The 57671-nt window shown below is 52.1% G+C and carries 48 protein-coding genes, 1 tRNA gene and 2 pseudogenes (2 of these 51 cut by a window edge); 33 read left to right on the forward strand and 18 right to left on the reverse strand.

The features are described from left to right. The 8 genes and pseudogenes from OGY35_RS00260 to OGY35_RS00295 form a co-directional block, all read left to right on the forward strand. Window positions 1-27 carry the 3' portion of a YagK/YfjJ domain-containing protein gene (locus tag OGY35_RS00260; RefSeq protein WP_219976647.1) on the forward strand. It extends 546 nt beyond the left edge of the window, so 27 of the gene's 573 nt are visible here — the last part of the coding sequence; its start codon lies off the left edge, out of view; its stop codon occupies window positions 25-27. A 134-nt stretch (window positions 28-161) separates the two neighbouring features. After that, window positions 162-296 (forward strand): annotated as a pseudogene (locus OGY35_RS24490) (DUF7828 domain-containing protein); the annotation flags it as partial. A gap of 143 nt (window positions 297-439) precedes the next feature. Continuing rightward, the gene (locus OGY35_RS00270) at window positions 440-3289 is read left to right on the forward strand and encodes an SNF2-related protein (RefSeq protein WP_235348098.1); all 2850 of its coding nucleotides are present in this window, start codon (window positions 440-442) and stop codon (window positions 3287-3289) included. 25 nt (window positions 3290-3314) lie between these two features. After that, window positions 3315-4295, forward strand: a complete 981-nt coding sequence (locus tag OGY35_RS00275; protein ID WP_048887777.1) for an AAA family ATPase — start codon at window positions 3315-3317, stop codon at window positions 4293-4295. 9 nt (window positions 4296-4304) lie between these two features. Further along, the gene (locus OGY35_RS00280) at window positions 4305-6692 is read left to right on the forward strand and encodes a S8 family peptidase (protein WP_286631130.1); all 2388 of its coding nucleotides are present in this window, start codon (window positions 4305-4307) and stop codon (window positions 6690-6692) included. Between the two features lie 9 nt (window positions 6693-6701). Beyond that, window positions 6702-8405, forward strand: a complete 1704-nt coding sequence (locus OGY35_RS00285) for a site-specific DNA-methyltransferase (protein ID WP_286631131.1) — start codon at window positions 6702-6704, stop codon at window positions 8403-8405. A 2-nt stretch (window positions 8406-8407) separates the two neighbouring features. Beyond that, window positions 8408-11278, forward strand: a complete 2871-nt coding sequence (locus OGY35_RS00290; RefSeq protein WP_286631132.1) for a DEAD/DEAH box helicase family protein — start codon at window positions 8408-8410, stop codon at window positions 11276-11278. Window positions 11279-11363: 85 nt separating this feature from the next. After that, complete coding sequence (locus OGY35_RS00295; RefSeq protein WP_286631133.1) at window positions 11364-11870, forward strand: hypothetical protein; 507 nt, start codon at window positions 11364-11366, stop codon at window positions 11868-11870. Between the two features lie 180 nt (window positions 11871-12050). On the opposite strand, the gene OGY35_RS00300 is transcribed toward OGY35_RS00295, so the two are convergent. Both OGY35_RS00300 and OGY35_RS00305 read right to left on the reverse strand, forming a co-directional pair. Continuing rightward, window positions 12051-13313, reverse strand: coding sequence for a tyrosine-type recombinase/integrase (locus tag OGY35_RS00300; protein WP_286631134.1), 1263 nt, complete (start codon window positions 13311-13313; stop codon window positions 12051-12053). A 198-nt stretch (window positions 13314-13511) separates the two neighbouring features. Then, a tRNA-Leu gene (locus OGY35_RS00305) sits at window positions 13512-13596 on the reverse strand. Window positions 13597-13795: 199 nt separating this feature from the next. Here OGY35_RS00305 and ahr point away from each other — a divergent pair. After that, window positions 13796-14815, forward strand: coding sequence for an NADPH-dependent aldehyde reductase Ahr (ahr, locus tag OGY35_RS00310; protein ID WP_152401836.1), 1020 nt, complete (start codon window positions 13796-13798; stop codon window positions 14813-14815). Between the two features lie 24 nt (window positions 14816-14839). Here ahr and idnK read toward each other — a convergent pair whose 3' ends face one another. Next, on the reverse strand, window positions 14840-15382 hold the full coding sequence (gene idnK / locus OGY35_RS00315) for a gluconokinase (protein ID WP_152401834.1): 543 nt from the start codon (window positions 15380-15382) through the stop codon (window positions 14840-14842). Window positions 15383-15599: 217 nt separating this feature from the next. Between idnK and idnD the strand changes: the two genes are divergently transcribed. The 5 genes from idnD to OGY35_RS00340 all read left to right on the forward strand — a co-directional run bounded on the left by idnD (window position 15600) and on the right by OGY35_RS00340 (window position 21442). After that, a complete protein-coding gene (idnD, locus tag OGY35_RS00320) occupies window positions 15600-16643 on the forward strand; it encodes an L-idonate 5-dehydrogenase (protein ID WP_286631135.1) in 1044 nt (347 codons plus the stop codon). 11 nt (window positions 16644-16654) lie between these two features. Beyond that, window positions 16655-17419 carry a gluconate 5-dehydrogenase gene (idnO, locus tag OGY35_RS00325; protein WP_152401830.1) on the forward strand — a complete coding sequence of 255 codons (765 nt, stop codon included), beginning with the start codon at window positions 16655-16657 and terminating at the stop codon, window positions 17417-17419. 63 nt (window positions 17420-17482) lie between these two features. Further along, complete coding sequence (gene idnT, locus OGY35_RS00330; RefSeq protein WP_152401828.1) at window positions 17483-18802, forward strand: gnt-II system L-idonate transporter; 1320 nt, start codon at window positions 17483-17485, stop codon at window positions 18800-18802. A 60-nt stretch (window positions 18803-18862) separates the two neighbouring features. Continuing rightward, complete coding sequence (gene idnR, locus OGY35_RS00335) at window positions 18863-19861, forward strand: DNA-binding transcriptional regulator IdnR (RefSeq protein WP_042321747.1); 999 nt, start codon at window positions 18863-18865, stop codon at window positions 19859-19861. A gap of 78 nt (window positions 19862-19939) precedes the next feature. Then, on the forward strand, window positions 19940-21442 hold the full coding sequence (locus tag OGY35_RS00340) for a helicase HerA-like C-terminal domain-containing protein (RefSeq protein WP_286631136.1): 1503 nt from the start codon (window positions 19940-19942) through the stop codon (window positions 21440-21442). Between the two features lie 138 nt (window positions 21443-21580). Here OGY35_RS00340 and lptG read toward each other — a convergent pair whose 3' ends face one another. The 3 genes from lptG to ytgA all read right to left on the reverse strand — a co-directional run bounded on the left by lptG (window position 21581) and on the right by ytgA (window position 23876). After that, the gene (lptG, locus tag OGY35_RS00345; protein ID WP_152401824.1) at window positions 21581-22663 is read right to left on the reverse strand and encodes an LPS export ABC transporter permease LptG; all 1083 of its coding nucleotides are present in this window, start codon (window positions 22661-22663) and stop codon (window positions 21581-21583) included. Continuing rightward, window positions 22663-23763, reverse strand: coding sequence for an LPS export ABC transporter permease LptF (gene lptF / locus OGY35_RS00350; RefSeq protein WP_286631137.1), 1101 nt, complete (start codon window positions 23761-23763; stop codon window positions 22663-22665). The genes lptG and lptF overlap by 1 nt, the downstream gene beginning before the upstream one ends. Window positions 23764-23825: 62 nt before the next feature. Beyond that, window positions 23826-23876, reverse strand: coding sequence for a protein YtgA (gene ytgA, locus OGY35_RS00355; RefSeq protein WP_211180521.1), 51 nt, complete (start codon window positions 23874-23876; stop codon window positions 23826-23828). Window positions 23877-24029: 153 nt separating this feature from the next. On the opposite strand from ytgA, the gene pepA reads away from it, so the two are divergent. From pepA to OGY35_RS00370, 3 genes are all read left to right on the forward strand, one after another. Further along, window positions 24030-25541 carry a leucyl aminopeptidase gene (pepA, locus tag OGY35_RS00360; protein ID WP_094465749.1) on the forward strand — a complete coding sequence of 504 codons (1512 nt, stop codon included), beginning with the start codon at window positions 24030-24032 and terminating at the stop codon, window positions 25539-25541. A gap of 163 nt (window positions 25542-25704) precedes the next feature. Then, entirely contained in the window at window positions 25705-26148 is a 444-nt protein-coding gene (holC, locus tag OGY35_RS00365) for a DNA polymerase III subunit chi (protein ID WP_046495682.1), read from the forward strand. Next, a complete protein-coding gene (locus tag OGY35_RS00370; protein ID WP_286631138.1) occupies window positions 26148-29003 on the forward strand; it encodes a valine--tRNA ligase in 2856 nt (951 codons plus the stop codon). The genes holC and OGY35_RS00370 overlap by 1 nt, the downstream gene beginning before the upstream one ends. A 72-nt stretch (window positions 29004-29075) precedes the next feature. On the opposite strand, the gene OGY35_RS00375 is transcribed toward OGY35_RS00370, so the two are convergent. Further along, a complete protein-coding gene (locus OGY35_RS00375) occupies window positions 29076-30266 on the reverse strand; it encodes a YjgN family protein (RefSeq protein ID WP_152401815.1) in 1191 nt (396 codons plus the stop codon). Window positions 30267-30445: 179 nt separating this feature from the next. On the opposite strand from OGY35_RS00375, the gene OGY35_RS00380 reads away from it, so the two are divergent. After that, entirely contained in the window at window positions 30446-30949 is a 504-nt protein-coding gene (locus OGY35_RS00380) for a GNAT family N-acetyltransferase (protein WP_178828442.1), read from the forward strand. A gap of 6 nt (window positions 30950-30955) precedes the next feature. Here OGY35_RS00380 and OGY35_RS00385 read toward each other — a convergent pair whose 3' ends face one another. From OGY35_RS00385 to rraB, 3 genes are all read right to left on the reverse strand, one after another. Next, complete coding sequence (locus OGY35_RS00385; protein WP_286631139.1) at window positions 30956-31786, reverse strand: topoisomerase II; 831 nt, start codon at window positions 31784-31786, stop codon at window positions 30956-30958. Window positions 31787-31867: 81 nt separating this feature from the next. After that, window positions 31868-32632 (reverse strand): tRNA isopentenyl-2-thiomethyl-A-37 hydroxylase MiaE, encoded by a 765-nt coding sequence (gene miaE / locus OGY35_RS00390; protein WP_286631140.1) that lies wholly within the window; start codon window positions 32630-32632, stop codon window positions 31868-31870. A gap of 60 nt (window positions 32633-32692) precedes the next feature. Then, on the reverse strand, window positions 32693-33118 hold the full coding sequence (gene rraB, locus OGY35_RS00395; protein WP_042321721.1) for a ribonuclease E inhibitor RraB: 426 nt from the start codon (window positions 33116-33118) through the stop codon (window positions 32693-32695). A gap of 98 nt (window positions 33119-33216) precedes the next feature. Between rraB and argL the strand changes: the two genes are divergently transcribed. Then, entirely contained in the window at window positions 33217-33312 is a 96-nt protein-coding gene (argL, locus tag OGY35_RS24495; RefSeq protein ID WP_371305914.1) for a putative translational regulatory protein ArgL, read from the forward strand. After that, window positions 33282-34286 carry an ornithine carbamoyltransferase gene (gene argF / locus OGY35_RS00400; protein ID WP_178827081.1) on the forward strand — a complete coding sequence of 335 codons (1005 nt, stop codon included), beginning with the start codon at window positions 33282-33284 and terminating at the stop codon, window positions 34284-34286. The genes argL and argF (OGY35_RS00400) overlap by 31 nt, the downstream gene beginning before the upstream one ends. 94 nt (window positions 34287-34380) lie before the next feature. Here the strand turns inward: argF (OGY35_RS00400) and OGY35_RS00405 are convergent, their stop codons facing one another. The 3 genes from OGY35_RS00405 to OGY35_RS00415 form a co-directional block, all read right to left on the reverse strand. After that, on the reverse strand, window positions 34381-36828 hold the full coding sequence (locus OGY35_RS00405) for a molybdopterin guanine dinucleotide-containing S/N-oxide reductase (RefSeq protein ID WP_286631141.1): 2448 nt from the start codon (window positions 36826-36828) through the stop codon (window positions 34381-34383). Window positions 36829-36855: 27 nt separating this feature from the next. After that, on the reverse strand, window positions 36856-37956 hold the full coding sequence (locus OGY35_RS00410; protein ID WP_286631142.1) for a NapC/NirT family cytochrome c: 1101 nt from the start codon (window positions 37954-37956) through the stop codon (window positions 36856-36858). A 476-nt stretch (window positions 37957-38432) separates the two neighbouring features. After that, a complete protein-coding gene (locus OGY35_RS00415) occupies window positions 38433-38885 on the reverse strand; it encodes a YhcH/YjgK/YiaL family protein (protein WP_152401801.1) in 453 nt (150 codons plus the stop codon). A gap of 678 nt (window positions 38886-39563) precedes the next feature. Between OGY35_RS00415 and arcA the strand changes: the two genes are divergently transcribed. The 10 genes and pseudogenes from arcA (at window position 39564) to ridA (ending at window position 48384) form a co-directional block, all read left to right on the forward strand. Then, complete coding sequence (arcA, locus tag OGY35_RS00420) at window positions 39564-40784, forward strand: arginine deiminase (protein ID WP_152401799.1); 1221 nt, start codon at window positions 39564-39566, stop codon at window positions 40782-40784. 10 nt (window positions 40785-40794) lie between these two features. Next, complete coding sequence (gene arcC, locus OGY35_RS00425; protein WP_286631144.1) at window positions 40795-41727, forward strand: carbamate kinase; 933 nt, start codon at window positions 40795-40797, stop codon at window positions 41725-41727. Between the two features lie 110 nt (window positions 41728-41837). After that, window positions 41838-42842: an ornithine carbamoyltransferase gene (gene argF / locus OGY35_RS00430; RefSeq protein ID WP_152401795.1), complete on the forward strand. Its 1005-nt coding sequence runs from the start codon at window positions 41838-41840 to the stop codon at window positions 42840-42842. A 111-nt stretch (window positions 42843-42953) separates the two neighbouring features. Next, entirely contained in the window at window positions 42954-44033 is a 1080-nt protein-coding gene (locus tag OGY35_RS00435; protein ID WP_152401793.1) for an alanine/ornithine racemase family PLP-dependent enzyme, read from the forward strand. A gap of 33 nt (window positions 44034-44066) precedes the next feature. Then, the gene (gene arcD / locus OGY35_RS00440; RefSeq protein ID WP_178825859.1) at window positions 44067-45542 is read left to right on the forward strand and encodes an arginine-ornithine antiporter; all 1476 of its coding nucleotides are present in this window, start codon (window positions 44067-44069) and stop codon (window positions 45540-45542) included. Between the two features lie 251 nt (window positions 45543-45793). After that, window positions 45794-46273 (forward strand): arginine repressor, encoded by a 480-nt coding sequence (locus tag OGY35_RS00445; protein WP_042322699.1) that lies wholly within the window; start codon window positions 45794-45796, stop codon window positions 46271-46273. 98 nt (window positions 46274-46371) lie between these two features. Further along, a pseudogene (gene pyrL, locus OGY35_RS00450) lies at window positions 46372-46507 on the forward strand (pyr operon leader peptide). Between the two features lie 2 nt (window positions 46508-46509). Beyond that, window positions 46510-47445 (forward strand): aspartate carbamoyltransferase, encoded by a 936-nt coding sequence (gene pyrB / locus OGY35_RS00455; RefSeq protein WP_152401789.1) that lies wholly within the window; start codon window positions 46510-46512, stop codon window positions 47443-47445. Window positions 47446-47459: 14 nt separating this feature from the next. Further along, window positions 47460-47921, forward strand: coding sequence for an aspartate carbamoyltransferase regulatory subunit (gene pyrI, locus OGY35_RS00460; RefSeq protein WP_046495617.1), 462 nt, complete (start codon window positions 47460-47462; stop codon window positions 47919-47921). Between the two features lie 76 nt (window positions 47922-47997). Next, window positions 47998-48384, forward strand: coding sequence for a 2-iminobutanoate/2-iminopropanoate deaminase (gene ridA / locus OGY35_RS00465; protein ID WP_152401787.1), 387 nt, complete (start codon window positions 47998-48000; stop codon window positions 48382-48384). Between the two features lie 52 nt (window positions 48385-48436). Here the strand turns inward: ridA and OGY35_RS00470 are convergent, their stop codons facing one another. The 5 genes from OGY35_RS00470 to mgtL form a co-directional block, all read right to left on the reverse strand. Beyond that, window positions 48437-49723, reverse strand: coding sequence for a TRAP transporter large permease (locus OGY35_RS00470; protein WP_042321679.1), 1287 nt, complete (start codon window positions 49721-49723; stop codon window positions 48437-48439). Between the two features lie 30 nt (window positions 49724-49753). Then, window positions 49754-50263, reverse strand: coding sequence for a TRAP transporter small permease (locus tag OGY35_RS00475; RefSeq protein WP_152401784.1), 510 nt, complete (start codon window positions 50261-50263; stop codon window positions 49754-49756). Between the two features lie 60 nt (window positions 50264-50323). Then, entirely contained in the window at window positions 50324-51301 is a 978-nt protein-coding gene (locus OGY35_RS00480; protein ID WP_178827052.1) for a TRAP transporter substrate-binding protein, read from the reverse strand. Window positions 51302-51659: 358 nt separating this feature from the next. Continuing rightward, a complete protein-coding gene (gene mgtA / locus OGY35_RS00485) occupies window positions 51660-54368 on the reverse strand; it encodes a magnesium-translocating P-type ATPase (protein WP_286631146.1) in 2709 nt (902 codons plus the stop codon). A 146-nt stretch (window positions 54369-54514) separates the two neighbouring features. Beyond that, the gene (gene mgtL, locus OGY35_RS24415; protein WP_125369841.1) at window positions 54515-54568 is read right to left on the reverse strand and encodes a mgtA regulatory leader peptide MgtL; all 54 of its coding nucleotides are present in this window, start codon (window positions 54566-54568) and stop codon (window positions 54515-54517) included. Between the two features lie 272 nt (window positions 54569-54840). Here mgtL and treR point away from each other — a divergent pair, with 272 nt between their 5' ends. From treR to treC, 3 genes are all read left to right on the forward strand, one after another. Then, complete coding sequence (treR, locus tag OGY35_RS00490) at window positions 54841-55788, forward strand: trehalose operon repressor TreR (RefSeq protein ID WP_178827054.1); 948 nt, start codon at window positions 54841-54843, stop codon at window positions 55786-55788. 146 nt (window positions 55789-55934) lie between these two features. Beyond that, complete coding sequence (gene treB, locus OGY35_RS00495; RefSeq protein WP_286631191.1) at window positions 55935-57353, forward strand: PTS trehalose transporter subunit IIBC; 1419 nt, start codon at window positions 55935-55937, stop codon at window positions 57351-57353. Between the two features lie 47 nt (window positions 57354-57400). After that, window positions 57401-57671, forward strand: the beginning of a protein-coding gene (gene treC / locus OGY35_RS00500; protein WP_286631147.1) for an alpha,alpha-phosphotrehalase. Its footprint extends 1385 nt past the window's final position; the window shows 271 of its 1656 coding nt (coding positions 1-271); the start codon lies at window positions 57401-57403; its stop codon lies beyond the right edge, outside the window.

Below are 57671 nucleotides of genomic sequence, written 5' to 3' on the forward strand. Positions count from 1 at the left end.
GGACGACCACGCAAGACTGACTTCTGAGTCAGTCTGTTTTTTACGTCAGCAATTCATAGTGTGACAACCACTCCGTAGTTCCACTTTCAATCCCCTTAATCCATTCAATCGCATGGCGTCTGTTTGCCCTTCAAGGACGGCTTACGCCTGCCTGCAGGAACATGACTATGTTTGCTAAATCCTTTATTGCTCTCGACGGTAACGGTCACCTGACCGGGGCTCGTACTGCGCAGATAGCGCCTTACGATCGCTATACCTGCCATCTGTGCAACAGCACAATGCAATACAGAAGTCAGTGTCTGGAACTGCACACAATGTTGATGTGGTCTAATTCTGCACGCAGGCTCACAGCAGGAACAACGCAATAGCTAGAACTCTTGTACTCGTGAAAGTAAAATAAGATATCTATCTTATCCCGTCCTATCTGAATGGTATAAAAATGTATTCAAATCATCAGCGTCTCTATCTGGCACAGTGGTTAACGTTAAGCGGCAAAGCCGAGGACTCACTTACACAGACCATCGCCAGCGCGCGGGTTGATATGAACCCCCATCAGGTAGAAGCAGCGATGTTTGCACTAGCGTCTCCTTTATCTAGTGGCGTTATCCTAGCCGATGAGGTCGGGCTGGGGAAAACCATTGAGGCCAGCCTGATTTTGGCGCAAAAGTGGGCAGAACGACGCCGGAAATTATTGCTTATTGCTCCAGCCACGCTGCGTAAGCAGTGGAGTCAGGAACTTGAAGAGAAATTTTCATTACCTTCGCGGATTATCGAAGCAAAAAGCTTCAATCAAATGATCAAAGAGGGATGTGGCAATCCATTTGACATTGAAAACGCAACTGGGGAGGCTGCGATATGTATTTGTTCATACGAATTCGCTTCCCGTAAAGAACATGAATTGGCCCGTATCCCATGGGATCTGGTCGTCATGGATGAAGCCCATAAACTGCGAAATATCTACAAGAGCGATGGCGCTAAAACGGCCAAAAAACTCAGTAGTGCATTATCTGGCAGGAAAAAAATTCTGCTCTCCGCTACGCCGCTTCAAAATAGTATCCTTGAGCTTTATGGTCTGGTTTCCGTTATTGACCCACATTTCTTCGGCGATTTGGCTTCGTTTAAGGCCCGTTATTCTCGGCAGAATATTGACGATGCAGAATTAGCGTTATTAAGGGTACGTCTGAATAAGATCTGTAACCGTACGCTTCGCCGACAGGTTCAGCAGGAAGGTGGTATCAGTTTTACCCGCCGTCATTCAATAACCGAAGATTTTCGCCCAACGGATGAAGAAGAAGCTCTCTATAAACAGGTTTCCTCTTATTTGCAGCAAGACGATCTACTGGCAATCAAAAGTGGTGCACGTCATCTAGTAACATTAGTCATTCGCAAAATTCTGGCCTCATCGTCCACTGCGATTCAGGGAACGCTGGAGACTATGATTCATCGTCTAGAAAATAAAATGCCGGTCTTAGATGCCCTGACTGATTATGAAAATTATGATGATTACAGTGATGAAGAAGGTATCGAAGATGAAGATACCATCGATCCTCGGGCTCTACAGGCAGAAATCGATCAGTTAAAAAGTTATAAAACGCTAGCGGCATCTATAACTAAAAACGCCAAGGCGGAGGCATTGTTAAGCGTTCTTAGTCGGGCTTTCAAATTCACAGTAGAACTGGGTGGATTGCGTAAAGCGGTCATTTTTACCGAGTCCGTGCGCACCCAAACCTGGCTAGCGCAACTGCTTTCAGACAATGGGTATGAAGGCGAAGTCGTGTTGCTCAACGGCAGTAACAGCGATGCGGCGTCTCGCAAGATTTATAGTGACTGGTTGGAGAAGCATCAAAACTCTGGCCGGGTTTCCGGTTCGCGTACGGCGGACATGAAGGCGGCGCTGGTCGAAAAATTTAGGGACGAAGGCACCTTGATGATATGTACCGAGGCCGGTGCAGAAGGTATCAACCTTCAGTTCTGCTCTTTGTTAATCAATTATGACTTACCTTGGAACCCGCAGCGGGTTGAGCAACGTATCGGGCGTGTTCACCGTTACGGACAAAAGCACGATGTTGTAGTGGTCAATTTCATTAATAAAGGCAACCGGGCCGATCAGCGTGTCTTTGAACTATTGAGCCAGAAGTTCCAGCTTTTTGAAGGCGTGTTTGGTGCATCCGATGATATTCTGGGATCGATAGAGTCGGGCGTTGATATTGAACGGCGTATCCATGAGATTTACCAGCACTGCCGCTCCGACGAGCAAATAGAACAGGAGTTTAATCAGCTCCAGGATGAACTCAAAGAGCAGCTGGAAAACCGGGAGAATGAAACCCGGCGTTCCTTATTTGAACATTTCGATGTAGATGTCGTCCGAAATCTAAAAACTCGACGCACAACTACCCTCGCACAGTTAAACGTTTATCAGGAAAATCTGCTGCTGCTAGCGGAAATGTTTCTAAGTGATAATAGCGATTTCCAGCACTCTGAAACTGGTTTTCGTTCCTCGGGAAAGTATTATGACGTTAGCTGGCCTGTTGCGGATGAAAAGGATGCAGAATTTTTCCGACCTAATCAGGGATACGGAAAGCAACTGATTGATGAGGCCCTACATGAGGGAAAAGATCTTTCCACATTGCCAGTTTGTCAGAAACTCCATTTCATCTACCAACCCAAGGCAGGACAATTGGCTGATGTAAAATTGCTTTGCCAACAATCAGGGCAGTTGTTACTAGCAAAAGTCAGTATCGGAAATCAAGAACAACAACGAGAGCAGCTACTTGTCGCTGCCGTAACGGAAAATGGTGAGGTAGTGGCGGAAGAAACCGCATCCCGTCTGCTTCGCTTGCCGTTGTCAGAGGTAACATCAATCGAAGAACAGCCTGTGTTACCCACTTTAACCGCACAATGTGAGGTTTTACGGAATTCTTTTATCCAGCAGGTCGAACGTGATAACGAACTTTATTACAATGAAGAAGTAGAAAAACTTGAACGCTGGTCAGAAGATCGTCGCATCGCGCTGGACCTACGCATCAAACAGTTAGATGCAGAAATTAAAGAAGCGCGTAAAACCGCCCGCCAACTTCCTTCGCTGAAAGAGAAGATGGAAGCTAAACGCTCCCTAAAGGCACTAGAACGCGAGCGGGACAACATCATGTTGCAGTATCATGATGAAAAGAAAAAAATTGAGCAGGAAGAAGACCGCCTGCTGGAAGAGGTTGAACAAAAGCTGGCGACAGAGATAACGTCCAGTCAATTATTTGCGGTGAGTTGGACATTGAATTCACCTTCCGCATGAAGTGTTGTTGTTTCAGGAGTCAATAATGGCTAACGGTAAAGTATTAAGACAGCTGATAAAAGCGGGCGCGACGGGCGACACTGCTACGTTCCGTCGCGTTTCAGAAGCCATTATTGATGAGGAACGTCAGAAACAGCACCATCTTCTGGCTAACGATCTGGAGCATATTCTTTATGGCGATCACATTGTTCAGGCTTCGCGTTCACCTACGTTGCCTCCGGCACCGGTAGACAAAGAAAGGGGGCTGCCACTGTTGGATCTACGGCAGCCGCAGCGCAGCCTCGATGAAATGATCCTTCCAGCTACCAGTGCTACAGTGATCGATGAGCTCCTTGAAGAGCACCGGCGTAGCGATGTATTGCATAGCTATGGGATGAAAGCAGCCAGTAAGATCATGTTTTTCGGGCCACCAGGCTGTGGTAAAACGCTGGCAGCGGAGGTCATTGCCTTTGAGCTGGACATGCCGCTGGCAATTGTCCGCCTTGATGTATTGGTATCCTCATTTCTGGGTGAAACAGCCGCAAATCTGCGTAAAATTTTTGATTTTATTGCCCAACATCCGCTGGTGGTCTTGTTCGATGAATTTGATGCAATAGGTAAAGAACGCGGCGACAGCGGAGAACACGGTGAATTACGCAGGGTCGTCAATGCTGTACTGCAAATGATGGATGCTTATCAGGGCAAAAGTCTAATTTTGGCGGCCACCAACCATGAACATATTTTGGACAGCGCCATTTGGCGTCGTTTCGATGAAGTGATTGAATTTCCTCTGCCAGATCAGACGCAGTTACGCGAGTTGCTGGCGTTAAAGCTACGCGGCATTCGCCGACAGTTTGAACTGGACGATAATGAGTTGTTATCCTTGCTTCATGGTAAAAGTGGTGCAGATATCGAACGCATTGTTCGCCGAGCCACTAAGCACATGATCCTGCGCCATCAGGAATTCCTGACGCTGAAAGATTTAAAAAACGCGATGCAGCGAGAGAACGCCAGAACTCACAGATAAGGGACTGCCATGACGGCGAATTATCGGCATCTAAATATTTCCAAAGCCCCTCTTCAGAATGATCGACGGACCCGCAGAGTCAATATGCCTCGTATTCGCAGAGGCGATTTACGTCTGCATGGGCAAATGTTATTGAACCAGCTCCAGACTCTGCGCCCGATGCTGACGCAGGTACCAGGCAGCGCCGCTGATGGTCGATATATACTCAAACTGAACTACAGCGGCACGATGAATTTTTCGGCATTGATACATCATGGAGTAGAGTTTGTCAGTCAGGAAAACAAACAAGTTTGCGTAGTCTTTAGTGACGAGCAAGGGCTGGCTACATTTGCAGAACATCTGTCATCCCTCGGTCTAGGTAATACAGAACTAACCTACAAACAGCTCCTGGAGGCGCTTGACGGTATTGAGGGCTGGTCGGCGGAAGATCGCAAAAGCTGGGCTCTTCGGCGTTATGGTTTTCCTGTAGCGGAACGCTTTAAACTGGATGTGGAGCTCTGGCCTATCGAAGTTGCGCATCATCCCAAACGTATCGATCTATATACACGTTTTGAGCACTGGTTACATGAGCAGGATATTTCCAGGCAGGATAAAGTCAATCTGGACAGCCTGTTAATGTACCGGGTCGAGGTTTCACTCGCGCAAGCGGAACACCTATTAGCTCATCGGGACGTTAGGTTTATTGATTTGCCACCGTCTAGTGGCATTAGTTATCAACAAATTAACCGGGACATCAATACACTTCCAGCTCGCCTGAGCTCGCCAGCGGAAAATGCGACCAGGATATGTATTCTGGATAGTGGTATTAATACCAACCATCCTTTGTTAAGCACCGCCATTGCTGAAAGCGCCAGCTTTATTCCCGATCAAGATGCGTTTGATGAACAGGGGCATGGCACTGCCGTTGCCAGTATTGCGTTGTATGGTGATGTTGAGGCTTGTAACCAGAGCAATTTCTGGCAGCCTCAACTATGGCTGTATAATGGAAAAGTACTGAACGAGCAGGCTGAATTTAACGCCGAAACTATTGAAGCTACACTTGCAGCCGCTGTTGCATATTTTACCGATCTCGGCTGCCGCATTTTCAACCTGTCATTGGGAAACGCTAATGCTCCCTACGACGGCAAACATATCCGCGGGATTGCATATTTATTAGATACGTTGTCCAGGCAGTACAATGTACTATTTGTTGTGTCTGCAGGGAATTTTGCAGGTAGTGATGAACCGCCTGTGCCGCAAAACAGCTGGCGGGATGAGTATCCTGATTACCTGTTGCATGAGGCAAGCGTTATCATCGATCCAGCTCCTGCACTCAATGTACTGACAGTGGGCAGCATCGCCAGGCATAACGCAACGCACGATGCACAACGAAGGCCTGAGGATATTCAGCATCTCTGTCCGGCAACAGAAAATCAACCTTCACCTTTTACCCGACATGGTCCATCAATAAAAGGGGCGTTTAAACCCGACGTTATGGCACACGGTGGCAGTGTCGCTTCCAATGTGCGGCAAGGGCAATGGCAGGCGCATATGCGTGGTTTGGGCGTATTAAGTTGCCATCACCAGTTTCAGGGCGCTACCCTGTTCAAGGAGCTCAGCGGTACAAGCTTCGCCGCACCTTATATTACGCATCTGGCAGGACGCCTGTTAAACGAATACCCGGATATGTCCGCCAGTATGTTACGGGCAATGCTGGTTAATCATGCATCTGTCCCTCAGGCGATGACGCAGGCTTTTCCGCAGGCGATGCGAGAAAGTTATAAAAACGCACCTACAACGAGAAACCGCGAGATAGAACGTGAGGTAACGGGTTACGGCATCATCGATGAAGATGCTTTATACCGCTCTTCAGAATATGTGGTGGTCATGCGATGTGAAGAGCAGATAGAAAATAACGCCCATCAGTTTTTTGAACTGCCCTTCCCGGCTTCTTTTTTAAGATCGCAGCGATCAACCCGTGAAATCCGCGTGACACTGGCTTACTCACCTGCTGTACGTACAACCCGGATGGATTATACCGCCACAAGGATCAGTTTCCGGCTGGTTAAAGGCCGCTCTCTTGACGAAGTACAGGCCAGTTTTAATCACCAGACACAGAGTGAAACGGAAACCCGCTCCGATGATGCCCAAACTAACCGTGTTGTATCAGCCCAACAGCGGGAACGCGGTACGGTACAATCTTCGGTTTGGACTTTCCGCCAGCGTCACCCTGATGAAAAATGGTTTATCGTTGTAACCCGTCAAGACAGAGATTGGGGCGAAGCATTCAGCAGCGAGCAGGAACCTTACGCACTGGTAGTGACCGCGACCGATCGCGATAATGAACATGCACAGCTTTATACACAAATTCAGGCGCAGATCCGTGAACAGGAACGCGCGCGAGCACGTATTGGATAAAAATAGATTATGTCAACTAAGCAAAAATTAGAACTTAACTGGATTGGTAAACATAAACGCCCTCGTCTGGAACCGCGTATTCTGCTTGAAGATAAGGCATTGTCTTATGGTGATGTGGATAGTGAAAATCTGCTAATTCATGGTGATAACCTGCTGGCACTGAAGGCTCTTGAACAAAAGTATGCAGGGAAGGTGAAATGTGCATATATTGATCCGCCATTTAATACCGGAGAGGCCTTCGAAAACTATGACGATGGTCTGGAGCATTCTCAGTGGCTAACGCTTATTCGAGATCGTATTGAAATCATCCAAAGATTATTATCTATTGATGGTACTTTTTTCGTGCACATTGATGATAACGAACTTGGTTATTTAATCGTTCTCTTAGACGAAATATTTGGCCGACAAAATCGAGTAAATATCGTAACCTTCAAACAAGGTTCTGCCACTGGTCATAAATCAATAAATCCAGGGTTGGTCACAACAACTAACTACTTAATAGTCTATGCAAAAAATAAACAACATTGGAAACCGCATAGATTATTTACCCCTAGAGAACGAGATAGTCGATACTCTCAATTTATTGATAACATTGATGAACATTATGAGGGATGGAAACTAATTCCTTTAAATGAAGCATTTGCAGCTTATCATGGCACTCAGGCTAAAGAATTAAAGAAAAAATTGGGAAGCAAATTTGAAGAGTTATTGAATGACTTCGTTATTGAAAATTCACACAGAGTGGTTCAGCCTGCACGCCCTGATTACAATTCAGTTGGGCAAAATGTAAGAAACGCTATCGATTTATCAAAAGAGAATCCAGATATTGTGATTCATCTTCAACGAGACGGCTATGAGGATATGTACTTCAAAAATGGTCAACGCTGGCTATTTTATAGAAACAAACTCAAAGAGATTGATGGCGTAATTGTGGCAGGTGAACCACTAACAAATTTGTGGTCAGATGTTTTGTCAAATAATCTTCATAAAGAAGGTGGCATTAAGTTTCCCAAAGGGAAAAAGCCAGAATCCTTAATAAAGAGAGTTTTGGACTTATGTACAAACCCAAATGATATCGTATTGGATTCTTTCGCGGGCTCTGGGACCACAGCAGCCGTTGCACACAAGATGAAACGCCGCTGGATCACCATTGAATTAGGGGATCAAGCATACACCCATGTGCAACCTCGTCTAAAACGGGTGGTTACAGGTGTTGATCAGGATGGTGTTTCCAAGGCCGTAAACTGGCAGGGTGGTGGTGGCTTCCACTATTTGCGCTTGGCCCCCTCGCTCCTGAAAAAGGATCGTTGGGGCAATTGGGTGATCAACAAAGAATACAACGCTGAAATGCTGGCAGAAGCCATGTGTAAGCATATGAATTTCACCTATGCGCCAAGTCAGACTCAATACTGGAATCATGGTTACAGCACCGAAACTGATTACATCTATGTCACTACCGGATCTTTGGCTTATGAACAACTCAAAATCATAAGTGAAGAAGTAGGCACTGAACGCACATTGCTGATCTGCTGCAAGGCCTTTATGACTGAGGGTGCCGATTTCCTTAATCTGACACTGGTAAAAATTCCTCGCGCCATTCTGAGTAAATGCGAGTGGGATCAGGACGACTATAGCTTTACGCTAAATGTACTCTCTGATTCAGAACAACCTGACGATATTGACTACGACGAAGATACTGAAGGCGAAGAATAATTATGAGCCAAAGCAACGCCATAAAAATTGCCAATCGGATTAGTGCACGACTGTCACTGCGCGATCCACAGGATGAATCATTGCGAATCTTATGTGACGTGCTCGAACAGTTCGGTCTCAGCAAAGATCCCGATCTTAATCGTTGGATTGAATTGCTACGTCAACAGTATCCCACTGTAAAAGGGTTTGAACGTGCCTTCCCTTCACTATGCTTTGCACTGGCTACGGGTGTAGGTAAAACTCGCTTAATGGGAGCGATGATTGCCTGGCTATACTTAACCGGACGTAGTCGCCACTTTTTCGTACTAGCTCCGAACTTAACCATCTATGAAAAACTTAAGATGGATTTTTTACCCGGTTCGCCAAAGTATGTTTTTCAGGGCATCCCTGAACTGGCACAAACACCGCCGGTTCTAATCACTGGTGATGACTATCAAGAAGGACGGGGCGTTCGTCTAGATTATGCGATTGCCGAAAGCAAAACGGGTGATCTTTTTGGCAGCGAAACCGCTCCGCACATTAATATCTTCAATATTTCCAAAATCAACGCACTGGAAAATGCCAAAGGTGCGGCTAAATCAAAGGTCGCTAAAATTCGACGTATTCAGGAATACGTCGGAGAATCTTATTTTAGCTATCTTGCAAACCTGCCAGATTTAGTTGTTTTGATGGATGAAGCTCACCGTTACTACGCTAGTGCGGGCGCACAAGCGCTTAACGATCTTAATCCAGTATTGGGTATTGAATTAACCGCCACACCGAAAACCGTAGGTGCAAACCCACGTGATTTTAAAAATATTATTTATCACTATCCCCTTTCGCGTGCACTAAAAGACGGATACGTCAAAATTCCAGCTGTTGCCACGCGCAAAGACTTCCGTGCTGCCAACTACTCTGAAGAGCAGTTGGAAAAAATAAAGCTGGAAGACGGAATCCACCATCATGAATACGTGAAAACGGAACTAACCAGCTTCGCCAACAACACCGGTAACAAACTGGTCAAACCTTTTATGCTAGTCGTTGCGCAGGATACCGATCATGCAGACAGGCTAAAAGTACGCATTGAACACGACGATTTCTTCAATGGCGCTTATAAAGGCAAAGTAATAACCGTTCACTCTAACCAGTCAGGCGAAGAGTCAGAAGAAACTATGCAGCGGCTTTTGGCCGTTGAGCATGACAAAGACACCGAAATCGTCATTCATGTCAATAAGTTAAAAGAGGGATGGGACGTTACAAATCTGTACACTATCGTTCCATTACGTGCTTCTGCCTCTGAAATCCTGACTGAGCAGACTATAGGCCGAGGACTGCGCCTTCCCTACGGCAAAAGAACCGGCGTCGAAGCCGTCGATCGCCTGACGATTATTGCCCATGACCGTTTTCAGGAGATTATTGATCGTGCCAATAACGATGACTCGATTATCAAGAAAGTTCTGTATATCGGGCTGGATGATGATGAAAATGGTATTCCAGAAGTAAAACCCCAGCAAATTATCGTACCATCAATGGCTGAATTCCTGTTGGGAAATCAAGTCATTGATAATAATGGGTTGCAGGCTTGTGAACCTCAAGCGATATATCAGACAAACTCCATATCAAAACCGGTACTCAATACGGAAACTGAACGTAAAGTCGCAGAACTCACGTTTAAAGTGGTGTCAGAAGAAGCTAAACGGTTAACCAGCAGTCAGCAACTCAGCACGCCAGAGGTGAAAGCAAACGTAACTCGACGGGTACAACAAGCCTTGCGTGAATGGGAAGTGACTCAACATCAAATCTCATCGTCTTCGGATCAACTCGATTTGACGGAAATGATTGAAGAGCAAGTTGAACAGCCAAGTTTCCTTTCAATGGAGGATACGGAAGTTCAGGAGTTGGTCGGGACGATCACCGAAAAACTGATGGAATATACTATCGATATTCCTCGAATCGTGGTTTTGCCAGAACGTGAAGTCAATTACGGGTTTAATGATTTCAACCTTTCCGGGTTGGATCGCATTGCGCTCAAACCCGGCAGTAAAGAGCTCTTACTCACGCATCTGGAGAATAACGAACAGCGGACAATCAGTTGGCAGGAAGGTGGAGAAGCGGAAGAACGGCCCGAAAACTATCTCATTCGTTATCTGCTCGACCATGATGAAATTGATTACGACGAACATGCCGACATGCTCTACAAACTGGCCGGACAGATGGTGAACCATTTGTGCAGTTATCAACCGCCGGAAGATTCAGAATCCGTTCTGAAAAATGCGGGTCGGCAACTGGCTGAATTTATATGGGTGCAAATTAAACAAAATATGTGGACAACGCCAACGGGCTATACCGGGCGTATAACTCAGGGCTTTGATGTAATACATCCAGCGACGTTCAATTTTGCCGGTAATGAAAAACCGAGAGATTTCCGTGTTGCAGTTCCCGCAGGAGAAAAAAATAAAGTCCGCCAGATGATTTTCACTGGTTTTACTAAATGCTGTTACCCTTATCAGAAATTTGACTCTGTAGATGGGGAGCTCCGCCTAGCTCAAATATTGGAGAATGACCCCTCAGTGATTCGTTGGATGAAACCTCGCTCAGGTCAATTCCGTATCGAATATGCTAATGGTAGAAATTATGAACCTGATTTCGTTGTCGAAATGAACAATGGCTATTGCCTGATTGAACCGAAAAAAGCGACAGAAATCGACACGCCAGAAGTTCAGGCCAAAACGCGAGCGGCTATCCGTTGGTGCGAATTTGCAAATCAAAATGCTGATAAACTTAATGGGAAATCGTGGCAATATGCTCTTATCCCCCATGATGAAATTGAGTTAAGTCGTTCAATTTCTGGACTAATGGCTGATTTTATGATGACTAATAGTTTATCTGTATAATAGCTATTTTGGAATAATGACGAGAATCATCCTTAGGAGGTATAATGCCGCCTAAGGATGGTTTAACATAAAAAAAGATAAAAAAATGAATCTAGGAAACGAGTTCCCTAAAAAGCAGAATGTTTATAAAGGCATGTGGTATTTAATCACTAACACCAACCGATTTGTATTATCCGCAGCCGAAAACTCAATGGCATTTGAGCTTGAGAAAGAAGAGTATCAACGGAAGCTCGAACAAGGAAATTACAGTCTTGATCCAAAAAATCATACCTACTCTCATCCCCAGAGGCTAAAAGAATTACGAACTTTGTTACTCAAGACAACAATCTATATTTTTAGCATTATTATTTTAATAGCAGGCATTGGTTTTTATACGGAAGAATTAAAAATAACACCCCATTTATCATGGAAAAATAGTGTCAGCGCTTTAGGTATTATTTTAATTTCATGGTCTACATTATTTCAATTAGGCTGGGGAAATGGCACATGGAGTGGAACGTGCCTGGATGAATTGGTAAGAAATTCTCTTTTTCGTCATATTTTTAGCATTGGTGTATTTTTGAGCTTATTATATTTCGTTCTGCCAGAATGACTATCCCACCTCCTCCCTACTAAATCTGTGGCTTATTCATAATGAGTTGAAGGGAGCAGATTGCCCGACAAAGGGCAACAATGATCATTATCCCTTACAATAGATCCATTTTTGGCAGAATTAAGGCGGTACTTCACGCCGCCGCCCATGATCAGCGCCATTCAACAATTTGAATTATAATCACGTTTTATTATTGGTTTTCCCAAAATCAAACGGACTAACCCCCTTCTCCCGATTCGCATCCAGATAATCCGCCCACCACTGCAACATCAGTCTGCGTTCATCCAAGTGCTCGGCCTTATGGATATAAGCTGCACGTACTGAGTTACGCTCCTGGTGACTCATCTGCCGCTCTACCGCATCTCTCGACCACAGCCCCGACTCAATCAACGAACTACACGCCATCGTTCTGAAACCATGCCCACAGACTTCCGTTTTGGTGTCATAGCCCATAACTCGCAAAGCCTTGTTCACCGTGTTCTCACTCATGGGTTTACGGGGATCGTGATCGCCTACGAAAATCAGCTCTCGATTCCCATTCATGCTTTTAATCTTTTCCAGAATAGTTAAGGCTTGCCGCGACAAAGGAACAAGATGAGGAGTCCGCATCTTTGAACCACGCTGAGAATGTTTAACTCCTTCCAGCAGTTCGCGCTCACCTGGAATCGTCCACATGGCCGTTTCAAAATCGACTTCTGACCAGCGGGCAAAACGCAGCTCGCTTGAACGGATGAAAACCAACAAAGTGAGTTCAACCGCCAGTCGGGTTAACGGTCTACCAGAATAGTGATCAATGCGATGAAGTAATTCCGGAATACGGTTAAGTTCCAGAGCAGCACGGTGCTGTCTTTTTGCCGTAGCAACTGCACCGGCAATCTCTTGTGCTGGGTTGTAATCGATTAAGCCGCTCTGTACAGCAAAACGCATAATTGCGGTAGTGCGCTGCTGTAAACGGGCGGCGACTTCAAGACGCCCGGATGACTCCACCGCTTTGATGGGTACAAGAAGATCCCGAGTTTTAAGCTCCATAATGTTCCGCTTCCCAATGGCAGCAAAGAGATTATCTTCAAGGCTTTTCAATACACGAGCGCTATGCGATACAGACCACTTCTGATTACTGGCATGCCAGTCTCTGGCGACTACTTCAAACGTTATCGCCTCTTGCTCCTGCTCTACTTTAACTGCTTTCTTGTTCTCACTGGGATCGACGCCATTAGCTAACAGCTTCCTAGCTTCATCCCGCCGTGCCCTAGCATCCGCAAGCGAGACTTCAGGGTATTTCCCCAGCGCCAGCATCTTCTCTTTGCCGCCAAAGCGATAACGAAGCCGCCAGTATTTGGAACCGTTAGGGTGAACCAGCAAAACCATGCCTTCACCATCAGTAAGCTTATAGGCTTTTGCTTCAGGCTTAGCCGAACGAACCTTCACATCACTCAGAGCCATGATGAGTATCCTTTCAAGGGTTCTGTGTGGGTACAAACATTATCGAACCGCGATATACCCGCAGTTGTACCCGCATCAGTAAGTTGATGTAGATTGAATCAGGTTGACTTAGGTTGAGTGAAAAAGCGAGGAAAGCCTTGCGGATACTGGATTTCAGGCACAAAAAAAGACGTCCGTTGACGTCTATTGATGTTCCGATGGTGCCGAAGGCCGGACTCGAACCGGCACGTATTTCTACGGTTGATTTTGAATCAACTGCGTCTACCGATTTCGCCACTTCGGCACTGAAGAGGTACGCGGAAAACGTTGTGGATTATACCTGTAGCACGCAACCATGCAAGCGCTAGCGTGTGTCTTCTCCGTTAAGTGTCGAAAAAATCAGCACGCTTCCCCTATTCCTCTTCTCTATCCCCTCTTCTGCAAAGCGACGCCGTTTTCCATGCTCTACACTTTTCTGTTCAACACCACATGAGGGAAACACGATGTCGATGATAAAAAGCTATGCTGCAAAAGAGGCGGGCAGCGAACTCGAACTCTTTGAATACGATGCGGGCGAACTCAAGCCGGAAGATGTCGAGGTACAGGTCGATTACTGCGGTATCTGCCATTCCGATTTGTCGATGATCGACAACGAGTGGGGATTCTCTCAATATCCACTGGTTGCCGGGCATGAGGTGATTGGTCGCGTGGTCGCTCTCGGCAGCGCAGCACAGGGGAAAGGGCTGAAGATCGGCCAGCGCGTGGGTATTGGCTGGACGGCACGCAGCTGTGGGCACTGCGATGCCTGTATCAGCGGCAATCAGATCAACTGTCTGGAAGGCGCTGTGCCAACCATTCTCAATCGCGGCGGCTTTGCTGAGAAGCTGCGCGCAGACTGGCAGTGGGTGATCCCGCTTCCGGAAAGCATCGATATTGAATCCGCCGGTCCGCTGCTGTGCGGCGGCATCACGGTGTTTAAACCGCTGCTGATGCACCACATCACCGCCACCAGCCGCGTCGGAGTGATTGGTATTGGCGGGCTGGGGCATATCGCGATTAAGTTGCTGCATGCGATGGGGTGTGAAGTCACCGCGTTCAGCTCTAACCCGGCGAAAGAGAAAGAAGTGCTGGCGATGGGTGCCGATAAAGTGGTGAACAGCCGCGATCCGCAGGCATTAACCGCGCTGGCAGGCCAGTTCGATCTCATCATCAACACCGTCAATGTCGATCTCGACTGGCAGCCCTACTTCGAAGCGCTGGCCTACGGCGGCAACTTCCACACCGTCGGCGCGGTGCTGAAACCATTGCCGGTACCCGCATTCACGCTGATTGCCGGCGATCGCAGCATCTCCGGTTCGGCGACCGGTACGCCATATGAGCTGCGTAAGCTGATGAAGTTTGCCGGACGCAGCAAGGTCTCGCCAACCACCGAACTGTTCCCGATGTCGCAAATCAACGAGGCTATTCAGCACGTGCGTGACGGCAAAGCCCGCTACCGCGTGGTGCTAAAAGCCGATTTCTGACGGTCTGACCCAGCGCCTCCTTGCTCAGATTGAGGCGCTGAGTCGCTCCCGCGCCTGGCGAAACGCCAGCACCGCCTGTTGGCACTGCGCCGTCACGTTCTCAATATCATGATTAATGTCGATACGTGCGATATCGGCTTCCTCTGCCAGCGGACATTCCAGCGCCTCAAACTGACTTTTCAGCAATCCGACCGGCATAAAGTGCCCTGCCCGACGCTGCATCCGCGCCAGGATAATGTCGTAATCGCCATCCAGCCAGAGAAAATGCACGTTAGGACTGCCTTTGCGTAAAAAATCGCGATACTGTTTTTTTAATGATGAACACACAATAAATCCCGTCTCATTTTTTTTATACAGACTATAGGACGCATCATTTAAGCGTTCTAACCACGGCAGCCTGTCTTCATCGGTTAACGGTATTCCCTGAGACATTTTATCAATGTTTTTGGCAGGATGGAGATCGTCGCCATCAATGAACTTCGCCGATAATAATGCAGCCACCTTACTGCCAATTAACGATTTACCACTTCCTGAAACGCCCATCAAAATATAGCTTTCCCCGGCCATGTAAAACCCTCTGCGTCATATTCCATGGCGCGATACTACGCCTGCACAATCGGCAATTTCACGTTTTTTTATTTCCATAGATAAGAATTATAAAGCGCATCACGTTATGCGTAACATTGTAGTGTAACAATTTTCCAGCGTGACACTGATCACAAATAAGGACAATGAAAACCGCTTAAATGCACCGGAGATGAAGACCTGACCCAGTGAGGCATTTATGGAAGTGAAAACTCAATCCTGCGTTGTCGCGGGTAAGCATTCTGTTGCCGTTACACAACAGAATATCGAATGGAATAATAAAGGCACGCTCGTAAAAATAACTCGCGGAGGAATTTGCGGCTCTGACTTACATTATTATCAGGAAGGCAAAGTCGGTAATTTCACCGTCAAAGCCCCGATGATTTTAGGTCATGAAGTTATTGGCAAAGTGGTCCATAGCGATTCAGAAACATTACGCGAAGGACAGTCAATTGCTATTAATCCGTCTAAACCGTGCGGCCATTGTAAATATTGTCTTCAGCATGAAGAAAACCAATGTACTGAAATGCGCTTTTTTGGCAGCGCGATGTATTTTCCGCACGTCGATGGGGGATTTACCCAGTTTAAAACGGTCGATACCGCCCAGTGCATTCCTTACCCGGAACAGGCGGACGAAAAGGTTATGGCCTTTGCCGAACCGCTGGCGGTGGCCATCCATGCCGCGCATGAAGCTGGCGACCTACAGGGTAAGAAAGTGTTTATCTCCGGCGTCGGCCCCATCGGCTGTCTGATCGTCAGCGCGGTGAAAACGCTGGGCGCCGCGGAAGTGGTCTGTGCCGATGTCAGCCCCCGATCGCTGTCGCTGGCTCAGCAAATGGGCGCGGATACGCTGGTGAATCCTCAGCATGACTCGCTCGATCAGTGGAAAACGGAAAAAGGCTATTTCGATATCAGCTTCGAGGTCTCAGGCCATCCTTCCTCTATCACTACCTGTCTGGAAGTTACCCGGGCAAAAGGGGTAATGGTGCAGGTCGGGATGGGCGGCGCCGTTCCGGACTTCCCGATGATGATGCTGATCGGCAAAGAAATCGCCCTGAAAGGCTCTTTCCGCTTTACCACCGAATTTAACACCGCGGTCTCCTGGCTGGCGCATAACGTTATCGATCCGCTGCCGCTGTTGAGTGCGGAATATCCGTTTACCGATCTGGAACAGGCGCTGATTTTCGCCAGCGACAAAACCCAGGCGGCGAAAGTTCAGCTCGTCTTTGAGAATGAAAAATAAGGAGCAACATCATGAACGATCTTTTTTCACTGGCAGGTAAAAATATACTGATCACCGGCTCCGCCCAGGGGATCGGGTATTTGCTGGCAACGGGTCTTGGCAAATATGGCGCGCAGATTATCGTTAACGATATTACGTCGGAACGGGCAGAAGCCGCCGTCGCAAAACTACAGCAGGAAGGGATCCGCGCCGTTGCCGCACCCTTTAACGTGACGCATAAACAGGATATCGACGCCGCAATAGAGCATATCGAGAAGGATATTGGCCCGATTGATGTACTGGTCAATAACGCCGGGATCCAGCGCCGTCACCCGTTTACCGAATTTCCAGAGCAGGAGTGGAACGACGTGATTGCGGTCAACCAGACCGCCGTGTTCCTCGTCTCCCAGGCGGTAACCCGTCGGATGGTTGAGCGCCAGGCCGGGAAAGTGATCAACATCTGCTCGATGCAGAGCGAACTGGGTCGCGACACCATCACGCCGTACGCCGCATCGAAAGGTGCTGTGAAGATGCTGACTCGCGGGATGTGCGTTGAGCTGGCGCGCCATAACATTCAGGTTAACGGCATCGCGCCAGGGTATTTCAAAACCGAGATGACCAAAGCGCTGGTTGAAGATGAAGCTTTCACCTCATGGCTGTGCAAACGTACGCCTGCCGCCCGCTGGGGCGATCCGCAGGAACTGATTGGCGCAGCGGTATTCCTCTCCTCCAAAGCCTCGGACTTCGTTAACGGGCACCTGCTGTTCGTCGATGGCGGCATGCTGGTCGCAGTGTAACCACTGAACAACCCTACGCAGCGCGCAAGCGCTGCCTTTTTGGCACAGATAAGAGATAAGATTATGCCATTAATCATAATTGCGGCAGGCGTCGCGCTGCTTCTGGTCCTGATGATTGGCTTTAAAGTCAATGGCTTCATCGCCCTGGTCCTGGTCGCAGCCGTCGTGGGATTCGCCGAAGGGATGGACGCACAGGCAGTTTTACATTCCATTCAAAACGGGATCGGCGGTACGCTCGGCGGACTGGCGATGATCCTCGGTTTTGGCGCAATGTTGGGTAAATTGATTTCTGACACGGGGGCCGCACAACGCATTGCCACTACCCTGATCGGTACGTTTGGTAAAAAACGCGTGCAGTGGGCGCTGGTCGTCACCGGACTGGTCGTCGGGCTGGCGATGTTCTTCGAGGTCGGCTTTGTGCTGCTACTGCCGCTGGTATTTACGGTAGTGGCCTCTTCCGGTTTGCCGCTGCTGTACGTCGGCGTGCCAATGGTTGCCGCCCTCTCGGTGACCCACTGTTTCCTGCCGCCGCATCCGGGACCGACCGCCATTGCGACGATTTTTGAAGCCAACCTCGGCACCACGCTGCTGTACGGGTTCATTATCACCATCCCTACGGTGATTGTCGCAGGCCCGCTGTTTTCAAAACTGCTGACCCGCTTTGAAAAAGCGCCGCCGGAAGGGTTGTTTAACCCGCACCTGTTCACCGAAGAGGAGATGCCGTCCTTCTGGAACAGTATCTTTGCGGCGGTGATCCCCGTCATACTGATGGCTGTTGCCGCAGTCTGTGAAATTACGCTGCCAAAAACCAACTCAGTGCGGGTATTCTTCGAGTTTATCGGTAACCCTGCCGTCGCGCTGTTTATCGCTATCGTACTGGCGATTTTCACCCTTGGCCGACGCAATGGACGCACGATTGAACAAATCATGGATATCGTCGGTGATTCTATCGGCGCCATCGCGATGATTGTGTTTATTATCGCCGGCGGCGGCGCGTTTAAGCAGGTACTGGTGGACAGCGGCGTGGGCCAGTATATTTCGCAGTTGATGACCGGCACGTCGCTGTCGCCGCTGTTGATGTGCTGGACGGTAGCAGCATTGCTGCGTATTGCGCTGGGGTCAGCGACCGTTGCCGCGATCACGACCGCAGGCGTAGTGCTGCCGATCATTAACGTCACTCATGCCGATCCGGCGTTGATGGTGCTGGCAACCGGGGCCGGTAGCGTGATCGCTTCGCACGTTAACGATCCTGGATTCTGGCTGTTTAAGGGTTACTTTAACCTCAGCGTCGGTGAAACGCTGCGGACATGGACCGTGATGGAAACCCTGATTTCGATTATGGGACTGCTGGGCGTACTGGCGCTAAACGCCGTTCTGCATTAAGAAGGCGGGATTAACCACCGGGGGGCGATGTCGCCGCCGCTCCCCGGTACGGGAGAGAAGATGAGGAACCACAGAATTTCTTTGCAGGACATTGCCACGCTCGCGGGCGTGACCAAAATGACGGTGAGTCGCTATATCCGCTCGCCGAAAAAAGTCGCAAAGGAAACCGGCGAGCGTATCGCGCAGATCATGGAGGAGATTAACTACATCCCGAACCGTGCGCCCGCCATGCTGTTGAACGCGCAAAGCTACACGCTTGGCGTGTTAATTCCTTCATTTCAGAACCAGCTCTTCGCCGACATTCTTGCCGGTATTGAATCTGTTACGTCTGACCACAACTACCAGACTCTGATTGCCAACTATAACTACGACCGCGAATCAGAAGAAGAGTCGGTGATCAATCTGCTCTCCTACAATATCGACGGCATCATTCTTTCCGAGAAATATCACACCCTGCGCACGGTGAAATTCCTGCGATCGGCTGCGATTCCCATTATCGAGCTGATGGATATCCAGGGCGATCGTCTGGATATGGAAGTCGGGTTTGATAACCGTCAGGCGGCGTTTGATATGGTCAGCACCATGCTGGATAAACGCCAGCGGCGCAAAATTCTCTATCTCGGTTCGAAAGACGATATCCGTGATGAACAACGTTTTTGCGGCTACTGCGACGCGATGACGCAGCGAAACCTGACGCCTCTGCGCGTTAACCCACGGGCGATCTCGTCGATTCATCTGGGCACGCAACTGATGCGCGACGCGCTCGTCGCCCACCCGGATTTAGACGGCGTTTTTTGCACCAATGATGATATTGCAATGGGTGCGCTGCTGTTTTGCCGGGAGCGCGAACTGTCCGTACCGGAGCAAATCTCCATTGCGGGTTTCCACGGTCTGGAGATGGGCCGACAGATGATCCCAAGCCTTGCCAGCGTCATTACGCCCCGTTTTGATATTGGCCGCATGGCGGCGCAGATGTTGCTGAGTAAAATCAAGAACAACGACCACAACCACAATACGATCGATTTGGGATACCAGATTTATCACGGCAATACGCTATAAGTGATTTTCTCTCCCCTGCGCATATTCTCTTTCCTTCACATTGCCTATACTCGACGCAGGATAAATGGAGGAAATCTAATGAGCTCACCCCTGCTGATTGCCCGCACGCCAGACACTGAACTGTTTTTACTCCCCGGTATGGCAAACCGTCATGGACTGATTACTGGCGCGACCGGTACCGGGAAAACCGTTACGCTGCAAAAACTGGCCGAATCGCTGTCGGAAATCGGCGTGCCGGTATTTATGGCCGATGTGAAAGGTGACTTAACGGGCGTCGCCGCTGAGGGACAAGCCTCCGAGAAACTGCTCGCCAGACTGAAAAATATCGGAATTACCGACTGGCAACCGCACAGCAACCCGGTGGTGCTGTGGGATATCTTCGGTGAAAAGGGCCATCCGGTTCGCGCCACGGTCTCTGACCTCGGGCCGCTGCTGCTGGCGCGTCTGCTGAACCTTAACGAGGTACAGTCCGGCGTACTAAACATTATCTTCCGCATTGCCGATGACCAGGGTCTGTTGCTGTTGGATTTCAAAGACCTGCGGGCCATCACCCAATACATCGGCGACAACGCCAAATCCTTCCAGAATCAGTATGGCAACATCAGCAGTGCTTCAGTCGGGGCTATTCAGCGCGGACTGTTGACGCTTGAACAGCAAGGGGCGACGCACTTCTTTGGCGAGCCGATGCTCGACATCAAAGACTGGATGCGTACCGATGCCAACGGCAAAGGGATCATCAATATTCTCAGCGCCGAGAAGCTCTACCAGATGCCGAAACTCTACGCCGCCAGCCTGCTGTGGATGCTCTCCGAGCTTTACGAACAGTTGCCGGAAGCTGGCGATCTGGAAAAACCGAAGCTGGTTTTCTTCTTCGACGAAGCGCATTTGCTGTTCAACGACGCACCGCAGGTGTTGCTGGATAAAATCGAACAGGTGATCCGTCTGATCCGCTCGAAAGGGGTTGGCGTCTGGTTTGTTTCGCAGAACCCGGCGGATATTCCGGATAACGTACTCGGTCAGTTGGGCAACCGCGTTCAGCACGCCCTACGCGCCTTCACGCCGAAAGATCAGAAAGCGGTGAAAACCGCCGCACAAACCATGCGCACCAATCCGGCGTTTGATACAGAGAAAGCGATTCAGGAACTGGGTACCGGCGAAGCGCTGGTCTCGTTTCTTGATGCTAAAGGCAGCCCGTCGGTCGTTGAGCGGGCGATGGTAATTGCCCCGTGCTCACGTATGGGACCGGTGACGGATGATGAGCGCAACGGACTGATCAACCACTCTGCGCTTTATGGCAAATATGAAGACGACCTGGATCGCGAATCCGCGTTTGAAATGCTGCAAAAAGGCATACAAGTGGCTACTGAACAACAGAGTAATCCCCCCGCGAAAGGTAAAGAAGTGGCCGTTGACGACGGTATTCTTGGCGGGTTGAAGGATATTCTCTTCGGCAGCACCGGACCGCGCGGCGGTAAGCGGGATGGCGTCGTGCAGAGCGTGGCAAAAAGCGCAGCACGTCAGGTGACCAATCAGATCATTCGCGGGATGTTAGGCAGCCTGATGGGTGGCAGAAGACGCTAGGCATTGCGCCGCAGTTTGCCGGATGGCGGCGTAACCGCCTTATCCGGCCTACAAGAGATGACAACTTACGCATCATAATTCGCGAGTAGGCCTGATAAGCGCAGCGCCATCAGGCACTGCGCCAGAACGTGCCGGAGATTATGACTTACGCATCATCAGCCAGAGGCTGATTAAGAAGAACGAGGCGCTCGGCAGCAGTGCGCCGATAATTGGCGGGATGCCGTACACCAGCGTCAGCGGGCCGAAGATCTGGTCCAGCACGTAGAAGACAAAACCAAAGCTTATCCCCGTCACCACACGCACGCCCATTGGCACGCTACGCAGTGGGCCAAAGATGAACGACAGCGCCATCAGCATCATCACCGCAACGGACAGCGGCTGGAAGACTTTGCTCCACATATTGAGCTGATAGCGTCCGGCCTCCTGGCCGCTCGACTTCAGGTACTTCACGTAGTTGTGCAGACCGCTGATGGAAAGCGCATCCGGGTCCAGCGCCACCACGCCCAGTTTGTCCGGCGTGAGGTTAGTTTTCCAGGTACTGCTCACGATTTGCGAACCGGTTACCTGCTTCGGATCGGTCAAATTTGACTCATCCACCTGCGACAGACGCCAGACCTTCTGTTCCGGATCAAACTTCGCAGACGCGGCATAGCGCACGGACTGCAGACGACGCTGATCGTTAAAGGCGTAGATACTGATCCCCCCTAACTCTTCATCGCCTTTCACCCGTTCGATGTAAACAAAGTTATTGCCGTCTTTCGCCCACAGCCCCTGCTGGGTGGAAAGCAGCGAACCGCCGTACATCGCCTGCGCACGGTAGTTACGCGCCATTTGCTCGCCCTGCGGCGCAACCCACTCGCCGATGGCCATGGTCAGCAGCACCAGCGGGATCGCGGTTTTCATCACCGAGAGCGCTACCTGCATACGGGTAAAACCCGACGCTTGCATCACCACCAGTTCGCTGCGCTGAGCCAGCATCCCAAGGCCTAGCAACGCGCCAAGCAGCGCCGCCATTGGGAAGAAAATCTGCACATCTTTCGGCACGCTGAGCAGGGTGTACATCCCCGCGCCCAGCGCATCGTAGCTCCCCTGCCCGGCTTTTTTCAGCTGGTCAACAAACTTGATGATGCCGGAAAGCGACACCAGCATGAACAACGTCATCATGATGGTGGTGAAAATAGTTTTACCGATATAGCGGTCAAGGACACCAAATGGCTGCATCACACCGCTCCTTTACGCGAAAAACGGGCGCGCAGACGGCGCACCGGCACTGTATCCCACAGGTTCAGGCCCACTGCCAGCGCCAGGTACAGCAGGTTGACGACCCACATCCAGATAACCGGATCCAGCTTACCTTTCCCGCCGTTGGATTTCAGGGAGGTTTGGATCAGGAAGAACATCAGATACAGCAGCATCGCAGGCAGCATTGACAGCACGCGGCCCTGACGTGGGTTGACCACGCTCAGCGGTACGACCATCAGCGCCATCATAAATACGGTGAATACCAGCGTGATGCGCCAGTGCAGCTCCGCACGGGCCCGATCGGTATCAGTGGACCACAGCGTACGCATATCCATCTGGTCAGTATCGTTAGGATCCAGCGCTACCGCCTGATGACCAATAATCGCCTGATAGTCCTGGAAGTCGGTGATGCGGAAATCACGCAGCAGTGCGGTGCCTTCAAAGCGGGTACCTTTGTTCAGGGTGACCACCTGCGTGCCGTCGCGCAGTTGCGATAAATGTCCGGAATCGGCAACCACCACGGAAGGACGGGCGTTACCTTTCGGGCGAATCTGCGCGAGGAACACATCTTTAAAATGGCTACCCTCAACGCTTTCAATGAACAGTACCGAACCGCCGTTGGTGGCCTGCTGGAACTGCCCTTGCGCCAGTGCAGCCATGCCTGGATTGGCTTTCGCCTCAGCGAGTACCTCATCCTGATGCTTTGACGACCACGGTCCCGCCCACATGACGTTAACGGCGGCGATGATACCGGTGAACAGCGCCAGGATCATGGCGGCTTTCACCAGCACGGACTTGCTCAGACCGCAGGCATGCATCACCGTAATTTCACTTTCGGTATACAGTTTGCCCAGAGTCATCAACAGGCCGAGGAACAGGCTGAGCGGCAGGATGAGCTGCGCCATTTCAGGCACGCCGAGGCCCAGCAGCGAGAGCACCAGATTTGCCGGAATGTCACCGTCAACCGCTGCGCCGAGGATCCTCACTAACTTTTGACAAAAGAAAATCAAAAGCAGGATGAAGAGGATGGCAAGCTGGCTTTTGAGCGTCTCCCGCACCAGATATCTTATGATTATCACTTTAAATACGCCCGTAAAAACTCGTCTTTTGCAGGAATTTAGCTTGTTTCATGGCTTAAACGTCATTTATTCTCTTGAGTCGTCGAAATCGTCGCTAAAATTATTATACTCAGCGGATTCGCCACTCAGAACGCGTTCTGATGTGCCAATGCCGTAATAACGTTAAGATTAACACGAAGTCACCGCAACTGCGGACATGAGTTACGAAAGCTTGCAATTCTAACCGCAGGCGCCGCCGTTGTCTTTAAGATTCAGGAGCGTAGTGCATGGAGTTTAGTGTAAAAAGCGGTAGCCCGGAGAAACAGCGGAGTGCCTGCATCGTCGTGGGCGTCTTTGAACCACGCCGCCTTTCTCCGATTGCAGAACAGCTCGATAAAATCAGCGACGGGTACATCAGTGCCCTGCTGCGCCGTGGCGAACTGGAAGGCAAACCAGGTCAGACCTTGTTGCTGCACCATGTTCCCAACGTGCTGTCCGAGCGTATTCTCCTCATCGGATGTGGCAAAGAGCGCGAGCTGGATGAACGTCAGTATAAGCAGGTTATTCAGAAAACGATAAACACTCTGAATGATACCGGCTCGATGGAAGCCGTCTGCTTCCTGACCGAACTGCACGTCAAAGGCCGCAACAACTACTGGAAAGTACGTCAGGCTGTCGAGACGGCCAAAGAGACGCTGTACAGTTTCGATCAGTTGAAGACCACCAAAAGCGAGCCGCGTCGCCCGCTGCGTAAAATGGTCTTCAACGTGCCGACCCGCCGTGAACTGACCAGCGGCGAGCGTGCTATCCAGCACGGACTGGCCATTGCCGCCGGTATTAAGGCTGCGAAAGACCTCGGCAACATGCCGCCGAATATCTGCAACGCCGCCTACCTGGCCTCTCAGGCGCGCCAGTTGGCTGACAGCTACAGTAAGAATGTGGTCACCCGCGTCATCGGCGAACAGCAGATGAAAGAGCTGGGAATGCACTCTTACCTCGCCGTCGGTCACGGTTCGCAGAACGAATCGCTGATGTCGGTGATCGAGTACAAAGGCAGTCCGTCCGAAGACGTCCGCCCGATCGTGTTGGTCGGTAAAGGGCTCACCTTTGATTCCGGCGGTATCTCCATCAAGCCTGCCGAAGGCATGGACGAGATGAAGTACGACATGTGCGGTGCCGCAGCCGTTTACGGCGTGATGCGCATGGTGGCGGAGCTTCAGTTGCCGATCAACGTCATCGGCGTGCTGGCGGGCTGTGAAAACATGCCGGGTGGTCGCGCCTATCGTCCGGGCGACGTGCTGACGACGATGTCCGGTCAGACGGTCGAAGTGCTGAACACCGATGCCGAAGGCCGTCTGGTACTCTGCGACGTCTTAACCTACGTTGAGCGTTTTGAGCCGGAAGCCGTGATCGACGTGGCGACTCTGACGGGTGCCTGCGTGATTGCGCTGGGCCACCACATCACCGGTCTGATGTCGAACCATAACCCGCTGGCGCACGAGCTGATCGGCGCGTCTGAACAAGCCGGTGACCGCGCATGGCGTCTGCCGCTGGGTGATGAGTATCAGGAACAGCTGGAGTCCAATTTTGCGGACATGGCGAATATTGGCGGCCGTCCTGGCGGTGCGATCACCGCAGGCTGCTTCCTGTCGCGCTTTACCCGCAAGTACAACTGGGCGCACCTCGATATCGCCGGTACCGCCTGGCGCTCCGGGAAAGCCAAAGGCGCAACCGGTCGTCCGGTGGCGCTGCTGTCACAGTTCCTGCTCAATCGTGCGGGTTTTTCCGGCGAAGAGTAAGTTTGCTTGCCGGATGGCGCTGCGCTTATCCGGCCTACAAGCCGTAATTTGTCGATGAATGAAATACGATTGTAGGCCTGATAAGGCGCGTTAGCGTCGCCATCAGGCAATAAGGCCGGGTCATCCGGCTTTGCGTTTAAATCCACCACAAGAAGCCCCATATATGAAGAATGCAACGTTCTATCTTCTGGACAACGAAAACACCGTCGATGGCTTAAGTGCCGTCGAGCAACTGGTGTGTGAGATTGCCGCAGAACGTTGGCGCAGTGGTAAACGCGTGTTGATTGCCTGCGAAGACGAAAAACAGGCAATTCGCCTGGATGAAGCACTGTGGGCCAGACCGGCTGACAGTTTCGTCCCGCACAATCTGGCAGGTGAAGGACCGCGCGGCGGCTCGCCGGTGGAAATCGCCTGGCCGGAAAAACGCAACAGCAGCCCGCGCGATCTGCTCATCAGTCTGCGCGTTGGCTTTGCAGATTTTGCCACCGCTTTCACAGAAGTGATAGACTTCGTTCCTTACGAAGATTCTCTGAAACAATCGGCGCGTGAACGCTACAAAGCCTACCGCGTGGCTGGTTTTAACCTGAATACGGCAACCTGGAAATAATGGAAAAGACATACAACCCCCAAGATATCGAACAGCCGCTTTACGAGCACTGGGAAAAGCAGGGCTATTTCAAGCCTAACGGCGATGAAAGCAAAGAGTCCTTCTGCATCATGATCCCGCCGCCGAACGTCACCGGCAGTTTGCATATGGGTCATGCTTTCCAGCAAACCATCATGGACACCCTGATCCGCTACCAGCGCATGCAGGGGAAAAATACCCTGTGGCAGGTCGGTACCGACCACGCCGGTATCGCGACCCAGATGGTGGTTGAGCGTAAAATTGCCGCAGAAGAAGGTAAAACCCGTCACGACTATGGTCGCGATGCCTTCATTGACAAAATCTGGCAGTGGAAAGCGGAATCCGGCGGCACCATCACTCGCCAGATGCGCCGCCTCGGTAACTCCGTTGACTGGGAGCGCGAGCGCTTCACCATGGACGAAGGTCTTTCCAATGCCGTGAAAGAAGTGTTTGTCCGCCTGTACAAAGAAGATCTGATTTACCGTGGCAAACGCCTGGTGAACTGGGATCCAAAACTGCGCACCGCCATTTCTGACCTGGAAGTGGAAAACCGCGAGTCTAAAGGCTCGATGTGGCATATCCGCTACCCGCTGGCCGACGGCGCAAAAACCGCTGACGGTAAAGATTACCTGGTGGTTGCGACCACCCGTCCGGAAACCCTGCTCGGCGATACCGGCGTTGCCGTCAACCCGGAAGATCCGCGTTATAAAGATCTGATTGGCAAATTCGTGGTGCTGCCGCTGGTAAACCGCCGCATTCCGATCGTCGGTGACGAACATGCCGACATGGAAAAAGGCACCGGCTGCGTGAAGATCACCCCGGCACACGACTTTAACGACTATGAAGTCGGTCGTCGTCATGCCCTGCCAATGATCAACATCTTCACCTTTGATGGCGATATCCGCGAAACGGCGGAAGTGTACGACACCAAAGGCGAAGAGTCTGACGTTTACTCAAGCGAGATCCCGGCTGAGTTCCAGAAACTGGAACGCTTTGCCGCACGTAAAGCGGTGGTTGCCGCCGTCGACGCACTGGGCCTGCTGGAAGAGGTTAAACCACACGATCTGACCGTCCCGTACGGCGACCGTGGCGGCGTAGTCATCGAACCAATGCTAACCGACCAGTGGTACGTCCGTGCCGACGTGCTGGCAAAACCGGCGGTGGAAGCGGTTGAGAATGGCGACATTCAGTTCGTACCGAAGCAGTACGAAAATATGTACTTCTCCTGGATGCGTGATATTCAGGACTGGTGTATCTCCCGTCAACTGTGGTGGGGTCACCGTATTCCGGCATGGTACGACAACGACGGTAACGTCTATGTGGGCCGCAACGAAGACGACGTGCGCAAGGAAAACAACCTGGGTGCCGACGTTGCGCTGCGTCAGGACGACGACGTACTGGATACCTGGTTCTCCTCCGCGCTGTGGACCTTCTCCACGCTCGGCTGGCCGGAAAACACCGACGCGCTGCGTCAGTTCCATCCGACTTCCGTGATGGTCTCCGGCTTCGACATCATCTTCTTCTGGATTGCCCGCATGATCATGATGACCATGCACTTCATCAAAGATGAAAACGGCAAGCCGCAGGTGCCGTTCCATACCGTCTACATGACCGGTCTGATTCGTGACGACGAAGGGCAGAAAATGTCCAAATCCAAGGGCAACGTCATTGACCCGCTGGATATGGTCGACGGGATTTCCCTGGCAGACCTGCTGGAGAAACGTACCGGCAACATGATGCAGCCGCAGCTGGCAGAGAAGATTGCTAAGCGTACCGAGAAACAGTTCCCGGACGGCATTGAGCCGCACGGCACCGACGCCCTGCGCTTCACCCTGGCCGCGCTCGCCTCTACCGGTCGCGACATCAACTGGGATATGAAGCGTCTGGAAGGTTACCGTAACTTCTGTAACAAGCTGTGGAACGCCAGCCGCTTTGTGCTGATGAACACGGAAGACCAGGATTGCGGCTTCAACGGCGGCGAAATGACCCTATCGCTGGCGGACAGATGGATCCTCGCGGAATTCAACCAGACCACGAAAGCGTATCGTGAAGCGCTGGACAACTTCCGCTTCGATATCGCCGCGGGCATTCTGTACGAGTTCACCTGGAACCAGTTCTGCGACTGGTATCTGGAACTGACGAAACCGGTGATGAACGGAGGGACGGAAGCTGAACTGCGCGGCACTCGCCACACGCTGGTTACCGTTCTGGAAGGTTTGTTGCGCCTGGCGCACCCGATCATTCCGTTTATCACGGAAACCATCTGGCAGCGCGTGAAAGTGATTTGTGGGATTACCGCCGACACCATCATGCTGCAACCGTTCCCGGCCTATGACGCGTCTCAGGTTGATGAAGCCGCCCTTGCCGATACCGAATGGCTGAAGCAGGCTATCACCGCGGTGCGTAATATCCGTGCGGAAATGAACATCGCGCCGGGCAAACCGCTGGAACTGCTGCTGCGTGGTTGCAGCGATGACGCGATTCGTCGCGTGAACGACAACCGCAGCTTCCTGCTGAATCTGGCGCGTCTGGAAAGCATCTCCGTGCTGCCTGCCGACGACAAGGGTCCGGTATCGGTCGCCAAAATTATCGACGGTGCCGAACTGCTGATCCCGATGGCAGGCCTCATCAACAAAGAAGATGAGCTGGCGCGTCTGGCAAAAGAAGTGGCGAAAATCGAAGGTGAAATCAGCCGTATCGAAAACAAACTGGCTAACGAAGGCTTTGTGGCGCGCGCGCCGGAAGCGGTCATCGCTAAAGAGCGTGAGAAGCTGGAAGGCTACGCCGAAGCGAAAGCGAAGCTGGTTGAGCAGCAGGCGGTCATCGCCGCGCTGTAATCGAATAACCGGATAACGGTAATGTAAAAAGGCCGGAGCATGCTCCGGCCTTTTTGTATCAGGTTTGTTGTATCAAATAAATGGAACCTGCGGCATCATACCGCGTGAAAGCACCGCAATCGGTCCTGTCTCGGGTTGTTCATCATGGTCAGTCAGTTCCAGAGTATCCAGATCGCCATCAACCCAGGTATTCGCCGCCAGGAAACGCAGATAGCGCATCTTCATTAACGGATAGGCCAGCCCCAGCGTAATGGACGATACCACGGCAATCAGCACCCACTGCACCACCAGCGCATGAAATGCGATACCGGAATGAAAACGGATACCGCCGTTCGCGAGCGTCAGACTGTTCATAAAATGATTACGCAACCCCATCCACATATACCCAGTGGAAAGCAGAATAGCAGCGAAATAGAGCAGGTAGCAGGCGATGATTTGTCCCTGGTACTCAAGGATCAGTGCAAGCTGCGCCTCCTCACTCATCCCGCCCATCATGCTGGCCATCATGATGGCGCTGAAAATGCCGGAAAAGAGCCAGGCAATCATCGCCAGGAAAGGCACAACGATCAGCATCGACAGGAAACACACTTTAATGCACTGTTTTACGCTTACCGCAACAGCGAAACGATGAATACCAAACTGACCGCCCTCACCGAGCAGCGTAATCCATTTCGCATACACGACACCGGCAATAACGCCGGCACCCGCCAGGAAAATAACGAATGCTAACAGGACTTTTGTAATAATAGCCGTAACGCTGTCACCAGGAATATTCACCACCAGGAGAATAATCACCGTCAGCAGAATATAAAGCACAACGGGTAATCCCATCATCACCCACCATGCACGTCCCAATGGACTGTGAAAGTTAAAGCGTACATTATTCAGCGTGGTCATCATGGCATTATATTTTATGCTTTTGACCATAAAGAGAGGTAACACCAGGAAAAATACCAACAGTAACACCAGTTCAAGCGCGGGCACGGCAGCGAAGAAAGAGATCAAGATAATAACAAAAACCAGGAACAACCAGCTTAAGAAAATTGCCAGTCCCGTCGCATGGTAGCCAAAACGCGCACCGTTCAATTCCATATTTTCATAAATATAGCGACGACTGCGCACCATCGCCCATGGTGTATAGATACCAAGAGTAATGATACATAGAATGATATTAGTCAGGCAGATCATAAAATATTCTCCGGCGCGACCATGAAAGTCAAACTGCCAACGAGACTGCTGCCCGTTTTTTACTACTGAGTCCATAACAATTCCTTTGTTTGCCAAATATAAAAATGAAAACTATTAAATAATATCACTATCAGAAAACGCAGAATAACCCGTTCAGTGAAGAAACGCTTGTTTTTTTACGTACTGCTTGCATGCTTTCACAGACAGTGATATCAATTATAATTATATATATGTAGATTTAATTAAACGAAAATATGAGTAATCAACAGCATCAGTCCCTCACTCTCCGTCCCCTTTGCGTACAGGATAATCCTGTCATCGCGGCGGTTATCCGCCAGGTGTCCGCCGAATATGGTCTCACCGCTGACAAAGGCTATACGGTTGCCGATCCGAATCTGGACGAACTGTATCAGCTCTACTCTCAGCCAGGCCATGCGTATTGGGTGGTGGAGCGTAATGGGGAAATCGTGGGCGGTGGCGGAATTGCCCCGTTAACGTGTAGCGAACCCGATATTTGCGAGCTGCAAAAAATGTACTTTTTGCCCGCAGCGCGCGGACAAGGCATGGCGAAAAAGCTGGCGCTGATGGCGATGGACCACGCTCGCGCGCAGGGATTTAAACACTGCTATCTGGAAACCACTGCCTTTTTACGCGAGGCGATTGGCCTGTACGAACATTTAGGGTTTGAGCATATCAGCGAACCGCTGGGCTGCACCGGGCACGTCGATTGCGAAGTGCGCATGCTCAAACCCCTGTAAAGCAGGTTATTGCATCTCAGGCGATACCGAAAGTCGAATCACGCCAGCGGCCTGCGCGGCTGGCAATTTCAACACTTCCACCCACATATCCTGCACCAGATCGCAGACAACCTTTTCTTTCCCCACGCCCTTCTGCGGCTCAGCCATAAGCTGTACATCCTCTCCGTAACGCTGCACCAGCACCGGTACGACATTTTGCAGATCCTCCATGGCCTGTTGTTTCTCAGCCTCTGTCACCGTGTGTTTATTGACACCATACGCCGCGCGCATCATCGTGGCATCGCCTTCCATACGCCGTTTCAGAATATCCTGTGAGATCAGACGCGTCGGGTTAATCCCGCCTTTGACCTGCGGGAAGAGAAAGCGGAAACACTCGTCGTCGCCTTTTTTCTGCACCGCGGCAATCTGTTCGAGATTGATCTTCATATAGTCAACGACGTTGCTGTCCGGTGCCTGCTGTAAACGCGACATCTGAATTTGTAGCACCTGCGGTTGAATGGTATCGATAATTTGCTGCTCGGTTTTACCTTCATTTTTTAGCTGCAGCGCCTGTGTACGAAGATGGATCCAGAATGTCGGCTCCTGTTCCTTCAGTACCTGAAACGTCGGCATTTGCAGTAGCGCGGCATCAAACTGCTGCTCTTCCGTTTGACCGGATGCCGCTTTTTCTCGCGGGATCAGGTAGTGCACGTCAAAGAGGTTCCACGCGACGATCGCCACAATCATCAGCACCGCGCCAGAGGCTTTCCCCACCCAGCCTTTTTTACGCATCAGCCCAATCACCGCAGCGATAACCGCGCCGACGTAGCCTGCGAGAAGTACATGTGTCCAGTTCATCGGTATTCCTTGCCCTGAAAAAGAGACATTTTTCCCTGCTCGCGACGGGATGTCACCTTACAGCAGGCAGAACTACCGAAATTAAGAGGCGACGGGGACGCCGCTGTGAAAGCGAAACTCATTGTCCGGCGAGGCTATCAGCGCAGCTTCCACTTCACCAAAATGACGGACGCGGGGAGAAATATCCTCCTGCGACACCTGTTGCGCCAGCGCCAGGTAGTCCTGAAAGTGGCGCGCTTCGGAGCGCAGTAGCGACAGGTAGAACTTTTGCAGGTCGTCATCGAGAAACGGGGCCAGCGCGGCAAAGCGTTCGCAGGAGCGTGCTTCGATGTAAGCCCCACAAATCAGCTTATCAATCAGCGTCAGCGGTTCATGCGTGCGCACCGCTTTCAGCATCCCTTTTGCGTAGCGACTGGCGGTGATCTTCACGTAAGGAATATTTCTGGCCTGCATCGCTTCGCGCACCTGCCAGAAGTGGTGCAGTTCTTCTTTTATCAACAGCACCATGCTGTCGATAAGCTGGCGGCCCCACGGATCGTCCGTTTCTGGCATCACGCTTTTACCAATCTGTTTATGGAGCGCGACAAAGTCCGGTTCCGGCCCTTCGCGGAAGGCAAAGGCTTCATACGGCTGCAGCCAGGCGAGCAGCGCATCCGCACCCGGTTTATCCGCCACGTACTTACGCACCAGCAGCATCGCCGTTTGCGCCGCCTTAAGTTCGCAAATCAAATGATCGGTGAGCAGCAGAGGAAGGTTTTGCGGATCGCGCGCCTGGTCAATCCAGGCCTGCGGGGTAGGACAGTGTAGAAACTGGCGTACCGGGGAGAGAATTTGCGGATAGTCCATGTGTAACCTGTCGAAAGAGTACGGCAGCAAACTGCCGTACTTTTTTAACGTGCGGGGATCTTAGTGACGCACACCGTCGTCATCTTCGTCGACGTAGTCTTCGTCGTCACCCTCTTCACCTTCTTCACCGTTCGGGTCTTCAAAGTAGGTGCCCCAGCCGTCGTATTCAACGTCATATTTCTCTGCCAGGTTCATCAGTTGCTCAACCTGCGCGTCGATAAGATCGGCTTTCAGCGCACATTCACTGAGGATATCGCAGCAAATGACGGTGTCGCCTTCTTCCACTTCCAGCTCTTCCGGCTCGGTCACTTCGTAGCCAAGTTTAAACGCTTCAACCGCGGCTTTTTCCAGGGTTTCGAAATCGTCTGCGGAAAGATGGTGCTCGATGGTATACAGCGCGTCCGGGTCGCTGCCATCATCCAGTAATTCTTCAATAATCAGGCGCGTTTCTTCACGCTGCTCTTCCAGTTGTTCCGGGTTTGCCATGGCTCGTTCCTCATAATGTCCTGCCGATACTCTTATTGTCACATACCACCGTCGTTGCCTCCACCTTTCCAGAAAAGATTTGTTAAACGGGGTTGCAAATGCATAATCATCCATATAAATTGAATTTTAATTCAATAGATGGCATCAGCCATGGGAGGGAACTATGTCAGGTTTTTATCAGAAGCATTTTTTAAAGTTACTCGATTTCACCTCTGCTGAACTCAACGCACTTATCCAACTTGCCGCAAAACTGAAAGCCGATAAGAAAAACGGCAAAGAAGAACAAAAACTTACAGGCAAAAACATCGCGCTCATCTTCGAAAAAGACTCGACCCGTACACGATGCTCTTTCGAAGTTGCCGCTTACGACCAGGGCGCTCGCGTCACTTATCTCGGTTCCAGCGGGAGCCAGATTGGGCATAAAGAGTCAATTAAGGACACCGCACGCGTGCTGGGCAGGATGTATGACGGCATTCAGTATCGCGGTTACGGTCAGGAAGTGGTCGAAACGCTGGCCGACTATGCCGGTGTACCGGTATGGAACGGGTTGACCAATGAGTTCCATCCCACCCAGTTGCTGGCCGACCTGCTGACAATGCAGGAACATTTACCGGGCACAGCGTTTAACGACATGACGCTGGTTTACGCCGGTGATGCGCGCAATAACATGGGTAACTCAATGCTGGAAGCCGCCGCACTCACCGGGCTTGATCTGCGTCTGGTGGCGCCAAAAGCCTGCTGGCCAGAAGCATCGCTGGTCGCAGAATGCAGCGCAATGGCGAAGAAAAATGGCGGCAACATTACGCTCACCGAAGATATCGCGGCAGGGGTGAAAGGTGCAGACTTTATCTACACCGACGTCTGGGTGTCGATGGGCGAACCAAAAGAGAAGTGGGCGGAGCGTATCGCCATGCTGCGTGACTATCAGGTCAACAGCCAGATGATGACGCTTTCCGGGAATCCGCAGGTGAAGTTCCTGCACTGCCTGCCCGCGTTTCATGACGACCAGACCACGCTCGGTAAAAAAATGGCGGAGGAATTTGGTCTGCATGGCGGGATGGAAGTCACCGATGAAGTATTTGAATCCCCGGCCAGTATTGTGTTCGACCAGGCCGAAAACCGGATGCATACCATTAAAGCCGTGATGGTGGCAACGCTGGCACAATAATGTTATCTGCAAAGAAAAACCCCACATAACAATGTGGGGTTCATGAGCAGTCTGAGGCGAAATCACCGTTTCCGCTCAGTATTACAACAGTGAATTACGCGCCCATTGGTGGCGTAAACGCGGTAAGTTCCAGCTCCGGTCCAGTGTATTTCTCCGCCATCACCAGCGCAGTGTTGCCCGCGCAGCCATTCGCCAGACGCGAGGTCGGGATGTCTTTGGTAAGCACGTTGGCCCCGCCGTTTTTACAGATCCCGGTGCCAGCATAATCCAGATCCGGCCATGCGCCTTCATGGATACACACCACGCCCTGCTTGATGCCGTCGGTGACTTTCGCGCCGGTCAACACCTGGCCGCGCGCGTTCCAGACACGCACCAAATCGCCGTCAGCAATACCACGTTTTTTCGCATCTTCCGGATGGATGTAGAACGGCTCACGGTTAGCCACCGCATACTGTTTACGCAGCGACGCATAGTTAAGCTGGCTGTGTAAACGATGCGCCGGGTGCGCGGTCAGCAACTGCAGTTCACCCTCTTTAGCGTTGCCAGCCCACTCGTCTGGTTCCAGCCAGGTCGGATGTGCCGGGCAATCCTTATAGTTGAAGCCTTCGATGGTTTTCGAGTAGATCTCGATTTTACCGCTCGGCGTACCCAGCGGGTTCATCACCGGGTCCTTACGGAAATCGGCATAGCGCACAAATGCTTCTTCTTTCGGATTCTTACGCATTTCGATCAGCTTGTTCGCGTCCCAGAAGGCAGTGAACTGCGGCATATTGACGCGCTGCTGGCGAGCGCCTTTCTGCGCCACGTCGTAGAACTCGCGCAGCCAGTCCATTTCGCTCTTGCCTTCGGTATAGGCAGCTTTACCGCCTGGTTTCAGCAACTCCGCCATATCCGCGAACACGTCAAAATCGTTGCGGGCCTCGAATTGCGGTGGGATAGCTTGTTTCATCGGCACCAGATGCTGGTTGCTGTAGTCGCCGGTCATGGTCAGGTCGTTACGTTCAAACGATGTGGTGATCGGCAGAACAATATCAGCGTGCTTGGCGGCAGCCGTCCAGTAGCACTCGGAGATCACCACCAGTTCCGGTTTTTGCCAGGCTTTGACCAGGCGGTTGGTGTCCTGATGATGAGTGAAGTTGCCACCGCCAGCCCACCAGATCATGCGCAGATCGGGGAAGGTTTGTTCTTTACCATTATGCTGATATTTGCCGCCGGGGTTTTCCAGAGCCTCAACAATACGCGCAACCGGGAACGCTTCAACCGCATCGGAAGTTGCCCAGTCGTTGCCAGCAGACGAGCCGCCTGCGATTGTCGCTGAAATCGCCGACAGCACACCGCCGCTACGGGTTGGGTTGCCGCCGTTAGAGTAATGGTAAGAGAAACCAAAACCGCCGCCCTCGGTACCAATCTGGCCGAGCATCGCCGCCAGGGTGACCAGCATCCAGTGGCGCTGTTCGCCATACTGCTGACGCTGAATGCCCCAGCCCGCCATCAGCATGGTTTTATTCTTGGCAAAGATTTCCGCCAGAATTTCCATTTGCTTCGCCGGAACGCCGCAAATCTTCTCGGCCCAGGCCGGATTTTTCGGCGTGTTGTCGCTTTTACCCGTCAGATAAGCTTCGAATTCGCCATAGCCGGTGGTGTATTTATCGAGGAAGGCTTTGTCATGCAGGCCTTTTTCTACCAGCGCGGACGCAATACCCAACATCAGCGCCACGTCGGTACCCATATTCGGCGCAATCCACTGCGCTTTATCTCCGAAGAAATCGATGGTTTCTGAGCGTTGCGGATCGATGGCGATAACGGTTTTGCCGGAGGCTTTCAGTTTATTAAAGTACTCGAGGCCTTGCTCATCAGTACTGGTCCAGGCGATTTTCAGGGTGTTCAGTGGGTTAAGGCCCCACAGGACCACCACCTGGCTATGTTCAAGGAGCAGCGGCCATGCCGTCTGCTGCTCGTAAACCTCTACCGAACCGACTACGTGCGGCATGATCACCTGCGCCGCGCCAGTGGAGTAGTCGCCGGTATGTCCGGTGTAGCCGCCCGCCATGCTCATGTAACGCTGAAGCAGCGTCTGCGCTTTGTGCAGTACGCCACTGGAGCGCCAGCCATAAGACCCCGCAAATACGGAAGAAGGGCCATGCTCGGCACGGATACGGGCGTGCTGTTCGTGAATGAGCTTCAGGGCGTCTTCCCATGACACTTTGACGAACTCGTCTTTACCACGTTTGCCGTCCGGTTTGCCCGGCGCATTCAGAAAGCCTTTACGTACCATCGGAGATTGAATACGGCACGGGGTATGCGCCTGATCCGGTGCGGTAGTTTGCAGATCGTTGGGAATCGTTTTCGCCAGCGCGCCGCGAGACGAAACAATTTTGCCGTCTTTAACCTCGATGTACATCGCTCCCCAACGCCCCGCAGTCAGGATCGCGTTACCCGGCGCGTCTGCGGCCCACGTCGGCATAGGGATTGCCGAGGTAATCATCATCGCGCCAGCGGAACCGCCAGCATATTTTATAAAGTTACGTCGTGTAAGGTTCATAGGTTTTCCTTTAATCGTAATTTTCAGTTATTCCTTGGCGGTAAAATCTTTGGCGTGATACTGGAACCAGCGAGTCAGGATGTCTAAATCCTCAGCACTGATGTCCGTTCTCGCGCCCATCCCTTTGGCAACGGAAGGCCAGGCATTTAAGGTGTAATGTTCAGAAGAAATCGGCGCATGGCATCCGGAGCAATACGTTTTGTCGAGTGTTTTGGCGTAGTCCCAGATAGCGTCGGGTTTACCCAGTGCGGGTTCAGCCAGTGGCGCGCGTAGAGAAACCGTGCGCCACGCGTTTCCGTAAGGATCTTTTTCCCAGTCACTGGAGATTTTGAGTGCTTTTTGTCCTTCATCGGTAAGCGTGGCAAGGACTAAACGCTGGCCCGCCGCGATGTAAATCACCTGCTCGGCACCCTGCATTTGACTACCGATTATCTCCACTTCACGCGCATCGCCAGACTGACCCACCACGTTCAGTTTGGTGGCCGGGTAAACCGTGCCCAGATTGCCCAGTGAGGTAGGCGCGACGGGGTACACTTCTTTTGCATCAACCGGCGTCTGGCGTGCGCTTTCTATCAGTGCATCATGGGCTTTGGAGTCAATTGTGATTTCAGGCGGGAAGTGCGCGATACCTTTATGGCAATCAATACAGGTTTGTTTTTCTTTGATGCCCAGCGCATGCATTTTCTGCGCGTCGGCGCTCTGCTTTTGCAGATCCATGGCGTCAAACTGGTGACACGAGCGGCAGGTCGCCGAATCGTTGGCTTTCATCTGATCCCAGACGGTCTCCGCCATCTCAAGGCGGTGCGCCTCATATTTTTCCGGTGTATCAATTTTTCCGGTGACAAACTCATGCCAGATATCCTTGCTGGCCCGAACTTTCGTGATCAGGTAATCCATACCCGATTGCGGAATATGGCAATCCTGGCACTCGGCGCGGATACCTTTTTGATTCATAAAGTGCGCAGACCCCTGGTACTCTTCATAGGGTGCTTGCATGGTGTGACAGGAGAGACAAAACGAGGTGTCTGAGGTTTTATGCATCACCCACATGGATGACAGCGCGAGTGTTCCCCCCAGGATAATGCCCACAAAAACAAGACCCGCTATCCACTTCCATTTCTTATTCATACCTTGCCCTGAAATTAATTCAAAAGTTAATATTTAATTTTGTGCGATATATTTTGCGGGATGCTTTTTCAACAAGAATTGATGTAACACAAAAGTGTTATTCACCAGAAAGAGTTAAACGTGCTTTTGATCGAGTTTTTGAAATTTAATAGGAAGTGTTACGGCTAACCGTATGTTGTAACTGAAGTTATCGCGATAGCGATATAAAATGAAATATACAACGACTAACTAAAACTGGCCACATCGTTATATATTTAAATATATAATGAAATAGCAAGATCGAGGTGCGCTATTACTCACTGAAATAAACCGACCTTTACTGACAGGCTATCTTCTTAATGAATGCAACTGCCGTTTTTATATTTTTTACCGCTTTCGCAGGAGCAAGGAACTTTACGGCCGAATTTAGGATAAGGGATAAAAGGTACAGCCGCTCCGATTCAGGGAGCGGCTGCTCAGTCCCGGCCTTTACTGTTTCAGGCCATCAGCAGTTTAACCACCGCTTTACGCACCGGCGCGGGTGCGCCGACGGCACACAGCGGTTTGTGCACTTCTTGCGGATAAAAGACGACAAAGTCGCCTTCATTCAGGATCAGCGTTTTCTCTTGCTCACCTTCCGCTAAAAACGCGATGTCTTTATCAGCCAGCCAGTCGGTATCCGGCTTACCGGCAGGCAGCACGCTGAAGGTCATCCCTTCCTGCCCTTTCAGCACGATCTGAATATCCAGATAGCGCGCGTGATACTCCGCCCGACGCTTCTCGAACGGCTCGGTCATATCTTCAGAAATCAGATAGAACAGACGGCTGCCGTCGATCTCATGTTTCCCCTTCTCCGTCGTTTCGGTGACGTTTGCCTTGATGTGCTCAATCGCCTGGCGAAGTTCTTCAGGAAGCCAGGATTGCAGATGGTGAATGTTACCAACGATCATCTTATACCCCTCATTCAAAACAGCGTTTCAATTTTAATTGTTATACGAAAAAATGCCCTGCCGTGCTATCGCTATCTTGCAAAGTTTTGCGTCAGCGCATGTTTATCGCTGGAGTTGTTGACTATCTGTTAACACCAAACAGTGTTTTATGCATATTTATTGCATAAAAGGTAAATTAAACTAAGGGTAAATTTTCATAACATACTGTTATAAAAAGAGTTATAAGAAAAACCGCCAGGCGATCACAATTCATTTCCCTTACTCAATCAATGATAATCACCATAGTTATTGCGCGATTTACTTTATGGTAATAATAATATAATTCACAATACGCATATCTATGCATCGAATCTTTATTATTTGATACAAATCATAGTGTTACATTACTTTCATTATTTGATCTCGCCAACAAATAATTAACACTGAAGAATAACCTGCCGTATAACTGCGTAGTAATTCAGTTTTATACTTTTTATTTTTGTTATTTCTCAGACCTCTGTCATATATTAATTAAGAAAAAACAAATAACCGAATGGATGTGAAACCCATCACATTCTCGACGTCTTAATAATTCAATGATGCCTCTCGAAAAATATCGGAACAGTTATGACTGCGAGCATTTTTATTATTCGCAGTCACCCCCCTTTTTATTCCTGAAATAGAGTGAAAGGTATCGTAATGGAAAAACATTATGTCGGTTCTGAAATCGGCCAACTACGCAGTGTGATGTTGCATCGCCCTAATCTCAGCCTGAAACGCCTCACGCCGTCTAACTGCCAGGAGCTCCTGTTTGATGACGTACTGTCGGTTGAACGCGCGGGTGAAGAGCATGATATTTTCGCCAACACGTTACGCGAGCAGGGTATCGAAGTCCTGTTACTGACTGATTTACTGACACAAACGCTGGATATCGCGGATGCGAAAAGCTGGCTGCTGGAAACACAAATCTCGGATTACCGACTTGGCCCTACTTTCGCCACCGATATCCGTGCCTGGCTTGCCGATATGTCGCATCGTGAACTGGCCCGTCATTTAAGCGGTGGACTCACCTACGGTGAAATTCCCGCCTCAATTAAAAATATGGTGGTCGATACCCACGATATTAATGACTTTATTATGAAGCCATTGCCGAACCATTTATTTACCCGTGACACTTCCTGCTGGATATATAACGGCGTCTCCATTAACCCAATGGCTAAACCGGCCCGCCAGCGCGAAACCAATAATCTGCGAGCCATCTATCGTTGGCATCCACAATTTGCCGACGGCGACTTTATTAAATATTTCGGCGACGAGAATATTAATTACGACCATGCCACCTTAGAAGGCGGTGATGTACTGGTGATCGGGCGCGGGGCCGTGCTGATCGGGATGTCTGAACGCACGACCCCGCAGGGGATCGAGTTTCTTGCCCAGTCTCTGTTTAAACATCGCCAGGCTGAACGGGTGATCGCCGTTGAGCTCCCCAAACACCGCTCCTGTATGCACCTCGATACCGTCATGACCCACATCGATATCGACACCTTCTCCGTTTACCCGGAAGTGGTGCGCCAGGACGTGCAGTGCTGGACCCTGACGCCAGACGGCCGCGGCGGCCTGAAACGTACCGAAGAACGCACGCTGGTTAACGCCATTGAGAAAGCACTCGGTATCGATCAAGTGCGCTTGATTACCACCGGCGGCGACGCCTTTGAAGCCGAACGCGAACAGTGGAACGACGCCAACAACGTCCTCACGCTGCGCCCCGGCGTGGTCGTGGGCTACGAACGCAACATCTGGACCAACGAGAAATACGACAAAGCCGGCATCACCGTGCTGCCCATCCCCGGCGACGAACTGGGGCGCGGGCGCGGCGGCGCGCGCTGCATGAGTTGCCCACTGGAACGCGATGGCATTTAAGGAACCCACCATGCAAAACAAACCGACTTTGGTTGTCGCTCTGGGCGGCAATGCGTTGCTCAAGCGCGGCGAACCGCTGGAAGCCGATATCCAACGCAAGAACATCATCCTGGCGGCGAAAACGATCGCCCAACTCACTCAGCAATGGCGGGTGGTGCTGGTTCACGGCAACGGGCCGCAGGTGGGTCTACTGGCATTGCAGAACAGCGCCTATGACCGCGTCACCCCGTACCCGCTGGATATTCTCGGGGCGGAAAGCCAGGGGATGATCGGCTACATGCTGCAACAGGCGCTGAAAAATCAACTGCCGCAGCGGGAAATCAGCGTGCTGCTTACTCAGGTGGAAGTGGACGCAAACGATCCGGCCTTTCGCAACCCCACCAAGTATATCGGCCCGGTTTATGACCACGTACAGGCCGATGCGTTACAGGCGGAAAAAGGCTGGGTTTTCAAAGCAGACGGTAAAGCCTTTCGCCGCGTGGTGCCCTCACCACAGCCGAAACGAATTGTTGAGAGCGACGCCATCCAGGCACTGATCGCCCGCGATCACCTGGTCATCTGTAACGGTGGCGGCGGTGTGCCGGTCGTCGAGAGAGCGGACGGTTACCACGGCCTCGAAGCGGTGATCGACAAAGACCTCTCCGCCGCGCTGCTTGCCAGCCAGATCCACGCCGACGCGCTGCTGATCCTGACCGATGCCGACGCGGTGTACCTCGACTGGGGCAAACCCACCCAACGTCCGCTGGCGCAGGTGACGCCGGAACTGCTGAGCGAAATGCAGTTTGATGCAGGCTCAATGGGACCCAAAGTCAGCGCCTGCGCTGAATTTGTCAGCCGCTGCCACGGCATTGCGGGTATCGGTTCGCTGGCCGATGGCCCGGCCATTCTCGCCGGAGATAAAGGCACCCTGATTCGGCGAGAAACCGCCGATGTTGACGCGTAAGGCTTTTTTGCCGGATGGCGGCCTCGCCTTATCCGACCTACACCGATTCACGTCCGTAGACCTGATAAGCGCAGCGTCATCAGGCAGTTCATTTTAACAAGGATATATTGATGGCTATTTCACTGAAAAATCGCAATTTTTTGAAGCTTCTCGACTTTACCCCGGCGGAAATTCAGTTCCTGATCGATCTGGCAATTGAACTAAAAGCGGCGAAAAAAGCCGGACGCGAAAAGCAAACGCTGACCGGGAAAAATATCGCGCTGATATTCGAAAAAACCTCCACCCGCACCCGCTGTGCCTTTGAGGTCGGGGCATTTGACCAGGGCGCGCAGGTCACTTACCTCGGCCCAAGTGGCTCGCAGATTGGGCATAAAGAGTCGATGAAAGATACCGCTCGCGTACTGGGCCGGATGTATGACGGCATCGAGTACCGCGGGTTCGGTCAACAGATCGTTGAGGAGCTGGGGCAATACGCCGGGGTGCCGGTGTGGAACGGCCTGACTGACGAATTCCATCCTACGCAGATCCTCGCGGATCTGATGACCATGCTGGAGCACGCGCCTGGAAAAACGCTGCCCGAACTGAGCTTCGCTTACCTTGGCGATGCGCGTAACAACATGGGCAATTCACTGATGGTCGGTGCCGCGAAGATGGGCATGGATATTCGCCTCGTCGCGCCAAAATCCTTCTGGCCAGATGAAGCGCTGGTCGCCCAGTGCCGCAACATCGCCAGCACCACCGGGGCGCGCATTACCTTGACGGACGATGTTGAAGAGGGCGTTTACGACGTCGATTTTCTGTACACCGACGTCTGGGTCTCCATGGGTGAGCCGAAAGAGGCCTGGGCTGAGCGCGTCAGCCTGATGACGCCGTACCAGATCAACCAGAAGGTTATCGACGCCACCGGCAATCCCAACGTGAAATTCATGCACTGCCTGCCCGCCTTCCATAACGAACACACCAAAGTGGGACGTGAAATCGAAGCGGCCTACGGCCTGAAAGGGCTGGAAGTCACGGAAGAGGTTTTTGAATCCGCTCACTCCATCGTGTTCGACGAAGCAGAAAACCGCATGCATACCATCAAAGCAGTGATGGTGGCGACGCTCGGCGACTAACCCACACGGAAAGCGCCGTCCGGGACGGCGTCTTTCTCCACGGTAGCTACTGGACCGAACGAACCGGGCGCGGGTGCCCCCTGACCCGCGTCTCACGTAAGGAGACCCATTATGCGAAACCAGGATTTTCCATGCCTCTTCGTTAATCTTTCGGTCATTCGTGACAACACCCGCACGCTGATCGCGCTGTGCCGCCAGCACGGCGTAGAGCCTGTCGGCGTCAATAAGCTGAGCTGTGAAGCCGCGAATGTCGCCAGAGCCATGATTGATGCCGGTATCAGCACGATTGCGGATTCCCGGATCCAGAATCTCAAAAAAATAGCCGACCTGCCCGTCGACAAACTGCTGCTGCGTCTGCCGCAGATAAGCCTGGCGCACGACATTGTGGCCTATGCGGATATCTCGCTGAATTCCGAAGAGCATACGTTGCAGGCGCTCTCCGCAGCTGCAACGGCGCAGAACAAAACGCATCGGGTCATTTTGATGCACGACCTGGGCGATCTGCGCGAAGGCTGCATGGATCCACAGGAGACGCGACGTCTTGCGCGCCTGGTACACAAGGAACTGCCGGGACTGACTCTGGAAGGCCTTGGCGCCAATCTCGCCTGCTACGGCGGAGTGGAACCTACTACCGAAAACCAGCAGGCGCTGGTCGATCTCGCCCATGAAATAGAAGACGAACTGGGTATTGAACTGCGCACCATTTCCGGCGCCAGTTCCGCTGCCCTGTTCCTGCTGATCAACGGTGGGCTACCGACGGGCGTTAACCAACTGCGGCTTGGCGCATCGCTGATTATGGGATTCGGCCTGAATGACGAGCCGATCCCCGACACCCGCCAGGATGCCATCAAGCTCGGCGTGGAGATCATCGAGCTGAAAGATAAACCCTCCGTTCCGCGACACTCCACGGCGCTGGATGCCATGGGGAGAAAGCCGGTATTCGAAGATCTTGGCGTACACCACCGGGCGCTCGCCGCACTCGGCGAGCAGGACGTCTCCTTCTCCCAACTCCGGCCATTTGACCCAGGCGTCAAAGTGCTCGGCGCCAGTTCCGATCACCTGATCCTCGATGTCACCCACACCGCATCGGGATATCAGGTGGGCGACATCGTCTATTTCTCCCTGGGATACAGCGGCGTCTTGCAGTGCATGACCTCCGAATACGTCGGCAAGCAATACAGCTACTTCTAAAAATCACTCTCTGTCAGATTGAGGACTCTCTTCATGACTACTCTAGATACCAGCAAACCGGCTGCGGACGCTTCGGCCTCCCTGTCCGAAGGTAAGCTCAAACTTCCGGCACTAACGGCGCTTGTGGTCAGTGCGCTGATCGCCGCCGGGGTATTTTCCCTGCCGCAGAACATGGCGGCCAAAGCGGGCGCCGGCGCGATCCTGATCGGCTGGGGGATTACCTTTATCGGGATGTTAACCCTCGCCTTTGTTTTCCAGACCCTGGCGCATCGTAAAAGTGACGTTGAAGGCGGCGTGTATGGCTATGCCCGCGCGGGCTTTGGTGAGTACATCGGTTTTAATTCCGCCTGGGGTTACTGGATCTCGGCGTGGATCGGCAACGTTTCGTACTATGTGGTGATCTGTTCCGCCCTCGGCTCATTCAGCGCGCTCGGCTTCTTTGGTGATGGCACCACCCTTTCTGCGCTGATTGTGGGTTCAATTCTGCTCTGGAGCCTGCATTTCCTGATCTGTCGCGGCGTGCAGGGTGCAGCCCTGCTCAATCTGATCGGCACGGTCGCGAAAGTGGTTCCTCTGATCATGTTTGTTGTACTGGTCAGCGTCGCCTTTCAGGTTCGCACCTTTAAGATCGAATTCTGGGGCAATGAACAGCTCGGCTCCGTCATGGACCAGGTGAAAAACATCATGCTGGTCACCACCTGGGTTTTCATCGGCATTGAAGGCGCGGCCATGTACTCAGGCCGGGCGATGAAAAAATCAGACGTGGGTAAAGCTACCATGATTGGATTTTTCATCTCGATCCTGCTGTTCGTCGCCGTTTCGGTTCTGTCGCTGGGCGTCCTTTCCCAGCCCGAGCTCGCCCAGTTGAAGAACCCCTCGACTGCGGGCGTACTGGCTGCGGCGGTCGGGCCATGGGGTGCCGCTCTGATGAACATCGGCCTTATCGTTTCCGTCGGTGCCGCGCTGCTGGCCTGGACGTTATTATCTGCGGAAACGGCGTACATGGCCGGTAAAGACGGCACCATGCCCAAATTTCTGGGCAAAGAAAACGCCAATAAAGCACCGGTTAACGCGCTGCTGCTGACCAATGGCCTGACCCAACTGTTCCTGATCATCGCCCATTTCCAACAGGCGGGGTATCTTGCGCTGCTGCTGCTTGCCACCTCAATGATCCTGATCCCCTATTTTCTCAGTGGTCTGTATGCCCTGAAAGTGGCGTGGCAGAGAGACGGTTACAGTAGTGATGAACAGCGTTCCATCACCCGCGACATCATCATCGGCGCGCTGGCGACACTCTATGGCGCCTGGCTGGTCTACGCCGCCGGGATGGAATATCTGCTGATGTCGATGATCCTCTACGCCCTCGGCATCATTTTTTATGTCTGGGCGCGGAAAGAGAAAAATGGGAGACTTTTCAATCCAATAGAGATCGTTCTGGCTATTATGGTGGTGGCGGCGGGGATCTACGCCGTCTACCTGTTGGCGACAGGCGTGCTCACGCTCAGTTGATGCACGTCAACACAGGGAAGACGAAGCGGCAAAACTCCGCCTTCCCTTAGACGACTAAGTGGAATATTTTCTCATGGAGATGCCATCCGTCAGGATGCTGAAGCGAGCTCCAGTAGAATTTCAATAAGCCGATCAAATACATCCCGGTTGAAATGGAGAACGTTTGCTTAGTGCGTCATCAATTAAAAATAGAAACATTGGGCAGACCTATTGGTTGTTATCTTCGGCTGATTACACTGGACTAACTGATGATGAAACTTTACCAACCCGCTTCAGAAAAAGAAGAACTACAGCTCTCTGTTTGTCAGCGCCTGATTGGCGAAAAAAGTTATCTCTCGCAGGAGGAGATCCGCCGCGATCTGCAAAACTACGGCTTTGAAACTATCAGCCAGTCGACGGTTTCCCGCCTGCTGAAAATTCTTGGCGTCATAAAAATTAGAAATACGAAAGGACAAAAAATTTATTCCGTAAATCCGCAATTGCGCCCTGCCCCCGATGCCGCCCGTTCGATTGCTGAAATGGTAGTGAGCGTGGAGCACAACAGCGAATTTATCCTTATCCATACTGCCGCCGGCTATGGTCGTGCCGTCGCCAGGATCCTCGATTACCATGCCCTGCCGGAGATTCTGGGAGTGATCGCGGGTAGCAGTATTGTCTGGGTTGCCCCACGGGTTGTACAGCGGACTGGCCTTGTCCACAAACAGATTAACTACTTACTAAAAATGAATTAATATTCATTAAAACCGTTTGCGTTGAATAAAAATGGCATTATTTGCTTGATCCGCAAACGGAGCTGAGTATAATCGCGGACAATTTGCCGGGAGGAAGTATGGTCCAGTGTGTACGACATTCTGTCTTACCGCGTCTGAAAACAGACGCTGGCCTGCCGTTTTTCTTTCCGTTGCTAACCTATTCCCAGCCCCTCAAATGAGGGGCTTTTTTTTTGCCCAGGCGTCAGGAGATAAACATGGCTAACCCGCTATATCAAAAACACATCATTTCCATAAACGACCTCAGTCGCGACGACCTCAATCTGGTGCTGGCGACCGCGGCGAAATTAAAAGCTAACCCACAACCGGAACTGCTCAAGCACAAGGTGATTGCCAGCTGCTTCTTTGAAGCGTCTACTCGTACCCGCTTGTCGTTTGAAACCTCAATGCACCGCCTGGGTGCCAGCGTGGTCGGTTTCTCCGACAGCGCCAACACGTCGCTGGGCAAGAAAGGCGAAACGCTGGCGGATACCATCTCGGTTATCAGCACCTACGTTGACGCGATCGTGATGCGCCACCCACAGGAAGGCGCGGCACGTCTGGCGACGGAATTCTCCGGTAAGGTGCCAGTACTGAACGCGGGCGACGGTTCGAATCAGCATCCGACCCAGACGCTGCTGGATTTGTTCACCATTCAGGAAACGCAGGGTCGTCTGAATAACCTGCACGTGGCGATGGTCGGCGACCTGAAATATGGCCGTACCGTACACTCACTGACGCAGGCACTGGCCAAGTTCGACGGCAACCGCTTCTACTTCATCGCCCCGGATGCGCTGGCGATGCCGCAGTACATTCTCGATATGCTTGACGAAAAAGGCATTGCCTGGAGCCTGCACTCCTCTATTGAAGAGGTGATGGCGGAAGTGGACATTCTGTACATGACCCGCGTGCAAAAAGAACGTCTGGACCCTTCTGAATACGCCAACGTTAAGGCCCAGTTTGTGCTGCGCGCCAGCGACCTGGCGGGAGCACGGGAAAACATGAAGGTACTGCATCCACTGCCGCGTATTGATGAAATCGCCACGGATGTGGATAAAACGCCTCACGCCTGGTATTTCCAGCAGGCAGGCAACGGGATTTTCGCCCGCCAGGCGTTACTGGCACTGGTTCTGACTAGCGATCTGGCACTGTAAGGGGAGATAACGAGATGACACACGATAATAAACTGCAGGTTGAAGCGATCAAATGCGGCACCGTAATCGACCATATTCCCGCGCAGGTTGGCTTTAAATTGCTGACCCTGTTTAAGTTGACCGAAACCGATCAGCGCATCACCATCGGCCTTAACCTGCCTTCCGGTGAAATGGGGCGTAAAGACCTGATTAAAATCGAGAATACCTTCCTGACCGCCGAACAGGTTAACCAACTGTCACTGTACGCACCGCAGGCCACCGTTAACCGTATCGACAACTACGAAGTGGTGGGTAAATCGCGCCCAAGCCTGCCGGATCGCATCGACAGCGTGCTGGTCTGCCCAAACAGTAACTGCATCAGCCACGCCGAGCCGGTTTCATCCAGCTTCGCAGTGAAAAAACGCGTAGATGACATTGCTCTCAAATGCAAATACTGTGAAAAAGAGTTTTCTCATTATGTGGTGCTGGCCAACTAATTGGGGTTGGTTATAAATTCCTGGCTACCTATAATACCTGGGAAAATTCTTTTACCGCTGTACTTCAGGAGAAATCATGAGCAAAACTATCGCGACGGAAAATGCACCCGCAGCAATCGGTCCATATGTTCAGGGCGTAGATCTGGGCAGCATGATCATCACTTCCGGTCAGATCCCGGTTGACCCGAAAACCGGCAGCGTGGCAGAAGACGTCTCCGCGCAGGCGCGTCAGTCGCTGGAAAACGTGAAAGCTATCGTTGAAGCCGCTGGTCTGAAAGTGGGCGACATTGTGAAGACGACCGTATTTGTCAAAGATCTGAACGATTTCGCGACCGTCAACGCCACCTACGAAGCGTTCTTCACCGAGCACAACGCCACCTTCCCGGCACGTTCCTGCGTGGAAGTGGCGCGTCTGCCAAAAGACGTGAAGATCGAGATCGAAGCGATCGCCGTTCGTCGCTAAGCGATAAAAAAATCCGGGCATCAATGCCCGGATTTTCGTTACTGCAGTCCCCTCACATCACGCCAAAGAATTTCGGCAGGAACAGCGAAATCGCCGGAATATAGGTCACCAGCATCAGCACCAGGAACAGCACCGCGTAGAACGGTAGCATCGCCTTCACCACCTGTTCGATCTTCTGTTTACTCACCGCACTGGCAACAAACAGCACCGACCCTACCGGCGGCGTGATCAGGCCAATCCCCAGGTTCACCAGCATAATCATCCCGAAGTGTACCGGATCAATACCGAGCGCGTTGGTAACCGGCAGCAGCACGGGCGTCAGGATCAGAATCAGCGGGGCCATGTCCATCAGCGTACCGATCAGCAGCAACATGATGTTAATGCACATCAGGATGACATACTTGTTATCCGAGATACTGGTGAAGGCTTCGGTAATGCGCATCGGCAGTTGCATGTACGTCATGATGGCGCCAAATGCCGCAGCGAAACCAATCAGGATCATCACGATGGTCACGGTCTTCACGGTGCGATACATCAGCTTCGGCAGTTCAGACCATTTGTAGTCGCGGTAGATGAACATGGTGACGAAGAACGCCCACAGGCAGGCGATCGCCGCTGATTCTGTTGCAGTAAAGATACCGGAAAGGATCCCGCCCATAATAATGACGACCGTCATCAGTCCCCACAGCGTATCGAGAAAGATCTTCAGCGCCTGCCGGAACGGTACGCGTTCCCCTTTCGGGTAGCCGCGCTTATGGGCAAAGCCAACACACATCACCATCAGGGTAAAACTCAGCAACAGCCCTGGCAGGATCCCGGCAATGAACAGCGCGGCAATCGACACCGTACCGCCCGTCGCCAGCGAGTAGATAACCGAGTTATGGCTGGGCGGCGTCAGGATTGCCTGCACCGAACCGCTGGCGGTGACCGCCGCGGCGAAGTCGCGCGGATACCCTTTCTTATCCATTTCAGGGATCATCACCGAACCGATGGACGCGGTATCCGCCACCGACGAACCAGAGATCGCGCCAAAAAAAGTCGATGCCACAATATTTACCAGCGACAGGCCGCCGCGGATAAAACCAACAAAGATGTAGGCGAAGTTCACTAACCGCCGCGCGATCCCACCTTCCGCCATAATGGCTCCGGCCAGAATAAAGAACGGGATCGCCAGCAGCGAGAATTTGTTCACACCGTTGGTCAACTGGATCATCACCGCTTCCAGCGGGATATCGATATACCACGCCCCGACGATCGCGCTGATCCCTACCGCGTACGCCACCGGCACCCCAATCGCCAGCATGATGCCGAGCGTAAAAACGAGAATAAATGCATCCATCTGCTTTCCCCTATGAAGTCGGTTCGGTCATCAACTGGTTGAACCCAGCATGACGACAGGACGTTGATACTGAGCACCACGGCAGATCTTTTCGATGATGAAAAGCAGCGTGATCGCTGAACCGATAGGGAGCGGAAGATAGTTTTCCCCGGCAGTTAAAATGGGAAATTCCGCCACGGGCTGTTGCCACAACTCGTAACAGAGCGTCGAACCGTACCAAAGAATAAAAATGCTGATCGCCAGCAGCATCAGATCGGCACCGATAAAGCAGATCCGACGCCCCATTTCGCCAAGACGATCGGTCACCATGCTGACAGCAATATGCGAACCCGCGCGGTAACTGACCGCCGCACCGACAAAGGTAAATGTCACCATGCATAATATGGCGACCGGTTCAGGCCATGACAGCGCGCTGTTCATCACATAACGCGCGAATATCCCTACGGGAATAACCGCCACCATCACCAATAAAGCCAGCCCGGCAATCCACATTGAAATTCGATACAGCACATCCATTACCGATGAATAACATTCACCCATAATCATCACCTCAACTAATAACCGATTCAGGCGGATGACCTCCGTCACCCGCCTGATGAATTACTTCACATCCTGAATTCGCTTGATCAAATCCTGGTGGTCTTTACCATATTGATCCCGGACGGGCTGTGTGGCTTTATAGAAATAATTCGTATCGATATCATGAAAATTCACACCATTCGCTTTCATCGTCTCCAGTGATTTCGCGTTATACGCTTCCCAGAGTTGGCGCTGTTCCATTTGTGCTTCTTTCGCCAGTTTAATAATTAATTCCTGATCTTCTTTTTTCAGCTTGTCCCACTTGGCTTTTGAAAACAGGAACAGCTCAGGAATAATGAAATGCTTACTCCAGGTATAATTTTTGGCAACCGGCAGATAGTTATGCGCGACAAAGGTCGGCGGGTTATTTTCTGTGCCATCAATGACCCCAGTCTGCATCCCGCTGAACACTTCACTGGTCCCCATTGCGATCGCATTCGCGCCCATGGCTTTTAAGGTATCGAGTGATACCGGGCTGGTCTGAACACGAATTTTCATCCCCTTCAGGTCTTCCGGTTTCACGACCGGATCCTTGGTAATCAGGTTGCGCGTCCCGGCATCCATCCAGCCGAGAAACACCAGTCGGGACTGGCTGTTCGCGGTCAGCCTGTCGCCAATTTCCTGACCAATTGCCCCGTCCAGTACTTTGTGCAGGTGATCTTCATCACGGAAGACATAGGGCAGCGTAAAGACGTTAATCTCTGGCAATATTGCGGCAACCGGAGACATCGACACGCGGATAATATCAATCGCACCCAGTTGCGCCTGTTCAATCATCTGCTTTTCATCGCCCAGCACACCGCCCGGGAAGGTTTTAATATCCAGACGTCCGTCGGTAGCAGCGCTGAGTTTTTCGCCCATATGCTTCACAGCAACCACGTTCGGATAATCCGCCGGATGGACATCTGCCGCACGCAGCGTTTGCGCAGACGCCGCCTGAGCGGCCAGCACTAAGGCGGAACCCATACACAGGTTTAACAAGGTTTTGGTCAGTTTCATTTTTCCATCTCCAGAGGTTTATAATTTTCATTAATACAAACGACTTGCAGGATAGAGGGCCACCTTAATTAAAAGGGACAGTAAGGAATGACATTGCCCGAACAGACGAGTCGGTGTAACAAATTATTACGATGATTATGTTCATAAAATGATGCGGGATGGAATTTTTTTTAGCACGCTGTTTCATTTTTGCAATGAAGGTCTTTTTCCTGGAAAAAAGATGTTCTGAAGAGGCCTAAAATTGTGATCGACCACACCTCTTTGGTTTTTCAAAAAAAATAAAACACGACGGATGAAAGAATATATTCTTTTGCAGGATGAAAAGAAAAATGGCTGCCGAAGCAGCCATTATTTTCGCTTATTGCCAGCCGTAGCGGCGGCTATAGAATCCTTTCACCAGTTGCGTTAACGTCATATATCCCACCAGGATCGCCACCAGCCAGGGGAAATAACTCAGCGGTAACGCCTGCAATTGCAGATAACCTGCCAGCGGTGAGAACGGCAGCGCTATTCCCACAACCATGACCACCAGCGTCATCAGCATCAGTGGCCAGGCGGCACGACTCTGGATAAACGGCACGCGGCGCGTACGAATCATATGCACAATCAGCGTTTGCGAGAGCAGACCCACCACAAACCAGCCTGACTGGAACAGCGTCTGCGCTTCTGGCACATTGGCATGGAATACCCACCACATCAGGCAGAACGTCAGAATGTCGAAGATGGAGCTGATGGGGCCGAAGAAGAGCATGAAGCGACCGAGATCCGCCGGATTCCAGCGCTGTGGTTTTTGGATCTGCTCATCATCAACGTTATCAAACGGGATCGCCACCTGGGATACATCGTAGAGCAGGTTCTGAATCAGCAAGTGCAGCGGCAGCATGGGCAGGAACGGCAAAAAAGCGCTCGCCACCAGCACGCTAAAGACGTTGCCAAAGTTAGAACTGGCGGTCATTTTGATGTACTTCAGCATATTGGAGAACGTACGGCGCCCTTCAATCACGCCCTCTTCCAGCACCATCAGGCTCTTTTCCAGCAGGATGATATCGGCCGCTTCACGGGCGATGTCTACCGCACCGTCAACCGAGATGCCGATATCCGCCGCGCGCAGCGCCGGCGCGTCATTGATGCCGTCGCCCATAAAACCCACCACGTGCCCTTCGCGTTTGAGCAGCCGGACGATCCGCTCTTTATGCATCGGCGTCAGGCGTGCAAACAGCGTGGTACGCTGGGCCAATGCGGCGAGCGCGTCGTCGCTCATGCCTTCGATCTCGTTCCCGACAATCACTTCTCCGGCGTCCAGGCCCACCTCATGGCACACCTTCGCAGCCACCAGTTCGCTGTCACCGGTCAGGATCTTCACGGTGATGCCACTGGCGTTAAGCGCCTTCAGGGCGGGCGCGGTAGTCTCCTTCGGCGGATCGAGGAAGGCAATGTAGCCTTCAAGGATCAGATCGGATTCATCAATACGCTGGTAATCGCCTTCCCGTGCCGGCAGATATTTGGTCGCCACGGCAACGACACGCAGCCCCTGACGGTTCAGCGTGTCGGTCACGCGCTTCACCCGTCGCAGCATGTTGTCATCCAGCGGGACAATTTCGCCGTTATGGCGCACCTGCGTACAGACGCTGAGGATCTCCTGCAACGCGCCTTTGCACACCAGTTGATGGACATTCGTCTCTTCTGCCACCACCACCGACATCCGGCGGCGCTCAAAATCAAACGGGATCTCATCAATTTTCTGCCAGCGGGTAGACAACTCGCGCGCGGCCCCTTCATCAACGCCTTCCAGCACGGCAGTATCCAGCAGGTTTTTCAGCCCGGTCTGATAGTGGCTGTTCAGCCACGCGGCATGCAGGACGCGTTCACTGGGCTTACCGGAGATATCCGTATGATTCTCCAGCACAATTTTATCCTGGGTCAGCGTGCCAGTTTTATCGGTGCACAAAACGTCCATCGCGCCGAAGTTCTGAATCGCATCCAGATGTTTGACGATCACTTTTTGCTTCGACAGTTTCACCGCGCCGCGCGCCAGCGTCGAAGTGACAATCATCGGCAGCATTTCTGGCGTCAGGCCCACGGCGACGGAGAGCGCAAACAGCGCCGCTTCCCACCAGTCGCCTTTGGTATAACCATTGATGAGCAATACCACTGGCGCCATCACCAGCATAAAGCGAATCAACAACATGCTGACGCGGCTGATCCCCTTCTGAAAGGCGTTCTGCTCACTTTCCTGTTCGCTGACGCGCCCCGCCAGTTGACCAAACCAGGTATGGGCTCCGGTGGCGATCACCATCGCCTGCGCCGTGCCGCTCACCACGTTGGTCCCCATAAAGCAGAGGGTGTCGCACTCAAGCGGGTTGCTTTGATTGACGTCGCGGGTGCGCGCCACTTTCTCCACCGGCAGCGATTCCCCGGTTAACGATGCCTGGGCGACAAACAGATCTCGCGCCTGAATCACCCGCAGATCGGCCGGGATCATATCCCCGGCCGACAGCTTGATAATGTCGCCGGGCACCAGCTGATCGATTGGCAGCTCAACCCAGCCATTTTCCCCTTTCTCATTGATGACCCGCAGCACTGTCGCAGTATTACTGACCATCGCTTTCAGCGCATCTGCCGCTTTGGTGGAACGCGCTTCCTGGATAAAGTTAAGCAGCGTGGAGATTATCACCATCAGGGCGATCACCCCGGCGGCAAACAGATCCTCTGTGGCATACGAAATAGCCCCCAGAAGAGTCAATAAGATATTGAACGGGTTACGATAACAGACCCACAGATGCTTCCACCACGGCGACGGTTTCTGGGTAGGCAGAAGGTTTTCACCGTGTTGTTCGCGGGCGGCGTTCACCTCTGCCGCAGTGAGTCCTTCTGGATGCGCATTGAACGTTTTCCACAACGTCTTTTCATCCATCACGGCCACTTTCAGGCAGTGTTCGCTCAGGGAAGCAGGCATCGGGGTGCTGACAATCGACTGTGCATTGGGTAACGGATCGCGATGCACCAGGCGATCGGGCAGATGGCGGCCAAGCCGGGCAAACAGCTGGCGAGTGATATTTTTAAACATAGGCAGTCCCTCCGCGCCAACAAGACGGGCGCAGAAATATCCTTCAGGCGCGGCAAAGCCTTACCTGGCAGGTAACATGATTTTCTTAAACAGGGACGTTAACGCGTCACTGTCTTACCTCACCGGTAAGACAGCGAAGGGCAGGCTTACCGGAAAGAACGTGTTCTCCATTTCGGGAGAGGGGTGGGATCGGGATCCATAAAGCCTCCGGTAAGTGAATGATTTAGCCCGCAGATTATAAGTTGTAGATCATAATATTTGTGGCATCTATGGCGTTATAATAACTCCCGGCAATTAAACAAAACATATACACAAAATCATTCGGCTTGCATCCCGGCGGAAAAGGAATGAACGACGCCAACGCAAAGGCAGCGTGAAGGATGACGTGTATAAACCAGACTTTGCCCATTGAGGTTTCTACGAGTAAAGTTACCCTCTTATCATCTTTTGCAGCGTACCACGGGAAAACAGGATGCAAAATCGGCTGACAATCAAAGACATTGCCCGCTTAAGCGGCGTGGGGAAATCCACCGTTTCCCGTGTGCTCAACAACGAAAGTGGCGTCAGTGAACGGACTCGCGAACGTGTCGAAGCCGTGATGAATCAGCACGGATTTTCCCCCTCTCGTTCGGCCCGCGCCATGCGCGGTCAAAGCGATAAAGTGGTCGCCATCATTGTGACTCGTCTCGATTCACTGTCGGAAAACCTTGCCGTACAGACGATGCTGCCGGTGTTTTATGAGCAGGGTTACGATCCCATCATGATGGAAAGCCAGTTTTCCCCGGAAAAAGTGGAAGAGCACCTGGGTATGTTGAAACGCCGCAACATCGACGGTGTGGTGCTGTTTGGCTTTACTGGCATCCCCGACACGATGATCGCCCCGTGGCAGGCATCGCTGGTGTTGCTGGCACGTGATGCGAAAGGCTTTGCTTCCGTCTGCTATGACGACGATGGAGCGATTAAAATCCTGATGCAGCGCCTGTACGATCAGGGACATCGCCACATCAGTTTCCTCGGCGTTCCGCACAGTGACGTCACCACCGGCAAGCGCCGCCATGACGCCTATCTCAGCTTTTGCAAACAACATAAGTTACATCCCGTCGCAGCCCTGCCAGGTCTGGCGATGAAGCAAGGCTATGAGCATGCCGCGAGTGTCATTACACCGGACACGACCGCGCTGGTATGCGCCACTGATACTCTCGCGCTCGGCGCCAGTAAGTATTTGCAGGAGCAGCGGATCGATAACCTGCAGCTGGCGAGTGTCGGCAATACGCCGCTGATGAAATTCCTGCATCCGGAGATCGTCACGGTCGATCCCGGCTATGCCGAAGCCGGACGCCAGGCGGCGGCCCAACTGATCGAGCAGATCAACGGACGCAGCGATCTGCGCCAGATCGTCATTCCTTCCACCCTTTCCTGAATCATTGCCGATCGCTTTCTGAACGATAATTTGTGATCTTCGCTGCGTTTCGGGAACGTTCCCATTTTTAATTTTTTATCCCGGATATACTCTGTGGCCATCGCACAACAACCCCCTTTTCACAGTCATCGCCACGAGGCTTCATGATGAGCAAAGTTAAACAAGCGGATATTGACCGGCTGATAGCGCTGGTAGGTGGGCGAGAGAATATCGCCACAGTGAGTCACTGTATTACGCGCCTGCGCTTTGTGCTGAATCAGCCAGCCAACGCCAGACCGAAAGAAATCGAAGAATTACCGATGGTCAAAGGCTGCTTTACCAACGCCGGTCAGTTCCAGGTGGTGATTGGCACCGAGGTCGGCGATTACTACAAAGCGCTGCTGGCGACCACCGGACAGGCGCACGCCGATAAAGAGCAGGCGAAAAAAGCGGCTCGCCAGAACATGAAATGGCATGAGCAGTTGATCTCCCACTTCGCTGAAATCTTCTTTCCGCTGCTGCCGGCGCTGATCAGCGGGGGCTTGATTTTAGGTTTTCGTAACGTCATTGGCGACCTGCCGATGAGCAACGGCCAGACGCTGGCGCAGATGTATCCGGCGCTGAAAACCATTTATGACTTCCTGTGGCTGATTGGCGAAGCCATCTTCTTCTATCTGCCGGTGGGTATCTGCTGGTCGGCGGTGAAAAAAATGGGCGGCACGCCGATCCTCGGCATCGTACTTGGCGTTACGCTGGTGTCTCCGCAGTTGATGAACGCTTATCTGTTGGGACAACAGGTGCCAGACGTGTGGAACTTTGGCCTGTTCAGCGTCGCCAAAGTGGGCTATCAGGCACAGGTCATTCCGGCGCTACTGGCCGGTCTGGCGCTGGGCATGATTGAAACGCGCCTGAAGCGCATCGTGCCGGATTACCTGTACCTTGTTGTGGTGCCGGTGTGTTCGCTGATCCTCGCGGCATTCCTCGCCCATGCGCTGATCGGTCCGTTTGGCCGCATGATTGGCGACGGCGTGGCGTTTGCGGTTCGCCATCTGATGACCGGCAGCTTCGCCCCGATTGGCGCTGCGCTGTTCGGCTTCCTGTACGCCCCGCTGGTGATTACCGGCGTGCATCAGACCACGCTCGCCATTGATATGCAGATGATCCAGAGCATGGGGGGAACCCCGGTATGGCCGCTGATTGCCCTTTCCAACATCGCGCAGGCTTCTGCGGTGGTGGGCATTATTATCGCCAGCCGTAAACAGAACGAACGCGAGATCTCTGTTCCTGCCGCGATCTCCGCCTATCTGGGGGTCACTGAGCCGGCAATGTACGGTATCAACCTGAAATACCGCTTCCCGATGCTCTGCGCGATGATCGGCTCCGGCCTTGCCGGGCTACTCTGCGGCCTGTACGGGGTGATGGCTAACGGCATCGGCGTCGGCGGCTTGCCGGGCATCCTCTCTATCCAACCGACTTACTGGCAGGTGTACGCCGTCGCGATGGCGATCGCCATTGTCATCCCGATCGTGCTGACTTCCGTGGTCTACCAGCGTAAATACCGTCAGGGCACGTTACAGATTGTTTGATTTTATTCGGGGCGCAATTGCGCCCCTCGCATAACCAGGAAATGACTATGAATACCCTTCCCCACTGGTGGCAAAACGGCGTCATCTACCAGATCTACCCCAGAAGTTTTCAGGATACGACCGGCTCCGGCACCGGCGATTTACGTGGCGTGACTCAGCGCCTCGACTATCTGCATAAACTGGGCGTGGATGCCATCTGGTTGACGCCGTTCTATATCTCACCGCAGGTGGATAATGGCTACGATGTCGCCAACTACACGGCAATCGATCCCGCCTACGGTACGCTGGACGATTTCGACGAACTGGTCGCCCAGGCAA

Source organism: Citrobacter sp. Ct235, from assembly GCF_030332305.1.
GTDB lineage: Bacteria > Pseudomonadota > Gammaproteobacteria > Enterobacterales > Enterobacteriaceae > Citrobacter_A > Citrobacter_A telavivensis.

Excerpts from the sequence above, each read along its gene's own strand:
- OGY35_RS00275 (WP_048887777.1), top strand. The coding sequence starts at position 3,315 with ATGGCTAACGGTAAAGTATTAAGACAGCTGATAAAAGCGGGCGCGACG.
- pyrB (WP_152401789.1), top strand. The coding sequence starts at position 46,510 with ATGGCTAACCCGCTATATCAAAAACACATCATTTCCATAAACGACCTC.
- OGY35_RS00405 (WP_286631141.1), bottom strand. The coding sequence starts at position 36,828 with ATGAACCTTACACGACGTAACTTTATAAAATATGCTGGCGGTTCCGCT.
- OGY35_RS00280 (WP_286631130.1), top strand. The coding sequence starts at position 4,305 with ATGACGGCGAATTATCGGCATCTAAATATTTCCAAAGCCCCTCTTCAG.
- ahr (WP_152401836.1), top strand. The coding sequence starts at position 13,796 with ATGTCGATGATAAAAAGCTATGCTGCAAAAGAGGCGGGCAGCGAACTC.
- OGY35_RS00445 (WP_042322699.1), top strand. The coding sequence starts at position 45,794 with ATGAAACTTTACCAACCCGCTTCAGAAAAAGAAGAACTACAGCTCTCT.
- OGY35_RS00380 (WP_178828442.1), top strand. The coding sequence starts at position 30,446 with ATGAGTAATCAACAGCATCAGTCCCTCACTCTCCGTCCCCTTTGCGTA.
- treB (WP_286631191.1), top strand. The coding sequence starts at position 55,935 with ATGAGCAAAGTTAAACAAGCGGATATTGACCGGCTGATAGCGCTGGTA.
- idnR (WP_042321747.1), top strand. The coding sequence starts at position 18,863 with ATGAGGAACCACAGAATTTCTTTGCAGGACATTGCCACGCTCGCGGGC.
- argL (WP_371305914.1), top strand. The coding sequence starts at position 33,217 with ATGCATAATCATCCATATAAATTGAATTTTAATTCAATAGATGGCATC.
- pyrI (WP_046495617.1), top strand. The coding sequence starts at position 47,460 with ATGACACACGATAATAAACTGCAGGTTGAAGCGATCAAATGCGGCACC.
- OGY35_RS00470 (WP_042321679.1), bottom strand. The coding sequence starts at position 49,723 with ATGGATGCATTTATTCTCGTTTTTACGCTCGGCATCATGCTGGCGATT.
- OGY35_RS00475 (WP_152401784.1), bottom strand. The coding sequence starts at position 50,263 with ATGGGTGAATGTTATTCATCGGTAATGGATGTGCTGTATCGAATTTCA.
- arcD (WP_178825859.1), top strand. The coding sequence starts at position 44,067 with ATGACTACTCTAGATACCAGCAAACCGGCTGCGGACGCTTCGGCCTCC.
- rraB (WP_042321721.1), bottom strand. The coding sequence starts at position 33,118 with ATGGCAAACCCGGAACAACTGGAAGAGCAGCGTGAAGAAACGCGCCTG.
- ridA (WP_152401787.1), top strand. The coding sequence starts at position 47,998 with ATGAGCAAAACTATCGCGACGGAAAATGCACCCGCAGCAATCGGTCCA.
- argF (WP_152401795.1), top strand. The coding sequence starts at position 41,838 with ATGGCTATTTCACTGAAAAATCGCAATTTTTTGAAGCTTCTCGACTTT.
- OGY35_RS00375 (WP_152401815.1), bottom strand. The coding sequence starts at position 30,266 with ATGGACTCAGTAGTAAAAAACGGGCAGCAGTCTCGTTGGCAGTTTGAC.
- holC (WP_046495682.1), top strand. The coding sequence starts at position 25,705 with ATGAAGAATGCAACGTTCTATCTTCTGGACAACGAAAACACCGTCGAT.
- pepA (WP_094465749.1), top strand. The coding sequence starts at position 24,030 with ATGGAGTTTAGTGTAAAAAGCGGTAGCCCGGAGAAACAGCGGAGTGCC.
- OGY35_RS00300 (WP_286631134.1), bottom strand. The coding sequence starts at position 13,313 with ATGGCTCTGAGTGATGTGAAGGTTCGTTCGGCTAAGCCTGAAGCAAAA.
- OGY35_RS00385 (WP_286631139.1), bottom strand. The coding sequence starts at position 31,786 with ATGAACTGGACACATGTACTTCTCGCAGGCTACGTCGGCGCGGTTATC.
- OGY35_RS00370 (WP_286631138.1), top strand. The coding sequence starts at position 26,148 with ATGGAAAAGACATACAACCCCCAAGATATCGAACAGCCGCTTTACGAG.
- OGY35_RS00415 (WP_152401801.1), bottom strand. The coding sequence starts at position 38,885 with ATGATCGTTGGTAACATTCACCATCTGCAATCCTGGCTTCCTGAAGAA.
- mgtA (WP_286631146.1), bottom strand. The coding sequence starts at position 54,368 with ATGTTTAAAAATATCACTCGCCAGCTGTTTGCCCGGCTTGGCCGCCAT.
- miaE (WP_286631140.1), bottom strand. The coding sequence starts at position 32,632 with ATGGACTATCCGCAAATTCTCTCCCCGGTACGCCAGTTTCTACACTGT.
- OGY35_RS00480 (WP_178827052.1), bottom strand. The coding sequence starts at position 51,301 with ATGAAACTGACCAAAACCTTGTTAAACCTGTGTATGGGTTCCGCCTTA.
- lptG (WP_152401824.1), bottom strand. The coding sequence starts at position 22,663 with ATGCAGCCATTTGGTGTCCTTGACCGCTATATCGGTAAAACTATTTTC.
- OGY35_RS00410 (WP_286631142.1), bottom strand. The coding sequence starts at position 37,956 with ATGAATAAGAAATGGAAGTGGATAGCGGGTCTTGTTTTTGTGGGCATT.
- treR (WP_178827054.1), top strand. The coding sequence starts at position 54,841 with ATGCAAAATCGGCTGACAATCAAAGACATTGCCCGCTTAAGCGGCGTG.
- OGY35_RS00295 (WP_286631133.1), top strand. The coding sequence starts at position 11,364 with ATGAATCTAGGAAACGAGTTCCCTAAAAAGCAGAATGTTTATAAAGGC.
- arcC (WP_286631144.1), top strand. The coding sequence starts at position 40,795 with ATGCAAAACAAACCGACTTTGGTTGTCGCTCTGGGCGGCAATGCGTTG.
- argF (WP_178827081.1), top strand. The coding sequence starts at position 33,282 with ATGTCAGGTTTTTATCAGAAGCATTTTTTAAAGTTACTCGATTTCACC.
- OGY35_RS00270 (WP_235348098.1), top strand. The coding sequence starts at position 440 with ATGTATTCAAATCATCAGCGTCTCTATCTGGCACAGTGGTTAACGTTA.
- idnD (WP_286631135.1), top strand. The coding sequence starts at position 15,600 with ATGGAAGTGAAAACTCAATCCTGCGTTGTCGCGGGTAAGCATTCTGTT.
- OGY35_RS00285 (WP_286631131.1), top strand. The coding sequence starts at position 6,702 with ATGTCAACTAAGCAAAAATTAGAACTTAACTGGATTGGTAAACATAAA.
- idnK (WP_152401834.1), bottom strand. The coding sequence starts at position 15,382 with ATGGCCGGGGAAAGCTATATTTTGATGGGCGTTTCAGGAAGTGGTAAA.
- idnO (WP_152401830.1), top strand. The coding sequence starts at position 16,655 with ATGAACGATCTTTTTTCACTGGCAGGTAAAAATATACTGATCACCGGC.
- OGY35_RS00340 (WP_286631136.1), top strand. The coding sequence starts at position 19,940 with ATGAGCTCACCCCTGCTGATTGCCCGCACGCCAGACACTGAACTGTTT.
- arcA (WP_152401799.1), top strand. The coding sequence starts at position 39,564 with ATGGAAAAACATTATGTCGGTTCTGAAATCGGCCAACTACGCAGTGTG.
- idnT (WP_152401828.1), top strand. The coding sequence starts at position 17,483 with ATGCCATTAATCATAATTGCGGCAGGCGTCGCGCTGCTTCTGGTCCTG.
- OGY35_RS00435 (WP_152401793.1), top strand. The coding sequence starts at position 42,954 with ATGCGAAACCAGGATTTTCCATGCCTCTTCGTTAATCTTTCGGTCATT.
- OGY35_RS00290 (WP_286631132.1), top strand. The coding sequence starts at position 8,408 with ATGAGCCAAAGCAACGCCATAAAAATTGCCAATCGGATTAGTGCACGA.